Annotated in this window: 56 protein-coding genes (1 of these 56 running past the window's edge); 43 read left to right on the forward strand and 13 right to left on the reverse strand. The window is 72.2% G+C overall.

What is annotated here, in order from left to right; translation table 11 throughout:
* The 9 genes from ACH5AC_RS05955 to ACH5AC_RS05995 all read left to right on the forward strand — a co-directional run.
* A partial coding sequence (locus ACH5AC_RS05955; protein ID WP_398860418.1) for a daptide-type RiPP occupies window positions 1-186 on the forward strand: 186 nt, incomplete at its 5' end.
* A 74-nt stretch (window positions 187-260) separates the two neighbouring features.
* On the forward strand, window positions 261-437 hold the full coding sequence (locus ACH5AC_RS05960) for a daptide-type RiPP (RefSeq protein WP_398860419.1): 177 nt from the start codon (window positions 261-263) through the stop codon (window positions 435-437).
* A gap of 70 nt (window positions 438-507) precedes the next feature.
* A complete protein-coding gene (locus tag ACH5AC_RS05965) occupies window positions 508-663 on the forward strand; it encodes a daptide-type RiPP (protein ID WP_398860420.1) in 156 nt (51 codons plus the stop codon).
* Between the two features lie 156 nt (window positions 664-819).
* Entirely contained in the window at window positions 820-1014 is a 195-nt protein-coding gene (locus ACH5AC_RS05970; RefSeq protein ID WP_398860421.1) for a hypothetical protein, read from the forward strand.
* Window positions 1011-1763: an ABC transporter ATP-binding protein gene (locus tag ACH5AC_RS05975; protein ID WP_398860423.1), complete on the forward strand. Its 753-nt coding sequence runs from the start codon at window positions 1011-1013 to the stop codon at window positions 1761-1763. The genes ACH5AC_RS05970 and ACH5AC_RS05975 overlap by 4 nt, the downstream gene beginning before the upstream one ends.
* The gene (locus tag ACH5AC_RS05980; protein WP_398860424.1) at window positions 1756-2499 is read left to right on the forward strand and encodes an ABC transporter permease; all 744 of its coding nucleotides are present in this window, start codon (window positions 1756-1758) and stop codon (window positions 2497-2499) included. The genes ACH5AC_RS05975 and ACH5AC_RS05980 overlap by 8 nt, the downstream gene beginning before the upstream one ends.
* 14 nt (window positions 2500-2513) lie before the next feature.
* A complete protein-coding gene (gene mpaP, locus ACH5AC_RS05985) occupies window positions 2514-4253 on the forward strand; it encodes a daptide biosynthesis intramembrane metalloprotease (RefSeq protein ID WP_398860425.1) in 1740 nt (579 codons plus the stop codon).
* Window positions 4254-4298: 45 nt separating this feature from the next.
* Window positions 4299-6836, forward strand: coding sequence for a class III lanthionine synthetase LanKC (gene lanKC / locus ACH5AC_RS05990; RefSeq protein WP_398860426.1), 2538 nt, complete (start codon window positions 4299-4301; stop codon window positions 6834-6836).
* Between the two features lie 17 nt (window positions 6837-6853).
* Window positions 6854-7117 carry a hypothetical protein gene (locus tag ACH5AC_RS05995; protein WP_398860427.1) on the forward strand — a complete coding sequence of 88 codons (264 nt, stop codon included), beginning with the start codon at window positions 6854-6856 and terminating at the stop codon, window positions 7115-7117.
* Between the two features lie 246 nt (window positions 7118-7363).
* Here ACH5AC_RS05995 and ACH5AC_RS06000 read toward each other — a convergent pair whose 3' ends face one another.
* Both ACH5AC_RS06000 and ACH5AC_RS06005 read right to left on the reverse strand, forming a co-directional pair.
* Window positions 7364-8029 (reverse strand): maleylpyruvate isomerase family mycothiol-dependent enzyme, encoded by a 666-nt coding sequence (locus ACH5AC_RS06000; RefSeq protein WP_398860429.1) that lies wholly within the window; start codon window positions 8027-8029, stop codon window positions 7364-7366.
* Window positions 8022-8552 carry an AtaL-like protein gene (locus ACH5AC_RS06005; protein WP_398860431.1) on the reverse strand — a complete coding sequence of 177 codons (531 nt, stop codon included), beginning with the start codon at window positions 8550-8552 and terminating at the stop codon, window positions 8022-8024. The genes ACH5AC_RS06000 and ACH5AC_RS06005 overlap by 8 nt, the downstream gene beginning before the upstream one ends.
* Window positions 8553-8790: 238 nt before the next feature.
* Between ACH5AC_RS06005 and ACH5AC_RS06010 the strand changes: the two genes are divergently transcribed.
* From ACH5AC_RS06010 to ACH5AC_RS06125, 24 genes are all read left to right on the forward strand, one after another.
* On the forward strand, window positions 8791-9477 hold the full coding sequence (locus ACH5AC_RS06010) for an SDR family NAD(P)-dependent oxidoreductase (protein ID WP_398860432.1): 687 nt from the start codon (window positions 8791-8793) through the stop codon (window positions 9475-9477).
* A 33-nt stretch (window positions 9478-9510) separates the two neighbouring features.
* Window positions 9511-10740: a 3-hydroxybenzoate 6-monooxygenase gene (locus ACH5AC_RS06015; RefSeq protein ID WP_398860433.1), complete on the forward strand. Its 1230-nt coding sequence runs from the start codon at window positions 9511-9513 to the stop codon at window positions 10738-10740.
* Window positions 10741-10900: 160 nt separating this feature from the next.
* On the forward strand, window positions 10901-12079 hold the full coding sequence (locus ACH5AC_RS06020) for a GNAT family N-acetyltransferase (protein WP_398860434.1): 1179 nt from the start codon (window positions 10901-10903) through the stop codon (window positions 12077-12079).
* 71 nt (window positions 12080-12150) lie between these two features.
* Window positions 12151-13464, forward strand: a complete 1314-nt coding sequence (locus ACH5AC_RS06025) for an acetyl-CoA carboxylase biotin carboxylase subunit family protein (RefSeq protein WP_398860435.1) — start codon at window positions 12151-12153, stop codon at window positions 13462-13464.
* 48 nt (window positions 13465-13512) lie between these two features.
* Complete coding sequence (locus ACH5AC_RS06030) at window positions 13513-13701, forward strand: lysine biosynthesis protein LysW (RefSeq protein ID WP_398860436.1); 189 nt, start codon at window positions 13513-13515, stop codon at window positions 13699-13701.
* Entirely contained in the window at window positions 13698-14573 is an 876-nt protein-coding gene (locus ACH5AC_RS06035) for a RimK family alpha-L-glutamate ligase (protein ID WP_398860437.1), read from the forward strand. Before ACH5AC_RS06030 ends, ACH5AC_RS06035 begins: the two co-directional genes overlap by 4 nt.
* Window positions 14574-14603: 30 nt before the next feature.
* Window positions 14604-15245, forward strand: a complete 642-nt coding sequence (locus tag ACH5AC_RS06040) for a degT/DnrJ/EryC1/StrS aminotransferase (RefSeq protein ID WP_398860439.1) — start codon at window positions 14604-14606, stop codon at window positions 15243-15245.
* Entirely contained in the window at window positions 15242-16561 is a 1320-nt protein-coding gene (locus tag ACH5AC_RS06045; protein ID WP_398860440.1) for a DegT/DnrJ/EryC1/StrS family aminotransferase, read from the forward strand. Before ACH5AC_RS06040 ends, ACH5AC_RS06045 begins: the two co-directional genes overlap by 4 nt.
* Complete coding sequence (argC, locus tag ACH5AC_RS06050; protein ID WP_398860441.1) at window positions 16554-17618, forward strand: N-acetyl-gamma-glutamyl-phosphate reductase; 1065 nt, start codon at window positions 16554-16556, stop codon at window positions 17616-17618. The genes ACH5AC_RS06045 and argC overlap by 8 nt, the downstream gene beginning before the upstream one ends.
* Window positions 17615-19474, forward strand: coding sequence for a M20/M25/M40 family metallo-hydrolase (locus ACH5AC_RS06055; RefSeq protein WP_398860442.1), 1860 nt, complete (start codon window positions 17615-17617; stop codon window positions 19472-19474). The genes argC and ACH5AC_RS06055 overlap by 4 nt, the downstream gene beginning before the upstream one ends.
* Window positions 19471-20280, forward strand: a complete 810-nt coding sequence (locus ACH5AC_RS06060) for a 1-deoxy-D-xylulose-5-phosphate synthase N-terminal domain-containing protein (RefSeq protein WP_398860443.1) — start codon at window positions 19471-19473, stop codon at window positions 20278-20280. Before ACH5AC_RS06055 ends, ACH5AC_RS06060 begins: the two co-directional genes overlap by 4 nt.
* Window positions 20277-21248: a transketolase family protein gene (locus ACH5AC_RS06065; RefSeq protein WP_398860444.1), complete on the forward strand. Its 972-nt coding sequence runs from the start codon at window positions 20277-20279 to the stop codon at window positions 21246-21248. Before ACH5AC_RS06060 ends, ACH5AC_RS06065 begins: the two co-directional genes overlap by 4 nt.
* Before the next feature lie 48 nt (window positions 21249-21296).
* Window positions 21297-22922 (forward strand): ABC transporter substrate-binding protein, encoded by a 1626-nt coding sequence (locus ACH5AC_RS06070; RefSeq protein WP_398860445.1) that lies wholly within the window; start codon window positions 21297-21299, stop codon window positions 22920-22922.
* A 44-nt stretch (window positions 22923-22966) separates the two neighbouring features.
* Window positions 22967-24301 (forward strand): hypothetical protein, encoded by a 1335-nt coding sequence (locus ACH5AC_RS06075; RefSeq protein ID WP_398860446.1) that lies wholly within the window; start codon window positions 22967-22969, stop codon window positions 24299-24301.
* Window positions 24302-24315: 14 nt separating this feature from the next.
* The gene (locus ACH5AC_RS06080; protein WP_398860447.1) at window positions 24316-25620 is read left to right on the forward strand and encodes an MFS transporter; all 1305 of its coding nucleotides are present in this window, start codon (window positions 24316-24318) and stop codon (window positions 25618-25620) included.
* A gap of 1 nt (window position 25621) precedes the next feature.
* On the forward strand, window positions 25622-26854 hold the full coding sequence (locus ACH5AC_RS06085; protein WP_398860448.1) for an ATP-grasp domain-containing protein: 1233 nt from the start codon (window positions 25622-25624) through the stop codon (window positions 26852-26854).
* Window positions 26855-26880: 26 nt separating this feature from the next.
* Window positions 26881-27516, forward strand: coding sequence for a flavodoxin family protein (locus tag ACH5AC_RS06090; RefSeq protein ID WP_398860449.1), 636 nt, complete (start codon window positions 26881-26883; stop codon window positions 27514-27516).
* A 152-nt stretch (window positions 27517-27668) separates the two neighbouring features.
* Entirely contained in the window at window positions 27669-28691 is a 1023-nt protein-coding gene (locus tag ACH5AC_RS06095) for a 3-oxoacyl-ACP synthase III family protein (RefSeq protein WP_398860450.1), read from the forward strand.
* Between the two features lie 15 nt (window positions 28692-28706).
* On the forward strand, window positions 28707-29519 hold the full coding sequence (locus ACH5AC_RS06100) for an arylamine N-acetyltransferase (RefSeq protein ID WP_398860451.1): 813 nt from the start codon (window positions 28707-28709) through the stop codon (window positions 29517-29519).
* Window positions 29520-29526: 7 nt separating this feature from the next.
* Window positions 29527-29919 carry a YybH family protein gene (locus ACH5AC_RS06105; RefSeq protein ID WP_398860452.1) on the forward strand — a complete coding sequence of 131 codons (393 nt, stop codon included), beginning with the start codon at window positions 29527-29529 and terminating at the stop codon, window positions 29917-29919.
* Between the two features lie 91 nt (window positions 29920-30010).
* A complete protein-coding gene (locus ACH5AC_RS06110) occupies window positions 30011-31117 on the forward strand; it encodes a phenazine antibiotic biosynthesis protein (RefSeq protein WP_398860453.1) in 1107 nt (368 codons plus the stop codon).
* 2 nt (window positions 31118-31119) lie between these two features.
* The gene (locus ACH5AC_RS06115; protein ID WP_398860454.1) at window positions 31120-32493 is read left to right on the forward strand and encodes an aldehyde dehydrogenase family protein; all 1374 of its coding nucleotides are present in this window, start codon (window positions 31120-31122) and stop codon (window positions 32491-32493) included.
* Between the two features lie 88 nt (window positions 32494-32581).
* Window positions 32582-32962 (forward strand): VOC family protein, encoded by a 381-nt coding sequence (locus tag ACH5AC_RS06120; RefSeq protein WP_398860455.1) that lies wholly within the window; start codon window positions 32582-32584, stop codon window positions 32960-32962.
* A gap of 2 nt (window positions 32963-32964) precedes the next feature.
* On the forward strand, window positions 32965-34344 hold the full coding sequence (locus tag ACH5AC_RS06125; RefSeq protein ID WP_398860456.1) for an FAD-binding oxidoreductase: 1380 nt from the start codon (window positions 32965-32967) through the stop codon (window positions 34342-34344).
* Window positions 34345-34422: 78 nt separating this feature from the next.
* Here the strand turns inward: ACH5AC_RS06125 and ACH5AC_RS06130 are convergent, their stop codons facing one another.
* The gene (locus ACH5AC_RS06130) at window positions 34423-35277 is read right to left on the reverse strand and encodes an NAD(P)H-binding protein (RefSeq protein WP_398860458.1); all 855 of its coding nucleotides are present in this window, start codon (window positions 35275-35277) and stop codon (window positions 34423-34425) included.
* 3 nt (window positions 35278-35280) lie between these two features.
* On the reverse strand, window positions 35281-36483 hold the full coding sequence (locus ACH5AC_RS06135) for an acyltransferase family protein (protein ID WP_398860459.1): 1203 nt from the start codon (window positions 36481-36483) through the stop codon (window positions 35281-35283).
* Between the two features lie 298 nt (window positions 36484-36781).
* Here ACH5AC_RS06135 and ACH5AC_RS06140 point away from each other — a divergent pair, with 298 nt between their 5' ends.
* The 3 genes from ACH5AC_RS06140 (at window position 36782) to ACH5AC_RS06150 (ending at window position 39642) form a co-directional block, all read left to right on the forward strand.
* The gene (locus ACH5AC_RS06140; RefSeq protein WP_398860460.1) at window positions 36782-37561 is read left to right on the forward strand and encodes an alpha/beta fold hydrolase; all 780 of its coding nucleotides are present in this window, start codon (window positions 36782-36784) and stop codon (window positions 37559-37561) included.
* A gap of 112 nt (window positions 37562-37673) precedes the next feature.
* A complete protein-coding gene (locus ACH5AC_RS06145; RefSeq protein WP_398860461.1) occupies window positions 37674-39146 on the forward strand; it encodes an MFS transporter in 1473 nt (490 codons plus the stop codon).
* A 79-nt stretch (window positions 39147-39225) separates the two neighbouring features.
* Complete coding sequence (locus tag ACH5AC_RS06150; protein WP_398860462.1) at window positions 39226-39642, forward strand: SCO4225 family membrane protein; 417 nt, start codon at window positions 39226-39228, stop codon at window positions 39640-39642.
* Window positions 39643-39646: 4 nt separating this feature from the next.
* Here the strand turns inward: ACH5AC_RS06150 and ACH5AC_RS06155 are convergent, their stop codons facing one another.
* The 5 genes from ACH5AC_RS06155 to ACH5AC_RS06175 form a co-directional block, all read right to left on the reverse strand.
* Window positions 39647-41014 (reverse strand): adenylosuccinate lyase family protein, encoded by a 1368-nt coding sequence (locus tag ACH5AC_RS06155; protein WP_398860913.1) that lies wholly within the window; start codon window positions 41012-41014, stop codon window positions 39647-39649.
* 344 nt (window positions 41015-41358) lie between these two features.
* On the reverse strand, window positions 41359-43386 hold the full coding sequence (locus ACH5AC_RS06160; RefSeq protein WP_398860463.1) for an FAD/NAD(P)-binding protein: 2028 nt from the start codon (window positions 43384-43386) through the stop codon (window positions 41359-41361).
* Complete coding sequence (locus tag ACH5AC_RS06165) at window positions 43386-44579, reverse strand: FAD-dependent monooxygenase (RefSeq protein ID WP_398860464.1); 1194 nt, start codon at window positions 44577-44579, stop codon at window positions 43386-43388. Before ACH5AC_RS06165 ends, ACH5AC_RS06160 begins: the two co-directional genes overlap by 1 nt.
* The gene (locus tag ACH5AC_RS06170) at window positions 44579-46165 is read right to left on the reverse strand and encodes an AMP-binding protein (protein WP_398860465.1); all 1587 of its coding nucleotides are present in this window, start codon (window positions 46163-46165) and stop codon (window positions 44579-44581) included. Before ACH5AC_RS06170 ends, ACH5AC_RS06165 begins: the two co-directional genes overlap by 1 nt.
* Window positions 46166-46282: 117 nt before the next feature.
* Entirely contained in the window at window positions 46283-46849 is a 567-nt protein-coding gene (locus tag ACH5AC_RS06175; RefSeq protein WP_398860466.1) for an SRPBCC family protein, read from the reverse strand.
* A gap of 194 nt (window positions 46850-47043) precedes the next feature.
* Here ACH5AC_RS06175 and ACH5AC_RS06180 point away from each other — a divergent pair, with 194 nt between their 5' ends.
* Window positions 47044-47727, forward strand: a complete 684-nt coding sequence (locus ACH5AC_RS06180; protein WP_398860467.1) for a TetR/AcrR family transcriptional regulator — start codon at window positions 47044-47046, stop codon at window positions 47725-47727.
* A gap of 59 nt (window positions 47728-47786) precedes the next feature.
* Here the strand turns inward: ACH5AC_RS06180 and ACH5AC_RS06185 are convergent, their stop codons facing one another.
* On the reverse strand, window positions 47787-48230 hold the full coding sequence (locus ACH5AC_RS06185) for a pirin-like C-terminal cupin domain-containing protein (protein ID WP_398860468.1): 444 nt from the start codon (window positions 48228-48230) through the stop codon (window positions 47787-47789).
* A 295-nt stretch (window positions 48231-48525) separates the two neighbouring features.
* Between ACH5AC_RS06185 and ACH5AC_RS06190 the strand changes: the two genes are divergently transcribed.
* The 3 genes from ACH5AC_RS06190 (at window position 48526) to ACH5AC_RS06200 (ending at window position 51903) form a co-directional block, all read left to right on the forward strand.
* Entirely contained in the window at window positions 48526-49101 is a 576-nt protein-coding gene (locus ACH5AC_RS06190) for an NADPH-dependent FMN reductase (protein WP_398860469.1), read from the forward strand.
* A gap of 113 nt (window positions 49102-49214) precedes the next feature.
* The gene (locus ACH5AC_RS06195; RefSeq protein WP_398860470.1) at window positions 49215-50189 is read left to right on the forward strand and encodes an NADPH:quinone reductase; all 975 of its coding nucleotides are present in this window, start codon (window positions 49215-49217) and stop codon (window positions 50187-50189) included.
* A gap of 229 nt (window positions 50190-50418) precedes the next feature.
* Window positions 50419-51903, forward strand: a complete 1485-nt coding sequence (locus tag ACH5AC_RS06200; RefSeq protein WP_398860472.1) for an MFS transporter — start codon at window positions 50419-50421, stop codon at window positions 51901-51903.
* A gap of 140 nt (window positions 51904-52043) precedes the next feature.
* On the opposite strand, the gene ACH5AC_RS06205 is transcribed toward ACH5AC_RS06200, so the two are convergent.
* The 3 genes from ACH5AC_RS06205 to ACH5AC_RS06215 all read right to left on the reverse strand — a co-directional run bounded on the left by ACH5AC_RS06205 (window position 52044) and on the right by ACH5AC_RS06215 (window position 54371).
* Window positions 52044-52496 carry a hypothetical protein gene (locus ACH5AC_RS06205; protein ID WP_398860473.1) on the reverse strand — a complete coding sequence of 151 codons (453 nt, stop codon included), beginning with the start codon at window positions 52494-52496 and terminating at the stop codon, window positions 52044-52046.
* A 115-nt stretch (window positions 52497-52611) separates the two neighbouring features.
* The gene (locus ACH5AC_RS06210; protein ID WP_398860474.1) at window positions 52612-53121 is read right to left on the reverse strand and encodes an NUDIX domain-containing protein; all 510 of its coding nucleotides are present in this window, start codon (window positions 53119-53121) and stop codon (window positions 52612-52614) included.
* A complete protein-coding gene (locus tag ACH5AC_RS06215; RefSeq protein ID WP_398860475.1) occupies window positions 53118-54371 on the reverse strand; it encodes a helix-turn-helix domain-containing protein in 1254 nt (417 codons plus the stop codon). The genes ACH5AC_RS06210 and ACH5AC_RS06215 overlap by 4 nt, the downstream gene beginning before the upstream one ends.
* A gap of 224 nt (window positions 54372-54595) precedes the next feature.
* Between ACH5AC_RS06215 and ACH5AC_RS06220 the strand changes: the two genes are divergently transcribed.
* The 3 genes from ACH5AC_RS06220 to ACH5AC_RS06230 all read left to right on the forward strand — a co-directional run.
* Complete coding sequence (locus tag ACH5AC_RS06220) at window positions 54596-55030, forward strand: ATP-binding protein (RefSeq protein WP_398860476.1); 435 nt, start codon at window positions 54596-54598, stop codon at window positions 55028-55030.
* A 341-nt stretch (window positions 55031-55371) separates the two neighbouring features.
* Window positions 55372-55506 carry a hypothetical protein gene (locus ACH5AC_RS06225; protein ID WP_398860477.1) on the forward strand — a complete coding sequence of 45 codons (135 nt, stop codon included), beginning with the start codon at window positions 55372-55374 and terminating at the stop codon, window positions 55504-55506.
* 14 nt (window positions 55507-55520) lie between these two features.
* Window positions 55521-55646, forward strand: the start of a protein-coding gene (locus ACH5AC_RS06230) for a cupin domain-containing protein (protein WP_398860478.1). It continues 1044 nt past the right edge of the window; 126 of the gene's 1170 nt are visible here — the first part of the coding sequence; the start codon lies at window positions 55521-55523; the stop codon falls past the right edge of the window.

Raw genomic sequence — 55646 nt, forward strand, 5'->3', positions numbered from 1 at the left:
GTACGTCTCATGCAGGACAGCGTCGCGATGGACACCTTCCCGGCCCTGGAGCTGGGCATGCAGGAGCTGGAAGCCATGGAGGCCCCGGGCTGGTGGACCGCCGCCGGCGTCAGCGCCGGTGTCGTGGTCGCCTCGGCGGCCGCCTACGGCAGCTACGTCGCCTCCGCGGCCCTCATCGCCACCTGAGAAGGCCGTACCGCACCCGGCGGTGAAGCCCCGCACAACCCCTGATCGACCCACACGGAACAGGAGTACGTCTCATGCAGGACAGCGTCGCGATGGACACCTTCCCGGCCCTGGAGCTGGGCATGCAGGAGCTGGAAGCCATGGAGGCCCCGGGCTGGTGGACCGCCGTCGGCGTCAGCGCCGGTGTCGTGGTCGCCTCGGCGGTCGGCTACGGCAGCTACGTCGCCTCCGCGGCCGTCATCGCCACCTGAGAAGGCCGTACCGCACCCGGCGGTACACCCCGCGCCTTCTGATCGACTCACACGGAAACAGGAGAAAGCAATGCAGGACGTTCTGAAGCGGGACATCACCCCCGAGAACCTGGAGCTGGGCATGCAGGAGCTGGAAGCCATGGAGGCCCCGGGCTTCTGGTCCGGCTTCAAGCAGGGCCTCGTCATCAGTGGCATCGCCGTCGCGAGCGCCACGCTCGCCACCTGATCGCACCGGTAGCCTCGGGCTGCCCCGATCACAGTGGGCCGGACTCCCGGTCCAGCAGGGTGACTTGGTCCCGTGGCGGTAGCGCAGGCCACCGCCACGGGCCCCCGCACCCGATCACGCACCACACGCACAGAGCTGAAGGAAGAGGGAGCGAACATGCCGAAGGGGAACCCCCGCAAGGGCACGAACGGTCAGCTGGGGACGACGGCCGCGCTGCTCGCGCTGGCACTCGCCGTCGCCAACACGCTGCTCTCCGGGGTAGCGCTCATCGTCGTCATGACGGTCATCGGCCTCGGCCTGGTCGGCTGCGCCGCCAAGCTCGGCGCCAACATCGCCGCGAGCAAGCGATGAGCGCCGCCGGCGTCGTCCGCGCCTCGGGCCTCACCAAGGAGTTCGGCCCGCTCACCGCTGTGCAGGACGTGACCTTCGAGGTCCGCCCCGGCCGGGTGACCGGACTGCTCGGCCGCAACGGCGCCGGCAAGTCCACCACCCTGCGCATGATGCTCGGCCTGGTCCGTCCCACCTCCGGCACCGCCACGATCTTCGGCCACCCCTACACCGAACTCCCCGACGCGGCCCGCCGCGTCGGCGTCTGCATGGACGGCATCGGCCCCACCCCCGGCGCCTCCGGCCGCCGCGACCTGCGGATCTGGGCCCGCACCCTCGGCGTCTCCACCTCCCGCGTCGACGACGTACTGGAGCGCGTCGGCCTCACCGACAGCGCCGACCGCGCCGCCAAGGGCTACTCCACCGGCATGCGCCAGCGCCTGGCCCTCGCCACCGCCCTGCTCGCCGACCCCGAACTGCTCATCCTGGACGAGCCGGCCAACGGCCTCGACCCGGACGGCATCCGGTGGCTGCGCGACACCCTGCGCGCCCTGGCCGCCGAAGGCCGCACCGTCCTGGTCTCCAGCCACCTCCTCGCCGAGGTCGAGCAGACCGTGGACGACGTCGTCGTCATCCAGCGCACCCTGCGCTTCTCCGGCTCCCTCGCGGAACTCACCTCCGACGGCGCCGTACGCCTCGAAGACCGCTTCTTCTCGCTGGTGGACGGGGACACCGAGACCACCGCGCGCACCGAAAGGCCGTCCTATGCGTAACGTCCTCGCCGGCGAGTGGATGAAGGCGTGGACCGGCCGCACCTGGCTGATCCTCGCCGCCACCGGGATCTTCATGTCCCTGCTGACCAGCTTCGGCTACGCCTCGCAGGGCGACGAGGCCGTCACCCTCGGCAGGACCACCACCGCCGCCGTCACCGACGACATGGCCCAGGCGTGGATGATGACCTTCCTGATGTCCGCCGTGTTCGGTGGCATTCTCGTCACCCGCGAGTACCACTCCGGCGCCATCGCCCGCTCGGTCCTGCTCAGCGGCGGCCGGCTGCGGCTGCTGTCCGCCAAGGCCCTCGTCGCCGCCGCGGTCGGCCTCCTCAACGGCCTCCTCGCCGCCGGCCTCGCCGTGCTCTGTGCCTTCACGATCCCCGGCCACTTCGGCTACAGCACCGACTGGACCGGCCACACCACCCGGATCGTCCTCGGTGTGGTCACCGTCAACGTGCTCGCCGCGCCCTGGGGCGCGCTCCTGGGCTGGATCATCCGCAGCCAGCTCGCCACCGTCGTCACCGTCATCGCGCTCACCCTCCTCGTGGAGCCCGGCCTCCAGCAGATCGCCCCGAAGCCGGCCGCCTACCTGCCCACCATCGCGATGAGCTCCGTCTACCTCGACGGCAAGCCCGAGCTGCTCTCCGTACCGCTGGCGCTCCTGGTCCTCGCCGGCTGGCTCGCCGCCGCCGGGACCGCCGCCCGCAAGCTGCTGCTCTCCCGCGACGTCATCTAAGGCGTGATCGAGACATGTCCACCAAGACGCTCATCCGGAAGGCGGTCGCGAAGTCGGCCACCCGGCCGGCCACCGGACCGGTCGGCGAACGGCTCGCCAAGCCGGCCACGCAGCCGGCCACCACCGTCGCCGACTGGGACCCCGCGCTCCTGGAGCGCCCGCGCATCGCCGCGAACGTGGAGATCCACGAGCCCATCGAGGCCGGCGCCCCGTGGGTCCTCCAGCGCGGCAACCACCAGCACTTCCGCCTCCAGCCCGACATGGCGCGCCTGGTCCGGGCGATGGACGGCCGGCTCGACCACAGCGGCCTCGCCGAGGTCCTCGGCCCGCCGTGGACCGCGCAGCACGTCGCCACCGCCGTGCGCAAGCTCGCCGAGACCAGGGTCCTCGACGACGGCAAGCCCGCCGAACGCCGAAGCACCTGGTTCCGCTTCGTCCCCCCGATGACCCTCCAGTTCACGCTTCTGCGCCCCGAGCGGCTCCTGACCCGCCTCGCGCCCCTCATCCGGCTGCTCGCCGGACGCGCCTCGGCCGCCGTCGCCGCCCTGTTCGTCCTCGGCGGCGTCCTCGCCCTGGCCGCGATGGCCCCCGAGTTGGACGCGGCCCTCGGCCGACCGCTCCCCTTCCTCGCCTACTTCGGCGTCCTGTTCGGGGTGCTCGCCACCACCGCCGTCCACGAGGTCGGCCACGGCGCGGTTCTCACGTACTACGGCGGACGGCCCAGCCGCATGGGCTTCATGCTCTTCTACATGTCGCCCGCCTTCTTCTGCGACGTCTCCGACGGCTGGCGGCTCTCCCGCAAGGAACAGCGCGTCCGGGTCGCCCTCGCCGGCATCGCCACCCAGACCGTGATCGCCGGGGCGGCCGCCCTGACCGCCCTGTTCCTCGGTCCCTCGGACCTCCGTGACGCCGTCCTCGTCTTCGCCGTCGCCACCTACACCAGCGGCGTCGTCAACCTGCTGCCGTTCGTGAAGCTCGACGGCTACATCGCCCTCATGAGCCACCTCGACGTCCCGCACCTGCGCGACCGGGCCATGACCGACGCCCGCCGCTTCCTCGCCGGACTCCTCTTCGGCGGCCGCGACCGCACCCGCGAACTCGACGGCCACGCCTGGGCGGTGGCCTTCGGGCTGGCCTGCATGGCCTTCCCCCTCTACATCGTCGCCGGTGCCCTGACCCTGTGGTCCGACCTGTTCCAGCGGCTCGGCGCCGTCGGCACCGGCACCGTGCTGATGGCCGTCTGCTACCTGCTGTACCGCCTCGGCCTCGGCTACAGCCGCCTCGTCGCCCAGGGCCGCGCCGCCGGAGCGCCGCTGTGGCGTACGGTCACCGCGACCGCGCTGCTCACCGCGGCGGCCGCAGCCGCGCTGGTCTTCGTCAAGCTGCCGCACACCATCGCCGCCGGGTACGTCGCCCAGGACCGGGGCCGCGTGGAGCTCGTCCTGCCGAGCTCCGCCGACCTCTCCGACATCCGCCCGGACTCCGCGGTCCGCCTCTACCGGACCGGGCTGATGACCCGCGAGCAGACCGGCACCGCGAGCGTCGCCGCGCTGACCCGCACCGAGACGACCGCACCCCTGTCGGCCTTCCTGCCGGTGTCCTCCACCCCGCTGGAACTGCCCGTCGTCAGCCTGCCGCTGACGGTGGACCAGGCCCCGGCCGACCGCGTCGGAGCGGCGCAGGTGGACCTCGGCGAACTCCCGCTGGGCGAGTGGCTGTACACGAAGTACGTCGCCCCGCTCTGGCGCCGGTAGGCCGCCGCCTCCCGTCTTCCCGCCCCGTCACGAACGGAGAGCACCATGGATCTTCGCTACCTGAACTACTGCCAGCCGGGCAATCCGTTCTACGACGTACCGGCCACCGCTGCCGCCGCCGACGCCGGCGTCTTCCCGGCGGTGACCGGCCCCCTCCCCGAGGGCTGGACCCGCACCGACAACACGCACTGGCTGCTGATGACCCCGCCCGACACACGGCTGCCGGGGCAGGGCTGGAAGATCCACGTGTCGGCCACCCTCGACAACGCCGAACGCGTCCTCGGCCTGGTCTGGGACCACTGCGTCGCCGAGCGGGTCACCTTCAAGTTCATCCGCAGCGCCGGCATCCTCAAGATGCGCAACAGCAAGTACGGCGACCGCGGCAGCAGCGGCAAGTTCGTCACCGTCTACCCCACTGACGAGGCGCAGCTGGAGCGGATCCTGCGCGGCCTCGGCGACGTCCTCGACGGCGAGCGCGGGCCCACCATCCTCAGTGACCTGCGCTGGCGCTCCGGCCCGCTGTACGTCCGCTACGGCGGCTTCGTCTCCCGGCTGGGCCGCTCGGAGACCGGCGAGCTGGTGCACTGCATCGAGGATCCCGAAGGCCGACTGGTGCCCGACGTGCGCGGCCCGTCCTTCCGGCCGCCGTCCTGGGTGTCGCTGCCCGCCTTCCTCGGCGAGGCCCTCGCCGCCCGCAACGCCGGGACTCTTCAGGGTTTCCCGTTCCGCGCCACCAAAGCCCTGCACTTCTCCAACGGCGGCGGCGTCTACGAGGCCACCGACACCCGCACCGGCGGCCGGGTCCTGCTGAAGGAGGCCCGCCCGCTGGCCGGGCTCGACGAGGAGGGCGCCGACGCCGTGGCCCGGCTGGAGCGCGAGCACTGGGCGCTGGACAAGCTCGCCGGCCTGGACTGCATCCCGTCGGTCGTGGACTACCGCAAGGGCAACGAGCACTGGTTCCTGGCCCGCGAGTACGTGGACGGCAAGCCGCTCGCCCGGGTCCTCCTCAGCCGCAACCCGCTCGTCAACGACGACCGCACCGACGGCGCGTACGCCGCGTACACGGAGTGGGCCCTGAAGATCATCGACCAGGTCGAGCGGGGCGTCGAGGCCATGCACGCCAAGGGCGTCGTCTTCGGCGACCTGCACCCCAACAACATCCTGGTCCGCCCCGACGACACCATCTCCTTCATCGACCTGGAGACCGCGACCCCGGCCGACGCGCGGTCCGCGCAGGCCATCGGGGCCCCCGGCTTCCGCGCCCCCGCCGGCTACCAGGGGACCGCCGTCGACCGGTACGCCCTCGGCTGCGTCCGGCTCGGCGTGTTCCTGCCGCTGACGGTCATGGCCACCTGGTCCCGGGCCAAGCTGGACCAGCTCATCGGCCTGGTCACCGAGCACTTCCCGGTGCCCGCCGGCTTCGCCGAACGGATTCTCGACGACCTCGGCACCGACCCGCACCCCGGGCAGCTCCCCGACACCGACCCGAGGCCCCTGTGGACCGCGCCCACGGCCGGCACCTGGCCCGCGCTGCGGACCACCCTCGCCGAGGACCTGCTCGACAGCGCCACCCCGCACCGCGAGGACCGTCTCTTCCCCGGCGACATCGAGCAGTTCTCCGTGCCCGGCGGCGGCGCCACCTTCGCCTTCGGCGCGGCCGGCGTGCTGTGGACGCTCGCCGAGCTGGGCCTCGCCCCGGCCGACGAGCACCTGACCTGGCTGACGGACGCCACCGCCCGCGTCACCGACATGGGCCCCGGCTTCTACGACGGGCTGAGCGGCGTCGCCTACGCCCTGGACCGGCTGGGCCGGACCGGGGAAGCCGCCGCCGTACTGGAGCGGGTCCGCCGGGCCCCGCTGGAGGGCGTCGACCACAGCCTCTTCGGGGGGCTGGCCGGCATCGGCCTGACCCACCTCCACTTCGGCGACACCGACGAGGCCACCCGGATCGCCGCCCTCCTCGCCGACCAGGCACCGGGCGGGGTCGCGGGCCGCCCACGGCCCGGCCTGCTGCGCGGCCATTCGGGCGGGGCGCTGCTGATGCTCCGGCTGTACGAAGCCACCGACGACGCCAAGTACCTCCACCTGGCCGGTGAGTTGGTGCGGCACGACCTCGCGGAGGCGGGCTGGTCCGAGGGCCGTGAGACCGCCGGCTCCGAGGACGCCCCCTGGAAGGTGCCGTTCCTGGCCTTCGGCGGCGCCGGCCTGGGCATGGCACTCCACGAGGTGGCGCGCCGGCTGCCCGACCCGGAGTTCACCCGGGCCAGGGACGCGCTGCGCGAGCAGGCCGACCCGTCCTTCATGCTGAACGCCGGACTCTTCCACGGCCGGGCCGGAACCCTGCTGGCCCTGCGCCACCTGCACGACGGCTCCGCCGCCACCGACCGGGCCGTCCGGCGCCACCTGGACGCCCTCGGCTGGCACGCGGTGCGCTGCGACGGCCACCTGGCCTTCTTCGGCGACCACACCTTGCGCCTGTCCGCGGACCTGGCGACCGGTACGGCCGGCGTCCTCCTCGCGGTGGAGGCCGCGCTGGGCGACACCGGCCCCGGCCTGCCGTTCCTCGCGCCGAGCCCCCGATGACCTGCAAGGAGTCCCCGATGACCACCACCACGACGTACCACTTCGTCATCGCCCCCGACGGCCGTGGACCCGAGGGATCGGCTCCGGAGCTGGCGGCGGTGCGGCTGATCTCGTTACTGCCACCGGGGTGGACCTACGCGCCCGAGTTCCCCGACGGGACGGTGTCCCTGCGGCTGACCCCGCCGCCCGGGACCACCGACGAGGCCGCGCACGCCGTCTTCGCCCGGACCCTCACCGACCCGAGCCTGCGGGGCTGGACCTGGACGAACCCCCCGGCCTGAGGTGCACGGCACCACCACTGCGCGGCACCATGCGGCAAGATCAGGGCGGTTGTCGCTTCCCCGTCGGCCCCGGCCACGGACCTCATGCCGGTGCTCAGGCGCCGCCAGCGGGTGCCTGGTCGGCAGTCGGCCGCGATCAAGGCCGTCCTTCCCAAGGCCACCACCTGATCCGTGTGTTCGGCCCGGCGTCGGAGTGAGGGGCCGCCGGACAGTCTGCCCCTGCATTCCCTCGCCGACGGCTGTGTGTCACGCTGTCCCGCAGCGGCTGCGGAGGAGTTCCACACCGTCGCCTTCGAGGTCGTCGCAGTACGTCGCGCGTCCGGTCATGGCCATTACCAGGGCCATGGTGGGGCCGGACACCACAGGCCCGGAACCGGTCGTGAAAGGGCCGTCGTCCGCGGTGAGTCTCAGGCCGCCGATACGTCCCTTGGCGACGACCACGAGGTCTGAGCCCTGGTAGTACTCGGCCACCTGGGTGACGACGTCGATCGGGTGGTCGTGACGGATGCCCAGTGGGCGGCGGATGTCTTCTCCGTGCACGAGCGTCTCGCCCAGCATGGCGATGGCAGGCAAGGGAGGCTTGGTCGTGCTCGGGACGATGCGCCGGAATCGCTGAAGAGTCTCGGCCGGAGTCGCGCCCAGCTGCTCGGCCAGCCGCACGGCCACCTGCTTGTCGAAGTCGAACCGGCAGCGGATCACCCCCGCCAGCCAGCGCACGGCGTTGAGGCTCGCCGCCGCGGTGAGGTGTGCCAGCACCTCGCGCACCGTCAAACCGGTGCACAGCGACGGGGTTGTCCACTGCTCGTCGGTCAGGTCTTCGAGGTCGGCCGCCAGCGCCGCTCGCTCAGCGCGGATCAAGGGCCAGATGTCACTCCCGCGGCCGCGGTGTGCTGTCAGCTCCGGATCAGTCATTGGGGAAGGTCTCCTCGTCTCTCACCAGTCTTCGCGAAGGAGACTCCTGCTCCGGAGGAAAGTCATCGCTGGTGGCGGGTGGGCGTCCCGGGGTGCTCAGATCCGCTCGCAGGGTCGCCGCCACCGCGTCGAGGGTTTCGCTGAACTCCCGCTTCCAGTAGCTGACTTCGGTGGGGTGGGCGTCTGTGAGGGTCAGGGTGAGGGTCAGGGTGAAGTGGCCCGTCGGGGTCTCGCGGAGTTCGTTTCGGATCGCGGCGATGTCCGGGGTGTTGAGGTGGCGGAAGGTGATCGTCCCGGTGGGCTCGTCGGGGGTGACCCGCTGGAGGAACAGGCGGTCGCCGCGGTGGATCTCGCGTAGGAAGCCGTCCTCGTAACGCTCCATGACGCGGACCCGGGTGATCGCGGGGACGTAGTCCAGCGGCTGTTCCGCCTTGTGCAGGAGGGCCTGCCACAGGCGTGCGCGCACCCGGGCGGGGTCGGTGCCGGCCCGGGCGACGACACGGGTCCACGAGAGCGTGAGCATCACCGCAGTGTGGGACCGGCTTTCGAGGCCGGCGAGGGAATGCGTCGTCATTCGTCACGTGTGCGGGAAACCTGACGGAGATCGACGGACGCCGTGCGGGACCTGACGGAATTCCGCCCCCGCGCTGCCGCCGCCCGCTCGAATTCCCTCAAGGTGACCGCGGGCCTTTTTCATCCGCCCGAAAAGGAACAACCAGCCGAGACGGTCGAGAGTCACGAGTCGAGATTCAGGAGAGCCGATGTCTGTTCGGTTTGACGGCCAGGTCGTCCTCGTCACCGGGGGAGGTGAGGGCATCGGCCGCGCCGCGTCCGTCGCGTATGCGCGGGGCGGTGCCCGGGTCGTGGTCGTCGGGCGGGACGGTGGGCCGCTCGGCGAGACGGTGGAGCTGGTCCGTGCGGCGGGTGGAACGGCGGATGCCCTGGTGGCGGATCTGTCGGACGCCGATGGTGCCGGCCACGCGGTCGCCGAGACGGTGGGGCGGCACGGGGCTCTCGACGTCGCCTTCAACAACATCACCGAGCGCGGCGCACGGCAGCCGGTCGCCGACATCCGCGAGGACGTCTGGGGGCAGACCCTGGCGGCCAACCTGACCGGTGTCTGGCGGGCCATGAAGCACGAGATCGCGCACATGGAGAAGGCGGGCGGCGGCGTCATCGTCAACACCGCCAGCAACATCGGTGTCCAGGGCATGCTGCCCGGCCTCGGCGCCTACGCCGCGTCCACCGCCGCCGTCAGCGCGCTGACCCGCACCGCGGCCCGCGAGTACGCCGCGAAGGGCATCCGCATCAACGCGGTCAGTCCCTGCCCGCTGGGCCGGGGCGCCAGCGCGGAGGAGATCGCCGACACCGTCGTATGGCTCTCGTCCGCCGCGGCCGCCTACATCGTCGGCCACGACCTGGTGCTCGACCGCAAGACATCCGGGTGACCGACCACGAACACGAGAGGGACGTGAGACACGATGGCCGACATACTCATCGCCGGCGGCGGCATCGGCGGACTGGCCGCGGCGCTCGGTCTCGCCCGGCGCGGACACCGGATCACGGTGCTGGAACGCCGCGAGATCTTCACCGAGGTCGGCGCCGGCATCCAGCTCGGCCCGAACGCCTTCGCCGCACTCGACCGGCTCGGCGTCGGCCAGGAGGTCCGCGACCGCGCCGTGCTCGTCGACGAACTGCGCTTCATGGACGGCACCACCGGCGAACGCGTCGCCGCCCTGCCGCTCACCGGCGCCTACCGCGAGCGCTTCGGCAACCCGTACGCCGTCGTCCACCGCGTCGACCTGTACGTACCGCTGCTGGAGGCGTGCCGCCGCCACCCGGCGATCGAACTGCGCGGCCGGCAGCACGTCGTCGGCTACGAGCAGCGGGCGGGCCGGGTCTCGGCCGTGCTGGCGGACGGCGCGCGCGTCACCGGCGACGCCCTGATCGGTGCCGACGGGCTGCACTCCGCGATCCGCGCCCAGCTCGTCGGCGACGGCGCGCCCCGCGTGTCCGGGCACACCATCTACCGGGCCGTGATTCCCATGGAGGAGGTGCCCGAGGAACTGCGCTGGAACGCCGTCACCCTGTGGGCCGGCCCCAAGTGGCACTTCGTGCACTACCCGATCGCCGGGGGTGGTCACCTGAACCTCGCGGCCACCCGTGACGACGGCGCGACCCAGGCCGTCGCCGGGGTCCCGGCCGACCATGCCGACGTCCTCGCCTCCTTCCCGCACCTCTCCGGCGCCGCGCGCCGGCTGCTGGAGCTGGGCCGGGACTGGAAGGCATGGGTGCTGTGCGACCGCGACCCCGTGGACCGCTGGACCGACGGCCGCGTCACCCTCCTCGGCGACGCCGCACACCCCATGCTCCAGTACGCCGCCCAGGGCGCCTGCCAGGCCGTGGAGGACGCGGTGCTGCTCAGCGGGCTGCTCGACGGCTGCCCCGCCGACTACGAGCAGCGCCTGGAGAAGTACGGCGCCCTGCGCCGCGAACGCACCGCCCGCGTCCAGCTGGTGGCCCGCGAGATGGGCCGGCAGGTGTACCACGCGGCCGGTCACGCGCGCGTGGAGCGCAACGCCCTGCTGTCCTCGCTGACCGAGACGGACCTGCACGACAGGCTGGCCTGGCTGCACGGCGGTGGCCCTCTCACCGACTTGACACCTTGTGCGGCCGAACGTGGTGCGGGCGGCCCGAATTCGGCAGAGTGAGAGAGGCAGGAAGGAAACAGCCGTGAATCCTCTTGAATTCGCCGCACCTCACGCCGAATCGCACGACGACATGTGGAGGGGAAACACCCCTCTTCTGCCTTCCCTCCGACGTGAACCCCGACGCGAACCCCGACGTGAACTCCGACGAGAAGAAGCGAGAATGACCGGCTTTCCTGAATTCCGCGACCACCTCGGCGGAATCTCCCCGGACGCCTGGGAGTCCCTGGCCGCCGGCCGGCTCTACTCGTCCGCCGACTGGCTCCGCTTCTGCGCCACCGACATCGGCGGCCGGACGGCCACCGGCACGGTCCGCACCGAGGACGGAGCGGTGCCGGTCACCGCGGTGACCGAGGAGCCCAACTCCTTCTACCAGTGGCACACCCAGCTCACCGCCCGCGGCCTGCCCTCCCCCGACCCGTCGGGGCTGCTGGTCGGACAGCGGCGCGGCTACCGCACCAGCCTGCTCACCCGGGACGGCATCGACGCCGACAAGGCGGCGCCGGGCCTGCTGGACGCCGTACGGGCGCTGGCGGCGCGGCTGCCCGGCAGCGAGCTGCTGCCGGAGGCGGCGCCCGGGCGGCCGGCGCCGAGCGTCGCGGCCTTCCTGGCCACCGAGGACGCGCTCGCGTTGTGCGCGGCCGGGGCCGGTGCGGTGCCGGTGCTGCTCACCACGGACGCCTGGGTGAGCGTGCCGGAGGGCGGCTGGGAGGCGTGGCTGCGCACCCTGCCGTCGAAGGGCCGCCGGGACTCGGTGAAGCAGGAGGTCAAGGCGTTCGCCGCGGCCGGCTACGAGATCACCCGGGTGCCGCTCGCCGACAGCTACGAGGAGGCGGCCGGGCTGCTGGCCGCCACCCAGAAGCGCTACGGCCACCCGTACGACCTCGGTGTCCTCACCGAGTCGTTCCGCCGCCAGGCCGCCGCGATGGGGCCGAAGGCCGAGGTGCTGTTCTGCGCCCGCCCCGGCGAACCCCCGGTCGGCTTCAGCCTGTTCTACGTCCACGGCGACACCCTGTACGTGCGCGCGGTCGGCTTCGACTACGAGCGGCTGGTGCGCGGCGCCGCCGAGTACTTCAACCTCGTCTACTACGCCTCGGTGCGCCTCGCGGCCGACGCCGGGCTGCGCTGGATCCACCCCGGCATCGAGTCGCCCGACGCCAAGGCGCTGCGCGGGGCGCGGCTGCGGCCGCTGTGGCTGCTCGACCTGAGCGAGGACAGCGTCCTGGCCGGGCACGGGGAGCAGGTCCGCGCGTACAACGCGGCCCGTACCGAGGAGCTGGCCGCGATCTCGCCGGCTGTCTCGAAGGCGCTGGAGCGTGAACTCTTCGCGCCCTTCTGCTGAACCACCCGAACCATTCCGCGCCACCGCTGAGTCCCGTCATGCCCGAAATCATCCGGAAGGGGTCCCCACCCGTGTCCCGCGACAGCTCCCCCAGCGCCCCGGACCGGCCCCAGGCCGTCCTGTTCATGGGCGATCTGGTCGTCCTGGCCCGGCAGGGCCGACTCGTCCAGGAGACGCTCGCCCGCGATCTCGTCCCGCTCGCCGTGGTGTCGAAGGACACCGACCTGGCCCGGCTGGACGCCGTACGGTCCGACCCGGCGCACTCCCTGCACGGGCTCGGCGAGGTCGTACAGGTCGCCGACGCGAGGATCGCGTCCGTGCTGCCCGCCGTACAGCCGCTGCTGCGGCGCTACGACGTGCGCGGGGTCATCTCCGTCGGCGAGGTCTTCGTCGAACCGGTCGGTGTGCTCGCCGACTGCCTGGGGCTGCCCGGCTCCGGGTCGGCGGCCGCGGTGATCTGCCGCAACAAGCTGCTCCAGCGCACCGCCGTACCCGAGTTCTCGCCGCGCTGGCAGGTCGTGCCGGTCGCGGAGCGGGCCTCCTTCACGCTGCCCGACGGGGACTTCCCGGCGGTGGTCAAGCCGGCCGGGCGGTTCTACAGCTCCGGTGTCACCGAGGTCGCCGACCAGGACCAACTGACCGCCGCGCTCGCCGAGTTCGGTGACGACGAGATCTCGCTGGTGGAGAGCCGGGTGCGCGGCGCCGAGTTCTCCGTCGAGGCGCTCGTGCAGAACGGCGAGGTGCTGTGGTCGGGGGTCACCGGCAAGGAGACCAACGAGGACGAGGGCCCCTTCTTCACCGAGCTGTCCCACACCAGCCCGGCGCTCGTCAGCCCCGAGGACGAGGCGGCGCTGATCGAGGCCAACGCCGAGATCCTGCGCCGGGTCGGGGTGCGCGACGGCATCACCCACGGCGAGTACCGGCTCACGCCCGACGGAGTGGTCCTGATGGAGATCGCCGCCCGGCTGCCGGGCGACGCCATCACGTTCCTGTGGGAGCTGGCCACCGGCGAGCCGGTCGAGCCCGTGATGCTCGACCTCGCCCTCGGCGTCCCGGCCCGCTACCCGGCGCCCCGGCGCCGCGCCCGCCAGCAGTTCGTCGACCACCCCTACGGCGTGCTGCGGGGCGTCTCCGCGGACGGCGCGGAGGTGTCCTGGCCGTCGCGTGACGACCGCTGGCCGCTGATGACCCCGGTCGCCGCGGACGCCGAGCCCGGCACGCGCGGCGTCCTCGTGGGCCGGCTGCCCGGCGATGTGCTCGGGCCGCAGATGCACTCCGGCCACCGCTCGGTCTCGGTGGTCGTCGACGCGCCGCTGGACGCCGACCTGGACCTCGCGGCGAAGCACGCCGTGGAGCGGGTGTCGCTGCACGTCGACCCCGTCTGAGCCACCACCCAGAGAAACCGTCAGGGAAACGAACAAGAGAGGTACACCATGGCCACTGCCGTCGAGACCCCCCTCTGCCTGGTCTGCGACACCGAGTTCGAGATCGACGCGGACTGGGAGAAGGGCGAGATCACCGAGTGCGGTGCCTGCGGGCAGGAGCACGAGATCGTCGAGAAGGCCGGCGACGCCGTCCGCGTCGAGCTCGCGCCCGAGGTCGAGGAGGACTGGGGCGAGTGACGTCCGAGCCCGAGGTCCTGCTGTCGGTCACCATGCTGCGGCCGGACGAGAAGCTGCTGCTGAACGCGTTGCGCGCGCAGGACGTGCGGGTGCGGACCGTGCTGCCGAAGGACCTGTCGCAGGTGCTGGCGGGGCAGGGCGCCCCGCCGGCCCTCGGCCTGATCCGCAACCTGTCCCACCGGGAGGCGCACGGCACCGCCCAGCGTCTGACGGTCATGGGCGTCACCACCCTCAACCGGGCGTCCGCGATCGAGATCTGCAACGACAAGGGCCTGCAGGCCCTGCTCTTCGCCCGGTACGGCATCCCGCACCCGGTCACCGTGCACGCCCACGGCTACGACCAGGTCCGCGAGACGGTGGCCGGGCTCGGCCACCCGGTCGTGGTCAAGCCGGTCAGCGGCTCGTGGGGGCGCGGGGTGTCCCTGCTCACGGACCCGGCGGGCACCGAGGCGTGGATCGGCGGGCGTGAGTCCGCCGACGCGGCCGGGCGGCTGTTCCCGGTGCTGGTGCAGGAGTACGTCGACAAGCCCGGCCACGACCTGCGGGTCGTCGTCGTGGGACGCACCCCGGTGGTGGCGATCGAGCGGGTCTCGGCCGACTGGCGCACCAACACCCATCTGGGCGCCGAGGTACGGCGCGTGGAGATCACCGCCGAGATCGAGAAGCGGTGCGCGCAGGTCGTGGACGCCCTCGGTGAGGGCTTCTACGGAGTCGACCTGGTCGAGAACCGCGCCACCGGCGAGCTGCTGGTGCTGGAGGTCAACGCGAACCCGGAGTTCGCCAAGTCGTCCGCGCGGCACGGGGTCGACGTGGCCGGACTGCTCGCCCAGTACGCGGCACAGACGGCCGTCCGCACCGCGGCCGTCGGCTGAATCCCCACACAAGGAGAACCGGAAGACCCCATGGAACTCTTCGACACGGCGACCGTGCTCACCCGGGTCATGACCTCGGGTGTGGTCATGAGCATCGAGAAGAACGACCGCGAACTGCCGGGCCTGGAGCGGCTGCTGACCAAGCGGACCGGTCGTGCCGAGGCCGTGCTGGTCAACAGCCGCAGCGCGGCCGTGCACTCCGCGCTGGCCGGCCAGGGCATCGGGCACGGCGACACCGTGCACCGGCCGGGTCTGGACGCCAAGGACACCGCGTTCCTCGCCTGGCTCGGCGTCCGGGTGAGTGACGACGCGCCCGAGGGCACCGTGCCCGCGTTCGACGACATCGCCCTGGACGCCGAGAACGCGCACCGGCTGACGGAGCTGGCCGCCGCCTCGACCGCGCCCGCGCTGGTCGTCGACCTCACCCCGCTGGGCTTCGGCCCGGCCGCCGCGGTCCTCAGCGACGACCCGGCGATCCGCTCCCGCGCCGAGCGGCTGAAGATCTTCGGCGCGCACGACCTGCGGACCATGTGGACCCAGCAGGAGGACGCCGCCGACCTGGTGCCCGGCGTCCAGTTCAACTACCGGCTCAGCCCTCTCGTCGCGGCCTGTGTCCGTATGGCCCTCACCCAGGCGGTCCGTCCCCTGGCTTCCACCGGAGCTGCCCAGTGATCACCGACTTCCCCAAGAGCCCGCTGCCGCTGCCCGATCCGGCGGAGCTGACCGACGAGCTCGCCGCCCTCGGCGGTGGCCAGATCATCCCGAAGGAACTGCGCAGGACCGTCTTCCCGGTCATCACCAAGGAGGACGTGTTCACGCTGATGCTGGCGCAGCGGCAGACGCCCGAGAAGGTCGTCGCCGACTTCGCCGAGTCGTACCGCAAGTACGTGGGCGCGAACTTCGCGCTGCCCACCGCGAGCGGCACCTCCAGCCTGCATCTCGCTCTGGTCGGCGCGGGGGTGCGACCGGGCGACGAGGTGATCGTGCCCGCGTTCACCTTCATCGCCACCGCGCAGGCCGTCGTCGCCGCGCACGCGATCCCGGTGTTCGTCGACATCGACCCGCGCACCTACTGCATGGACCCGGCCGCCGCGGCCGCCGCGGTCACCGAACGCACCCGCGCGATCATGCCGGTGCACGTGCACGGCCTGCCCGCCGACGTGCCCGCGCTGCGCGCGCTCGCCGACCGGCACGGCATCGCCCTGGTCGAGGACGCCTCGCACGCGCACTCCGCGAGCATCGACGGCCAGGTGGCCGGCTCCTTCGGCGACGCGGCCGGGCAGAGCCTGATGGCCGACAAGAACTTCCCGCTGGGCGGCGAGGGCGGCATCGCCTTCTTCCGCGAGGAGGAGTCGTACCGCCGGGCCGCCGACTACGTCCGTGGCAACGGCATCGACTACGAGATGTCGTGGATCGCCGCCGCGTTCGGCGCCGGCCAGCTGGCGCGGCTGCCGTACTACGACAGGATCCGCGCCCGCAACGCCGAGCTGCTCGGCAGGGCACTGGACGAGAGCGGCCTGTTCGCGCCGCCGTACGTGCCCGAGAGCCACGTCCACGCCTACAACATGTACCGGATCACGCTGCGCCCCGAGCGGGTCGGCCTGGAGGACCTGCCGGTGTGGGCGGTCAAGGAGGCCGTGCACGAACTGCTGGTCGCCGAGGGTGTCCCGGCACGGGAGTGGCAGAACACGCCCATCCCCTGCCACCTGCCGTTCCAGCACCGCGGCGGCTTCGGCGGCGGCTACCCGTTCACGCTGAACCCGGCCGCCGTGCGCGACCACCGGCCGCAGGACTTCCCCGTCACCGTCGGCATGCTGGAGTCCACGCTGGTGCTCTGCCGCGAGCTGCGCGCCCCCGTCGAGTACGAGCGGGCGCTGCGCTACGCCGACGCCTTCCGCAAGGTGGCCGCCCGCCCCGACGCGATCCGCAAGCTGGTCACGGACGGCGACTACCGCCGCCCCTACGAGAAGGCGGCCCGCCTTGGCTGACACCATACGCCGGGCCGTCGAGCCCGTGGTCCGGGTCGCCGTCGTCGGCGCCAGCGGCTACACCGGCGGCGAGGTCATCCGGCTCCTCCAGGACCACCCCCACGTCGAGATCGTCTTCCTGTCCGCCGAGCGCAACGCCGGCCAGTCCATCGGCTCGGTCCACCCGTGGCTGCGCAACTGCCCGCGCATGCAGAAGCGGAAGTTCCAGCCGCTGGACGAGATGCCCGAGGTGGACGTCGCGTTCAGCTGCCTGCCCACCGGGGCGCTGCCCGAGCGGCTGCCGCTGCTCGCCGAGCGCGCCAAGCGGGTGCTGAACCTCGCCGGGGACTTCCGGCTGCGCGACCCGCAGGACATCGCCGCGCACTATCCGAAGACGGCCGCGCACCCCCCGCTGGAGGACTTCGCGTACTTCGTGCCGGAGCTGACGTCCGTCGTCCCGCAGGGCCGGTTCATCAGCCTGCCCGGCTGCATGGCCGTCGCCACGATCTACGCCCTCTACCCGCTGCTCGCCGGGAACCTGGTCGGCCCCCGCGTCATCGTCGACGCCAAGACCGGCTCCACCGGCGGCGGCCGCACCGGCGGCGAACCCCCGGCCGAACGCTCCGGCAACTTCCGCGTCCACAAGCTGCACGGCCACCGGCACGCACCCGAACTCAACCAGGCCCTCGCCGAGTTCACCGGCGCCACCCTGGACCTGCAGTTCTCCACGCACAGCCTGGACGTGCCGCGCGGCATCCTGGTCACCGCCTACACCCAGCTGCTGCCGGACGTGGACCCCCTCGACGTCAAGCGCGCCTACGCCAAGGCGTACGTCGGCAAGCCCTTCGTCCGGGTCCGCCCGGCGCCGCGCGCCCCGCACGACTTCCCGATGCTGAAGGCCGTCGTCGGCTCCAACATCGCCGAGGTCGCGGTGTCCGTGCGCGACGGCGAGTGCGTGTCCGTCGCCGCCATCGACAACCTGGTCAAGGGCGCCGCCGGGCAGGCCATCCAGGCGATGAACATGCTGGTCGGCCTTGACGAGGGCACCGGTCTGCCCAGGACGGCGGTGGCGCCATGAGGCCGCTGTACGTGGTCAAGGCGGGCAGCGCCACCCTCGACCGCGGCACCCTCTACGACGAGATCGCCGCCCTGGTCGCCCGCGGCGCCCGCGTCCTGCTGGTCGCGGGCGGCGCCACCGGCATCGCCCGCCACTACGAGGCGATCGGCCGGCCCATGCCCGAGCTGCGGCTGCCCAACGGGGACACGGTGCGCTACTGCCCCCCGCAGGAGATGGCCCACATCGTCGACGCCTACGAGCGGGTCACCCTGCGGGACGTCGAGGCGGGCCTGCGCCAGGCCGGCCTGAGCGCCTTCACCTCCGTCGCCGCGCGCGGCGGACTGGTCGACGGCCGCGCCAACCGCCCCCTGAAGACGGTCACCCCGGAAGGCCGGGCCAGGGTGGTCCGTGACCACCGCGCGGGCGTCGTCACCGATGTCGACACCGCCCGGCTGCACATCCTCCTCGACGCCTACGACGTCGTGGCGCTCTGCCCGCCGGTGCGCGACCCGGAGGGGACAAGCCCGCTCAACGTCGACGCCGACATGCTGGCCGCCGCCCTGGCCAACGCCCTGGACGCCGACCATCTGCGCCTGGTCACCGGCACTCCCGGCCTGCTCACCGACCCGTCCGACCCGACGTCCACGCTGCGCCACGCCCACCCGGGCGAGGCCGGCGGATACGCGGGCGGCCGGATGCGGCAGAAGGTGCGCGCCGCCGAACTCGCCCTGGACGGCTCCGCCGACGTGGCGATCACCGGGCCGCACACCCTGGCCGACCCGTCCGGCTGGACCCGCTTCTGGCGCACCCAGGCACCCGACACCGATCTCACCCTGCTCAGCCGGGCCGTCGGCGTGCCCTCCGTCTCCGGCGACGAGCACGAACTCGCCGCGCTGCTGCGGGACTGGTGCGCCGAGCACGGCATCGACGCGACCATCGACGAGGCCGGCAACCTGGTCGCGACCCGGGGCACCGGCACCCGGCGCCGACTGCTCCTCCTCGGCCACCTCGACACCGTGCCGCACCGCTGGCCCGTCGAGTGGCAGGGCGAGGAGCTGTGGGGCCGCGGCAGCGTCGACGCCAAGGGCTGCCTGGTCAACTTCCTCCAGGTGCTGGCCGACGCCGACATCCCCGAGGACGGGCAGCTGCGGGTCGTCGGCGCGGTCGAGGAGGAGATCTCCTCCTCCAAGGGCGCCTTCCACGCCCGCGACCACTACCCGGCCGACGCGGTCGTCATCGGCGAGCCCAGCGGCTCGGGCACCCTGACGCTCGGCTACTTCGGGCTGTTCAAGCTGCGCGTCACGGTCCACGTGGCCAGCGGCCACTCGGCCGGCATGGACGCGGTCAGCGCGCCGGACGCGCTGGTGCGGGCCCTGGAGGACATCCGGGACGTGGTCCGCCGGGAAGCCTCCGACGCGCTCAGCGCCGTCATCGACATCAGCTGCCGCACCGGCCGGGAGCACCACCAGGCCGTCGGCATCCTCAACTTCCGGGTGCCGCCGCACGCCGACCTCGACCTGCTGCGCAAGCTCGCCCTCGGCCAGGCCGGCGACGGGGTGCACATCGAGGTGCTGCGGGCCACGCCGGGCCACGCGGGCAGCCGTACCGGGCCGCTCGCCAAGGTGTTCGGCCGGGCCTTCGCTCAGGCCGGGATCCGGCCCCGGCACGTGGTGAAGAAGGGCACCTCCGACATGAACACCCTCGCCACCACCTGGCGGGACGTCCCGATGGTCGCGTACGGGCCGGGCGACTCGGCGCTCGACCACACCGACGCCGAACGGATCGACGCCACGGACGTGCGTACCGCGCGCGGGGTGCTGGCGGACGCGGTGGCGCGCTGGTTCGCGCTGCCGGTGACGGAAGGAGGCCGGACATGACGATCGCACCCGACGTCGTCCTCGACACGGACGCCCTGCTCGCCGAGCGGGCGGTCGCCGCGCGGCGGCTCGTCGTCGACATGGCGGCGAGCCCGCGCGGCTGCCACCTCGGCGGCTCGCTGTCCGTGCTGGACATCCTGATCGCCGCCCTGCACCGGGCGGGTCGCGGCGACGGCACCGAGGTCGTCCTCAGCAAGGGCCACGCGGCGGCCGGTCTGTACGCGGCGCTGCACGTCAGCGGAGTGCTCGCGGAGAACCCCGCCCCGCACTACGGCATGCCCGGCCACCCCTACACCGGCCACCCCAGCGCCAAGGTGCCCGGTGTGCTCTTCCCGACCGGCAGCCTCGGCCACGGCGTACCGTACGCGGCCGGCTGGGCGCTCGCCCGCAAGCTCGGCGGCCGGCCCGGCCTCGGCATCGCCGTCGCCGGTGACGGGGAGTTGCAGGAGGGCCTGGTCTGGGAGACCTGCCAGGTCGCCGCCGCGCAGAAGCTCGGCAACTTCGTCCTCGTCGTGGACCGCAACGGCGGCCAGAACGACGGCATGGTCGCCGACATCTCCCCGATGCCGCTGCTCGCCGAACGGTTCGTCGGCTTCGGCTTCAACATCGCCACCGTCGACGGCCACAACCTGTCCGCGCTGCGCGCCCTGTTCGACGAGGACCGCTCCGACGCGGACCGGCCGCTGGCCGTGATCGCCGACACCGTCAAGGGCAAGGGCCTGCCGCCCGTCGAGGGCAAGGCCGCCTCCCACTACGTGACCATCGACGCCCAGCGCGCCGCCAAGTGGAAGCGAATGATCACATGACCCTGTCGGGGCGCGACGCCTACCGCGCCGAACTCACCGCGCTCGCCGCCGAGGACGAGCGGATCGTGTGCCTGGAGGCCGACCTCGGCGGCAAGAACCATCCCTTCCAGCAGGCGTTCCCGGACCGCTTCTTCAACCTGGGCATCGCGGAGGGAGCCATGCTCGACATGGCGGCCGGGCTGGCCGCCGCCGGCTACAAGCCGTTCGTGTCGACCTTCGCGCCGTTCGCCGCGCTGCGGGCGGCGGAGAGTCTGAAGCTGACGCTGGGGTATCTGGCGGCCGGGGTGACTGTCGTCGCGCCGTACGCGGGAGTCTCCGGGGCGTGGTTCGGGACGACGCATCACTGCCTGGAGGACCTGGCTCTGCTGCGGGCGATCCCTGGGGTGACCGTTGCGGCGCCGTTCGGGGAGCGGGACATGCGGGACGTGGTGCGGGCGGCTGCGGTCTCCGGGCGGCCGCATTACGTACGTACCGGGCGGAACGCGGTGTACGAGAGTCTGCCGCGGGCCGGGGCCGAGTTGCCGTTGGTGAACTGGGCACGGCCCGGCGACTCCGACGGGGTCTGTCTGGTGTCGGTCGGTGAGGAGGGGGCTCGGCTGGCCCTGGAGGCGGTGGCCTCTCGGCCGGAGCTGGCCCATGCGCACGTCACGTATCTCGACCATCACCGGCTCCAGTTGGCGGCGATGGAGCTCGCGGATCGGCACGGCAGCTTCGTCGTGGTCGAGGAGCATCGGGCCGAGGGGGGTGTCGCGGAGGCGCTTGCGCTTCTGCTGCCGCATTGCGAGGTGCGGGGGGTCAACGCCGGGCATCGGTGGCCCACCGAGGGTGGGGATCACGCGGAAGTCATGGCCCAGTTGGGGCTGGACCTGTCCGCGGTGATTCATGAAGCGGATGTGGCGGCCACTCTTCGCCGTCGTGCGTCTGCTGCGCCGTCTGGGCTGGTCGCGCAGTTCCCCGCGCCCCTGTAGGCCGGACCAGTTGCCGTTTGTTTCATTCCGAACCGTTGGAGTCCCCCCATGTCCTTCGAGATCGATCAGCAGGGGCTTGTCCCTACCCCCGCACCCTCTGTTCCCGGCGCCCAGCCCGGCGGACGTGTCACCCTTCTCGCCGATGCCCCGCCCGAGCACGTCGATCCCACCCAGATGTACATCGGGACCACCCTCGGCGTTGCCACCGGGCTGTTCCACCGGACGCTCACCGGGTACATCGAGAGCTACGACGGCGGGCCCCGGCGGCTCGTCGGGGATCTCGCCACCGACACCGGGCGGTCCGTCGACGGTGGGCGTACCTGGGCCTACACCCTGCGGGAGGGGCTGAAGTTCGAGGACGGTACGCCGATCACGTCGTACGACATCGCGCATGCCATCGCCCGGTCCTTCGGGCCGAACGGGGTGTACGGGCCGCAGTTCATCCAGCAGGCCCTCGACCCGCAGCGGACGTACAAGGGGCCCGAGGCGGAGGGGCCGTACGCGCCGGGGGTCAGTACGCCCGACGCGCGGACCATCGTCTTCGAGCTGCCCGAGCCGACCCCGGGCTTCCCCTTCTTCGCCACCACCACGACCACCACGCCCGTGCCGCGCGACCGGGACACCGGCGCCGGGTACGAGACGTCGTGGCTGTCGACGGGGCCGTACCGGATGAAGGAGTTCGCGCCCGGCAGCCACTACCTGCTGGAGCGCAACCCGCACTGGGACCCGGCGAGCGACCCGATCCGGCACCAGTACCCGGACGAGGTGCTGTGGGAGTTCGGGGTGCCGCGCGACCGGCAGACCGAGCGGCTGCTGGCGCCGATCGGGGCGGACCGGTACGCCGTCGCCACCTTCGACGTCGCCGAGGAGCGGGTCGAGGAGGTGCAGGCCGACGAGGAGTTGATGGCGCGGGTCGTCGCCGGGCCGTCCGCCTATCTCCAGTACGTGTACGTCAACACCCGGCGGGTGACCGATGTCGATGTGCGGCGGGCGCTGAACTACGCCTTCGACAAGGGGACTTGTGTGCGGCTCGCGGGCGGGAGCGCCGGGGCCGAGCGGGCCGGGACGATCCTCGCTCCCATGGTGCCCGGGTACCGCGCCGAGGACGTGTATCCGTCGGGTGAGCACGGGGATCCGGCGAAGGCGAAGGAGCTGATCGCGGGGAAGGAGCTGCGGCCGCTGGTCTTCGCCTACCCGGACACCGTGCCCAACGCGCCCGTGGCGCCGGCGGTCAAGGCGGCGCTGGAGGCGGCCGGTTTCGAGATCGAGCTGCGGCCGGTCGACAAGGCCGCCTTCTACAGCCTGATGGGCGAGGCGGACAACGACTGCGATCTCATCTACGGCGTGTGGGGGCCCGACTTCCCGGACGCGTCGGGGGTCTTCGACGTGCTCTTCCGCGGGGACCGGCTCACCCGCAGCGGCAACATGAACCTGTCGTACTTCGACGACCCGGAGATCACCGCCGAGATCGCCCGGCTGGCGCAGGAACCCGACCGCGCGGCCGTCGCCGAGCGGTACGCCGAGCTGGACCGCCGGCTGATGGCCGAGCACGCGCCGGTCGTCCCCGTCTACTACAAGCGGCAGTTCACGCTGTACGGCCCCGGTGTCGGCGGCCTGTTCCTGAGCGCCCAGTACTTCGTGCCCAACCTCACCCGGATGCACGTCCTCGGCTGACGGTCCATCAACGAGAAGACTCCGAAGGGAAGGTGGTCCCTGTGGTGGACCGCAGCATCGACCGCATCACCGAGCTCTACAACAAGGAGAGCCTCACCGAGGGCAGCCCGCTGCCCTCGATCATGGCGGAGGTCGAGAAGGACCCCAAGCTGGCCAACTGGACCGGCTCCTATCTGCCCCGGCCGCTGTTCGTGGAGCGGCGGGAGATCGAGGCGTTCGCCGATGACGTCCTCGCCCTGTTCGACGTGATCACCTCACTGCCCGAGCGGCTCTTCGACGGAGACCTCGACGCGTACTGCGCCGCCCTCTCCATCGACGAGGGCCGCAAGAAGCTGATCACCCGCCTCGGCGGCACGACCCCGCCCCGCTACGGCCGCGCCGACATGTACCACGACGGCACGTCCTTCAAGCTGCTGGAGATCGGCATCGCCAGCGAGGTCGGCGGCGCCGACCGGGCCGGGGAGATCCCGCGCGCGCTGCTGGAGGCGGAGCCGTTCGCCCGGTTCGCCGAGCAGCACGGGCTGGGCTTCACCCACACCGGGCAGGTCGTGGCCCGTGCGCTCGCCGAGGCCGGCACGGCTGTCGCGGACGGGCGTGAGCCCGTGGTCGCGCTGCTGGAGGGACCGGGCGGGCTCGCCAACTACGCCAGTCACTGGAACACCTTCCGCGATGTGATGCGCGGCTGCGGCCTCGACTTCCAGGTCGCCGAGATCGGTGACCTGACCTTCCCCGGGGGCAAGCCGCACCTGGGCGAGCGGCCCGTCGACGTGATCCTGCGCTGCTTCACCGTCGAGGAGATCATGGGCGACCCGCAGGGCGCCGAGCTCGTCGAGCCGGTGTTCCGCGCCCACGAGGAGGGCAGCGTCGTGCTGTTCACCCCGATGGAGAGCAACCTCTTCGCCAACAAGGCGTGCCTCGCCCTGCTGTCCGACCCGCGCCACCGGGACGCCTTCACCCCGGCGGAGCGTGAGCTGATCGACCGGGTGCTGCCGTGGACGCGGTCCCTGAAGGACGCCGACGCCGACCTCATGGCGTACTGCCGTGAGCACCGCGAGGAGCTGATCCTCAAGCCGAACGCCTTCTACGGCGGCGTCGGTGTCATCGCCGGCTGGACCACGCCCGAGGACGAGTGGGCGAAGGCGGTCACCGCGGGCGCCGCCGACGGGGCGATCGTGCAGCGCCGCGTCATCCCCCGTACCGAGCCGCTGGTGAACCCGGAGACGGGCCGCACCGAGGACTGGCAGGCCGCCTGGGGCCTGTTCTACACGCCCGGCGGCTACGCCGGCGCCTACGCCCGAGCCGTGCCGGCCTTCGAGAGCCCGGTCATCGGCGTCACCGCCTACAAGAACACCCGCACCGCGGGCGTTCTGCACTACTGAGACGGAGCGGCAGCATGTCTTCCTCGGGAGGCGCCCTGTCCCGGCTGCTGGACAGCACCCTCGTGCCGCGCAGCGCGATCGGCCGCAAACTGGCCCTGATCGCCCTCGTCAACGCGCTCGGCACCGGCATGTTCTACGCCGGTTCCGCCCTGTACTTCACCAAGGTCGTCGGCCTGAGCAACGGGCAGGTCGGTCTCGGACTGTCGCTGGCCGGGCTGGTCGGGTTCCTCGGCACCGTCCCGGTCGGCATGCTCGCCGACCGGGTCCGCGCGGGCCGCGTCTATGTCGCCATCCAGGTGTGGCGCGGCCTCGGCAACGTCGCGTACTGCTTCGTCGGTGACTTCGCCACCTTCGCCGTGGTCGCCTGCTGCATCGGTCTCGCGGACGCGGCGGTGCCGCCGGTCAGCCAGGCCGTGGTGGGCAGCGCGGTCGGCGACGAGGAGCGCGGCGACACGCTCGCCAAGGTGCGGGCGGTGCGCAACGTCGGCTTCGGCCTGGGCGCGCTGGTCGCCACCGCCGCCATCCAGCAGGGCAGCGACTACGGCTTCCAGGTGCTGATCGCGGGCAACGCGGTGTTCTTCTTCGTCTCCGCGGTGATGCTGAAGCGGGCCGGGGTGACCCGGCTCGCCACCGTCGCCGCGCCCGCCAAGGACCGCCGGCCCACCCTCGTCGCCGACCTGCGCTACCTGGCCACGGCCGGTCTCAACGGCCTGCTGGCCATGCACCTGACCCTGCTGCCGCTGGCGCTGCCGCTGTGGATCTCCCAGCACACCGAGGTGCCGCTGTCGCTGTACGGGCCGCTGTACGTGCTCAACACGGTGATGGCGGTGCTGTTCCAGGCCCGCTTCGCCAGACCGTCCGACACCCTGCGCGGGGCGGTCGCCTCGATGGCGTGGGCCGGGTTCTCACTCGGCGGGTTCGCGCTGGCCTGCTGGGCGATGGGCGCCACCGACGCGGTCTGGCTGGGCATCGGGTGCGCGGTGCTCGCCGTGGTGCTGCTGACCGCCGCCGAGCTGTGGCAGTCGGGCGGCGCCTGGGCCATCTCGTACGAACTGGCCCGCCCCGACCGGCTCACCCAGTACCTGTCCACCTTCCAGCTGGGCACCGCCCTGCAGGGCATCGTCGGCCCCTGGCTGATCACCGCGCTGATCCTGCCGAACAGCTGGGGCTGGCCGCTGTTCGCGGTCGCCTCGGCGGTGGCGGGTGTCGGGGTGGCGGCGACGGTGGGGCGTACGGAGATCAAGGCGCGGGAGGCGGCTGCGGCGGCCGACGTCACCGAGCCCGAGACCGAGCCGGAAACTGCCGGAAGGACGGCCTGACATGCCCAACATCCTCATCGTCAGCGGTGGTTCGAATCTGCACGTCATGCTGCGCGACCTCGATCCGGACATCCGCACCTCGGTGATCTGCCGGGCCTCCGCGCTGCCCCTGGTCGGCGGGCTGCCCGACAACCGGGCGGTGATCGTGCTGGGCGACGACACCCCCACCGAGGGCTGGCTGGCCGCCGCGCGCCGGCTGCACCAGGAGTGGCCGGTGGACCGGGTCGCCGCGTTCTCCGAGATCGACCAGGACCGGGCCGCCGCGATCGCGGAACGCCTGCGCGTGCCCTGCCACCGGCTGCGCACGGTCCGGCTCACCCAGGACAAGCTGCGCATGCGGCGCCGGCTGCGCGCGGCCGGCGTGGAGGACGTACCGCATCTGCAGAGCGCCGACCTCGCCGAGCTGACCGCGTTCCAGGAGGGGGTGGGCGGGCCGGTGGTGCTGAAGCCGACGTCCGGGCGGGCCAGTGTCGGGGTCGCGGTGGCCGCGACGCCCGCCGACCTGCCCGCCGCGCTGGCCGCCACCGGGGCGCGGGTGCCCCGGCTCGACCCGTCGCCGCCGCTCGCGGAGGCGTTCGTGGCGGGCCCGGAGTACAGCGTCGAGGCGGTCACCGCGGACGGCGTCCACCATGTCCTCGCGGTGACGGAGAAGTTCAAGGACGAGGCGACCAAGGTCGAGACCGGGCATGTGATGCCGGCCCGGCTCGACGCGGACACCGAGCGCCGGATCGTCGCGCATGTGCGCACCGTCCTCGATGTGCTGGGCGTCGAGTCCGGCCCCACCCACACCGAGGTCATCGTCGGCCCCGAGGGGCCCGTCACCGTGGAGACGCATCTGCGCATCGGCGGCGACGAGATCCTGCACCTGGTGCGGGACATCTCCGGCGTCGACATCTACGAGCTGTGGGCCCGGCAGGCCGCCGGGCTGTCCGTGGCCGCCGACCCGGGTCTCGCCGTACGCCGTACCGAGCCGGTCTACGACGGCGCCGCCGCCATCGCCTACCTCGCCCCCGACCTGCGCGGACGGCTCGTGCGCATCGACGGCCTGGAGGAGGCCGCGGCCCTCGAAGGGGTGCGCGACGTCCGCCAGTTGCAGCCCGACGGCACCGAACTGACCGGCCTGCACAGCTCCTACGCCCGCCTCGCCCACGTCCGCGTCACGGCCCCGGACGCGGACGCCGCCGTAGCGCTGGCGGAGAAGGCGGTCGGCCTGCTGCGGCCGGTCACCGAGTGAACCCCTGTTCTGAGGAGCCCTTCCCCATGACCACCCCCAAGATCACCGTCGTCTACTACTCGTCCACCGGCAATGTGCACCGGCTCGCCGAGGCCGCCGCCGAAGCCGCCGAGAAGGCGGGCGCCGAGGTGCGGTTGCGGCCGATCGCCGAGCTGCCCACCGACACCGTGGTGCCCGGCACCGAGGACGCCGTCGCCGCCCAGCGTGACGCCGTGCGGGACGTGCCCGTCGCGACCAACGACGACCTGGTGTGGGCCGACGGCATCCTGATCGGCACCCCGGTCCGCTTCGGCCTGCCGGCCGCGCCCGTCTCCGTCTTCCTGGACGCCACCGCGCCCGTGTCCATCCCCGGTCTGCTCGCCGACAAGGTGGTCTCCGCCTTCACCTCCGGCTCGGCCCCGCACGGGGGCCAGGAGACCGCCCTGCTGTCGCTGTACAACGCCGTCTGCCACTGGGGTTCGTTCGTCGTCGCCAACGGCTCCACCGACCCGGTGCTCTTCCGCGAGGAGAACGGCAACCCGTACGGCACCTCCAGCGTCACCCGCAACCGCCCCGGCAACGTCCACGAGGACAACATCGCCGCCGTCGAGTTCCAGGCGCGGCGGATCGTACGGGCGGCCGGGATCGTCGGACGTGGCCTGGCGGCCGCGACCGATGCGTGACCTGACCCGTTCTCAGCCGTCGTGACCTGACACATTGCCCGCCATCTGACAGGGCCAGGGGCCCGAAATGGCCCCGCCCGCACCCCGCGCTCCACGATGGGCAGCGCGGCCCGTTCCGCCCCTTTTCCAGGGTGCTGCCGAAAGGGATTTCAGTGATCACCACCGGAACTCACCCCACTCAGCACGACGCCCGCACCGCCCTCCCCGTCGGCATCCTGGGCACCGGCTCCTGTCTGCCCTCCCAGATCGTCACCAACGACGAGGTCGGCGGCCCGGCGGGCGTCGACGACGCCTGGATCCGCGGCCGCACCGGCATCCGCGCCCGCCGCTGGGCCAAGCCCGACGAGGCCACCTCCGACCTGGCGGCCGCGGCGGGCCGGGCCGCGCTGGAGGACGCCGGGGTCCGCGGCGCCGAGCTGTCCCTGGTCGTCGTGGCCACCTCCAGCCCGGACTCCCCGCAGCCGCCCACGGCCGCCGCGGTCGCCGACGGTGTCGGCGCCGGCTCGGGCACCGCCGCCTTCGACGTGAACGCGGTGTGCAGCGGGTTCGTCTTCGCCCTGACCACCGCGGAGCGCATGCTCCGCGACACCGGCGGCTACGCCCTGGTCGTCGGCGCCGACATCTACTCCCGCATCCTCGACCCGAGCGACCGGCGCACCACGATCCTGTTCGGCGACGGGGCCGGCGCGGTCGTCCTCGGCCCGTCCGCCGGGGTCCGCCCGCTCAGCGCGCGCCTCGCCGGGTTCAGCGCCGACCGGGATCTGATCCAGGTGCCCGCCGGGGGCAGCCGACTGCCCGCCTCCGCCGAGACCCTGCGCGACGGGCTGCACTACTTCACCATGAACGGCCGCGCCGTCCGCGAGTTCGTCGCGGAGAAGGTGGCGCCGGCCATCCGGGAGTTCCTCGACGACCACGGGGTCGCCCCGGGCGACCTCGACCACTTCATCCCGCACCAGGCCAACGGCCGCATGCTCGACGACCTCGCCGAGCGCGTCGGCATCCCCGCCGATCGCATGCGCACCACCGTCGAGCACTACGGCAACACCGGCTCGGCCTCCATCCCGGTCACCCTCGACGACGCCGCCCGCCGGGGCGAGGTCCGGCCCGGTGACCGGGTGCTGCTGGCCGGCTTCGGCGGCGGCATGGCGATGGGGCTGGCACTCCTCACCCTCTGACACAGGAGAACTGACGTGACCGACGTGCTCACCGACGCCCAGGTGGCCGCCTACCTCGACCGCATCGGCGCCGACCGCCCCGAGAAGCCCGACCTCGAGGCGCTGCGGCGGATCCAGGAACGGCACTGTCTGACCGTGCCGTTCGAGAACCTCGACTACCACCTCGACACCGACATCCACATGGACGAGCGGGCCGTCGACAAGATCGTCTACCGGCGGCGCGGCGGCGGCTGCTACGAGGTCAACCCGGCGCTCGGGCTGCTGCTGCGCAGCCTCGGCTACGAGGTGGAGATCCTGCCGGGCCAGGTCTACCGGCCCGAGGGGCCCGGCCCGTTCCTCGGCCATCTGGCGCTGCGGGTGCGGCTGGAGGGCTTCGACTGGCTGGTCGACGCGGGCTTCGGCCGCAACAGCCGCCACCCCCTGCGCTTCGACGTCACCGAGCCGCAGAGCGACCCGCACGGCACCTACGAGGTGCGTCCCGACGATGAGTTCGGCGGCCATGAGGTGCTGCTGAACGGGCGGCCGCTGTACCGGCTCGGCGACCGCACGGTGCGCATCGCCGACTTCGCGCCGACCCTGTGGTGGTGGCGTACGGCGCCCGAATCACCCTTCTTGCAGGACCTGTTCTGCTCCCTGCCGACCGAGGACGGCGGCCGGATCACGCTCAAGGGCAACCAGCTGACCGTGGCCGGCGCGGACGGTCGTACGACCGTGGAACTGGCCGACGACGAGGCCGTGCTGGCCGCCTACCGCGAGCACTTCGGCATCACCCTGGACCGGCTGCCCCGGCAGCCCGAGTCGGGCCACGCCAAGATCCAGACGGGTTGAGCGTGCCATGACGGATGTGCTGTACGAGCCGCCCACCGAGCCCGCGGATCTGCCCGGGGTGTTCGAGAAGGCGTTCAACTCCGGGGAACTCGACGCGGTGGACGCGCTGTTCGCGCCCGGGGCGGTGTTCGTCGCCGCGCCGGGGCGGGTTGTCGTCGACGACCAGCGGCGGGCCGCGAACGCGGAGTTTCTGGCGCTCGGGGTGCCTATCGCTCTCACCCTGCGGCACACGTACGTCCACGACGACGTCGCTCTGCTCATCGGCGACTACGTGATCTCGGGCACCGGGCCCGACGGGGCGCCGGTGCATATGGAGGGGTCCGCGACCGATGTGGCCCGGCGTGGGCCGGACGGGCGGTGGCGGTACGTGATTGACAACCCGTCCGGCGTTGATCCCTGAGCGCTCTGTCGTTGTTCGTCTGCCGCGCCGTCGTGGCTGATCGCGCAGTTCCCCGCGCCCCTAAACCCGCTGACCCTGAGGAAGGAATCCCGTGCCGACCGCCGCCGACCGCGTCCTTGATCTCCCCTTCGATGCCCAGCCAGACCCCGAGGAGTTTCTGCGTGCCGCCATGCGGTGGCACTTCTCGCCCGAGACCGGCTCGCCGTTCTGGCTGGAGCGGGCCGAGTCGCTGGACTTCGATCCGTTGACCGACATCCGCACGTTCGCGGACCTGACCCGCTTTCCGAACTTCGCCTCGCAGTTGCGGGACGTGCGTGCCGAGGACCTCATACCGCGCGGGTACGGCGACCGCCCCGATGTCGTCGGTGTCTATGAGAGCGGCGGGACCACCGGTGCGCCCAAGCGGATCGTCCTGCTGCGTGACTGGCTGGACAGGCTGCTCGCCTGGAGCAGTGCGCAGCTGGACGCGCACGATGTGCCGCAGGGCGTGAACTGGCTGGTCGTGGCGCCGACCGGGCCGCACATGGTGGGTGACGTCATCAAGCAGCAGACGGCGTTCCGCGGCGGCCTCGCGTTCACGGTCGACCTGGACCCGCGCTGGGTGAAGAAGCTCATCGCCGACGGCAAGGGCGCCGAGGCGGGCGCGTACGCCGAGCACATCGTCGACCAGGTGGCGTATCTGCTGCGCACCCAGGACATCGGCGTGCTGATGTGCACTCCGCCGGTCCTGGAGCGGCTCGCCCAGCGCGACGACCTCGCCAAGCTGATCGAGGAGAAGGTCCGCGCGATCAACTGGGTGGGCACCCAGATGGACGCCGACACCCGCCACCTGTACCGCACCGAGGTCTTCCCCGAGGCGAAGCTGTACAGCGGCTACGGCTCCACGATGATCCTCGGCAACGCCAGCGAGCGCCCCGGCCTGACCGACGACGAGCCCTGTGTCTACGACCCGTACTCCCCGTACATGACGTTCTCCGTCATCGACCCGGAGACGGGCGGCGTCGTGGAGTACGGCGAGCGCGGCCAGGTCGTCATGCACCACGTCAGCAAGAGCCTGCTCATGCCGAACAACCTGGAGCGCGACTACGCCACCCGCTGCCGCCCGGCCCCCGGGTCCGCGCAGACCGGAGACTCGGTCGCGGACATCGCGCCGGTGCAGGAGTTCGACAACGAGACCGTGATCGAGGGGGTGTACTAGCGATGACCGCCGGCCTCATCGAGCTGGACGCGCTCGGCCCGCAGGGGACCTTCCGCGCCCGCAAGCGCACCACCGTCACCGATGTCCGCGGCACCCCGGTCGCCGAACTCGGCCTGGTGCCCAAGCTGTTCGTGTCCCGCACCATGACCGCCCTGCACCGGGCCGAGTCGCTGCCCGCCGCCGAGCGGCTCGCCGCCCTCGCCCGGGCCGCCCGGATCTTCACCGAGGAGGTCATCGGCGGGCTGTCCTTCGCCGAGTACGAGCGGACCGTGGCCCGCGTCTCCGGCGTACCCCTGTCCGTGGTGCGGGCCGCCACCGCGGCGATCGCGGAGGCCGCCGAGCAGGCCGAGTACATCGTGCGCCAGCCGCGCCCGGCCGGGGCCGTCGGCGACTGGCGCGACCCGCTCACCCGGCAGGGCAGCGCGGTGTGGACGCGGCGCGGCAACGTCTTCGCCGTGCACGCGGCCGGCAACCACCCCGGCCCGCACTCGCTGTGGCTGGAGGCCCTGGCCCTCGGCTACCGGGTCGCCGTACGGCCCTCGCGGCGGGAGCCGTTCACCCCGCACCGCCTGATCAGCGCGCTGCGCCTGGCGGGCTTCGGCGACGACCAGGTCGTCCTGCTGCCCACCGACCACGACGCCGCGGACGAGATCCTGCGCGGTGCCGACCTGGGGCTGGTGTACGGCGGTGACGACGTGGTCCGCAAGTACGCGGGCAGCGATGTCCTGCCGCAGGGGCCCGGCCGCTCGAAGATCCTGGTCACCGCGGACACCGACTGGCGCGACCATCTCGACACCATCGTCGGCTCCATCAGCCACCAGGGCGGTGTCGCCTGCATCAACGCCACGGCGGTCCTGGTCGAGGGCGACCCGGCGCCGCTCGCGGCCGCCATCGCCGAGCGGCTCGCCGGCATTCCCAGCCTGCCGCCCGAGGACGAGAAGGCGGTCCTGGCGGTGCAGCCGGTGCAGAGCGCCCGCGCCGTCGAGCAGTATCTGCTCGCCCAGGCGAAGGGCACCGTCGCCCACCTCGGCGGTGACGGCATCGTCGAGGAACTGCCCGGGGGCGGTGCCGTGCTGCGCCCCGCCGTGCACGAGCTGGACCGGCCGGACGCCCGCCAGGCGGGCGTCGAACTGCCCTTCCCGTGCGTGTGGGTGGCCCCGTGGTCGCCCGCGGACGGCACCGGCCCGCTGCGCAACAGCCTGGTGCTCACCGCATTCACCGGCGACGACAGGCTCGTCGACGCCCTGCTCGAAGAGCCGACGATCAGCAACGTCTACCTCGGTGACCACCCCACCTACTGGATCAGGCCCGGCGTCCCGCACGACGGGTACCTCGCCGAGTTCCTGATGCGCACCAAGACCGTCATCCGTGACTGACCGGACAGCTTCCCCTGTCCGCCCTGACCCCGTGCCGACGGCGCGGGGTCAGGGGTGTTTCCACCGCCGAACCGAAGGCAGCCACACCATGGCCATCCGTCTCAACCACACGATCCTGTCCGCCCGCGACCGCGACGCCACCGCCGCCTTCCTGGTGGAGATCCTCGGTCTGAAGCCACCCCGCCACTACGGGCCGTTCCTGGTCGTCGAGCTCTCCAACGAGGTGTCCCTCGACGTGCACGCCGTGCCCGGGGAGATCACCTCGCAGCACTACGCCTTCCTCGTCGACGACGCCGAGTTCGACGAGATCTTCGCCCGCGTCCAGGCCCGTGGCCTGCCGTACTGGGCGGATCCCTTCCACCGGCACCCCGGCCGGATCAACGACTGGTACGGGGGCCGCGGGGTCTACTTCGACGACCCCAACGGCCACAGCCTCGAAGTCATGACCCGCCCCTACGAATTGGACTGACCGTGCCTCTTCACAGCGAAACAGCGCTCCCGGCGCTCCAGGTGTCCGGACCGGTGCTGCGGCCCGGCGAGCAGGGCTACGACGAGGAGCGGCTCGGGTACAACCTGGCCCTGGATCACCGGCCCGCCGTCGTCGTCGGCGCGACCGGCCCGGAGGATGTGCGCGCGGCCGTCCGGTACGCGGGCCAGGCCGGTCTGGGAGTCGCCGTCCAGGCCACCGGCCACGGCATCTCCCGGTCCGCCGACGGCGCGTTGATGATCAGCACCCGCCGGATGAGGGAGGTACGCGTCGACCCGGACCGCAGGACCGCGACCGTCGCCGCGGGCACCCCCTGGCAGGACGTCGTGGCGGCGGCGGCCCCGCACGGTCTGGCGCCCCTCAACGGCTCCAACCCCGGTGTCGGCGCGGTCGGTTACACCGTCGGCGGCGGGATCGGCCTGCTCGGCCGCCGCCACGGCTACGCCGCCGACCATGTGCGCCGCCTGGACGTCGTCACCGCCGACGGGCGGCTGCGCACCGCCACCGCCGAGCAGGAGCCCGACCTGTTCTGGGCGGTGCGCGGCGGCAAGGGGAACTTCGGCGTCGTCGTGTCGATGGAGATCGACCTGTTCCCGGTGGCCGAACTGTACGGCGGCGGCCTGTACTTCGGGGCCGGGGAGTCGGCCGCCGCGCTGCACGCCTACGCCGAGTGGACCGCGTCCGTGCCCGAGGAGATGTCCTCCTCCGTCCAGCTGATCCGCTACCCGGATCTGCCGGTGCTGCCCGAGGCGCTGCGCGGCCGGCACGTCACCCACATCCGCATCGCCTGGTGCGGCGACCCCGCCGAGGGTGAGCGGTGGGTCCGTCCGCTGCGCGCGGTCGGCCCGGTCCTCCAGGACACCGTGCGCCGGATGCCGTACCCGGAGGTGGGTTCCATCCACCACGAGCCGCCGGACCCGGTGGCGGCGTACGACAGGAACGCGGCGCTGCGCGACCTGGACCCCGCCGCCGTCGACACCCTGCTGGGCCTTGCCGGACCGGACGCGGACGCCCCCTACTTCCTGGAGCTGCGGCACCACGGCGGGGCCTACGCGCGGCCGCCCCGGGTGGCCAACGCGGTGGCGGGCCGGGACGCGGGCTTCCTGCTGTTCTCCACCTCGATCCTGGAACCCGGGCGGCTGCCGGAGGTGCGTGCCGCGCACGACCGGCTGTACGGCGCGATGCGCCCGTGGAGCACCGGCGGGGCGTTCGTGAACTTCTTCGGCATGGACGACACCGGCGCCGAGCGGGTGCGTACGGCGTACACGGCCGGGGACCACGCGCGGCTTGCGCGGGTGAAGGCGGTCCACGACCCGGAGAACCTGTTCCGGGTGACGTACAACGTCGAACCGGCCGTGCGCTGAGCCGCACGGCGGGCGGCACGCAACGGGTGAGGGGGACGGACCTGGCCAGGTCCGTCCCCCTCACCCGTGAGTGCTGTGTCAGGCGGTGAAGTCCGCCGCGTGATCGGCCGCCCACTCGGCGAAGGTCCGCGCGGGCCGCCCGGTGATCTTCTCCACCGTGTCCGACAGATGGGTCGGGACGCCGTCGGAGTGGGCCCAGTAGCTGAACACCGCGTCGGCCACCCACGGCGGCACGATCTCGCCCAGGTCCGCACGGGCCTGCTCCGGCGTGCGCTCCTCGAACTCCAGCGGCCGGCCGGTGACCTCGGCGATGATCTCCAGCTGGCGGCGCTGCGTCACCGACTCGGGCCCGCTGATGAAGTAGCCGCTCCCCTCGTGCCCGGGCTCGGTGAGCGCCTTCACGGCGACCGCCGCGATGTCCTTCTCGTGGATGACGTCGCTGTGCGACTCGGGGTAGGGGAAGCGCACCTTGCCCTCGGCCCTGATGCTCTCCGGCCAGCCCCACATCAGGATGTTGGTGGCGAAGTTGTGCGGGCGCAGGAACGTGTACGCGATGCCGGAGTCGACGACCGCCGCCTCCGCCGCGCGGTGCATCTCGACGATCGGCTCCTGCCCGGGGAAGGCGTCGGACACCGTCTGCGACGACAGCAGGACGATGTGCTTCACGCCGGCCTCGCGTGCGGCGTCGAGGAAGCCGGTGATGCCCTGCGGGAAGGCGTACAGGAAGACCTTCTCCACGCCGGCGAGGGCCGCGCTCAGCGTTTCGGGGCGGGTGACGTCGACCGTCACCGCCTCGACGGTCTCGCCGCCCCGGATCCGCTCGGGGCTGCGGGCACCGGCGCGGACCGCGATGCCCTGCTCGGTCAGCTGGGCCATGACCTCATGGCCCACCTGGCCGGTGGCGCCGGTGACCAGAATCTGTGCGGGGGACATCAGTCACTCCTTGACGTCGGCGGGACGGGTGCGGCGCCGCGGCTTCGAGAAGCGGCGGGTGATCGGCCGCTCCACCAGGGCGTACAGCGCCCAGGACAGGACGACGGTGACGGCGGTGGAGGCGACCAGCAGCAGGGTCGTGGCGACCGGCGAGAACATCCGGTCCCCGAGCAGTTCGCGTCCGTAGGCGAGGACGATGAAGTGCAGCAGGTAGAAGGCGAACGAGATCTCGCCGAGCCAGACCATCGCCCGGTTGCGGAACGGCGTGAAGCGGTTCTCCACGTCCGCGGTGGCGGCGGCCGCGATCAGCAGCACGACGGGGATGATGCAGGTGGCGCGCTGCCCGTACAGGTACGGCACGTACGCGGTCAGCACATAGCCGCCCACGAGCAGCAGCGACGACCAGATCATGCCGATGTTCCGCCAGCGGCCGGCCCGGACGGCGTGCGCCACCAGCATGCCGAGCGCGAAGTCCATCATGCGGACCGGCGGCAGCACATAGGTGACCCAGTACTGCACCACCGAGCTCTCCTCGCCGCCCGGGATGCCGGGGGTGTCCGACAGCAGGGCGTAGGCGAGCGTCGGCGTGGCGATGACGGCGGCCATGGCGCCGGCGATCCAGTACTTGAGGTGGGCGGGGTCGATGCGCCGGAAGCCGGCGTGCAGCAGCGGGAACGCGGCGTAGAAGAACGCCTCCGCGCCCAGCGACCAACTCGGCGGGTTCACGCTGAAGTACGTGTTGAACTCCGGCGACCACACCTGCACCATCAGCAGGTTGGCGACCGAGGTCCCGACCGGGGTGTAGGCGGAGGCGAAGAGCACCAGCGCCAGCGCCCAGGCGATCACGTAGTTGGGGTAGATCTTCACGAACCGGCGGCGCCAGAAGGCCCGCGCCGTGTCCTTCTCGCGGGCGGACCAGGTCAGGACGAAGCCGCTGAGGACGAAGAAGAAGGTGACGCCGAGACCGCCCGCCTGCCCGGCGAACTTGTAGAAGTCCCCGACCGCCGCGTCGTCCTCCAGCAGCCGCAGCGCCGGGATCGGCAGCGCCGCGTGGTACAGGAAGACGAACAGCGCGGCCGGAAAGCGCAGTCCGGTCAGGGAGGGGAGCCGGGAGAGGCCGGAGGGCGACCGGTCGGGCGGTGGCGAACGGAAGTCCTCGACGGCAGCGGCCGGCGGGTCCCCCGCAATCATCTGGCCGTGAGCCATGAAATACCATCCTTGGATATGCAGTTGTCGCAAAGAGGGAATTCGCGGCGGATTGCCGCCGGTCCCGATTAGACTGCACCCGTCGGTTTTCGGTCAGGGTCCGCCGGATAGTCTGTCAGCTGTTTCCGCCCGTGAATTTCCGGGCAAGGGAAGCGACCTGACAGACTGTCCGGTCGGCGTTCTCGTCCGCGCGATGCTCCCCCTACCGTTTTCGAAGGCGCGCACATCGGCCCGTTCCCGGTAGTGCCGCGCAATGAGTGACCGTCATTGGCGCACAGGCGCAAGTAAGGGGAGACACATGCCCATCGTGTCCGCGGGCGAGGCCCGCGTGGACTACCAGGTACGCGGATCCGGCACCGGTGTCCTCTTCGTCCACGGCACCGGCTTCGGCGCCGAGGGGACGTGGGGACACCTGGCCGACGCCTTCGCCGACCGCAGGACCGTGCTGCTGCCGGACCTGGCCGGCTGCGGAGCCACCGAGGACGACGGCGGCGAGCTCACCGTGGAGCGGCTCGCGGCGCAGGTGATCGGGGTCATCGAGGACGCCGGCAACGGCCCGGTCGACCTCGTCGGCTTCTCCCTCGGCGCCGTCATCTCCGCCACCGTCGCGGCCACCCGCCCCGACCTCGTGCGCCGCCTCGTCCTCACGGCCGGCTGGGCCGGGCCCGACGACGAGTACCTGCGCAACCACATGACCGTGTGGCGCTCGCTCGCCGACAACGCCGACGCGTTCGGCCGCTTCGGCACGATGACCGCGTTCAGCCCGGGCTTCCTCAACGGGGTCGGCCGCGAGCAGCTCGAGGGCATCATCTCGGGCAACCAGCCGAGCGAGGGCGCCCTGCGCCACATCGACCTCAACCTGCGCGTCGACATCCGCGACCTGCTGCCGAAGATCGAGGCCGAGACCCTGGTCATCGGCTGCTCCCTGGACAACACGGTCCCCGTGGGGAACGCCCGCGAGCTGCACTCCGCCATCGACAACAGCCAGTACGCCGAGCTGGAGAGCGGTCACGTGGTGGTGTACGAGAAGCCCGCCGAATTCACCAAGCTGGTCCAGGAGTTCATTTACCAGTCCTGAAACCGACCGACCCACATATCCCACCGAATGGGCGGGGCCGTGCATGTCCGGCCCCGCCCATTTTGTGTACGGATTTCATGTACGGATTTCGCGTACGGAAAGGAAGACCCTCATGACGTCCGAGAATCCGGGTGCGTCCCGGCGTCGCCCGGCTCTCACGCTGGCGCTGCTCGCGCTGGCCCAGCTCATCACATCCCTCGACTACAACATCGTCTATGTGGCCCTGCCGGAGATCGGCGACAGCCTTGAATTCTCGGCCCAGACGCTCCAGTGGGTGGTCAGCGCCTACGCGGTGATCTTCGGCGGCTTCCTGCTGCTCGGCGGCCGCGCCTCCGACCTGCTCGGACGCCGCCGCATCTTCGTCTTCGGACTCGCCCTCTACGGCGCGGGTTCGCTGCTCGGCGGCCTGGCCACCGCCCCCGAACTCCTGGTCGCGGCGCGCGGCGTGCAGGGTCTCGGCGGCGCGTTCCTCTTCCCCGCCACCCTGTCCCTGGTCATCACCTCGTTCACGGAGGGCCGCGAACGCAACCGCGCCCTCGCGGTGTGGGCCGGCGCCGGGGCCAGCGGCATGGTCGTCGGCTCGCTGCTCGGCGGCGTCCTGACCCAGGCGCTCGGCTGGGAGTCGGTGTTCTACGTCAATGTGCCGCTGGCGGTGGTCGCGATCGCGCTGGCCTTCGTACTGATCCCGGCGGACGGCGCGCGCCCCGCGGGCCGCTCCTTCGACCTGCCGGGCGCGCTGACCGGCACCGCGGGCGCCACCCTGGTCGTCTTCTCCCTCGTCCAGGGCCCGGAGTCCGGATGGCTGTCCACCACGGTGCTGGGCGCGGCGGCGGCCGGGCTGCTGCTGCTCGCCGCGTTCCTGGTGATCGAGTCCCGCAGCGCCGAACCGCTCATGCCGCTGCGGCTGTTCCGCAACCGGAACCTGTCCACCGGTGTGGCCACCACGTTCATGTTCATGGCGACCTTCGGCTCGCTGCTGTACTTCCTGACCGTCTACTTCCAGAGCGTGCACGACTACAGCGCCCTGAGGACCGGCGTGGCCTTCCTGGTGCCCATGGTCGCCGGTCTGGTCGGCTCCACGCTCGGCGGCCGCCTCGCCACCCGGTTCGGCACCCGCAACACCATCCTCGGCAGCCTGGTCGTGGGCGCGGGCGGCACCCTGATGCTGGCCCTGCCGATGGACCCGAACGGCTCGTACGTCGCCCTGGTGCCGGGCCTGATCGTGCTCAGCCTCGGCCAAGGGGCCCTCTACACCAGCATGTTCGCCGCGTCGTCGTCCGGCGTAGACCCGATGGAGCAGGGCATCGCGTCCGGCCTCGTCTCCACCGGCCAGCAGGTCGGCGGTGCCGTCGGCCTGGCGCTCCTCGTCGCCGTGGCCAACGCCGTCACCGGTGACGGAGCCACCGGCGAGGCGGCGCGCACGGCCACCACGGACGGCCTGCGCACCGCCGTCCTGGTCGCGGCGGGCGCCATGGCCGCCTCCCTCCTCATCGCCCTGAACTTCCGCCGCGCCGACGCGCAGACGCCGGCCGAGGACCCGTCCCCGGCCGAGCCGTCCCCGGCCAAGGAGCCCGTGTCGTCCTGAAGCGCACAGCTCGGATCATGCCGGTGGCCCCTGGGTAGGGGCCACCGGCGTTTCTGCGCGTTTCTGAGTACCGCGACTCATGCCGCGCTCCCCCCGGCCCGGGATCGTGGTGATCGGCTCCTCCACCGACGACCACCGCCGACCATCGGAGAACACCATGGGCTTCCCTCACCGCATCCGTACCGTGCTCGGTCTCGGCGTCAACAACTGGGTGTCCCGGGGGTACCTGGCCGTCGTGGCGCTCACGGTCCTGCTCGCCGTCTACGACGAGCACTTCGTGACCCACCCCGACGCCTCCATGGCGTACGTCGTGCCGCTCATGCTGACCGCCCCGTTCAGCCTGCCGCTCCTGATGGCGCTCGACGGGATCCCCACCGACATCCCCTTCTACGTGGCGCTCGCGGGCGGCGCGTACGTCAACGCCCTCGCCCTGGGTGCCCTGGTCCGCCTGGCCGGCGGGCGGCGGCCGGGGTCCCGTCCCGCTCCGACCGCCTGACCCCTCACGGCCCTGTCGGCGCCGTCAGGACCCGGTCCACCAGGGGGCCCGCCGCGCCCGTGTACGCCTCCGGGTCGCACAGCGCCGCCAGTTCCGCCGGGTTCAGGTGGGTGGCGGCCGTCGGGTTCTCCGCCAGGACTTCGTGCAGGGGGCGGACCTCGTGTTCCGCCTGTGCCGTCGCCTTCGTCAGGAGGTCCTTCGCGGGGAGCCTGCCCAGGGCGGGGGCCAGGACCGCCGCCACGCGTTCCGAGGCCATGTGGCCGCCGGTCAGGGAGAGGTTGGCGCGCATCCGGTCCGGGCGGACCTGGAGTCCCTCGGCGAGTTCGACCGCCGTGTGGGTCGCGCCGCCCACCAGGCGCAGGCACTCCCGCAGCAGCAGCCATTCCGCGTGCCAGGCGCCGGCCGAGCGTTCGTCCTCGGAGAGCATGCAGCCCTGCAACGCCCCCGACAGCGCGGGCACCTGGAGGGCCGCGCTGCGGATCAGCGTGCTGAGGACCGGGTTGCGCTTGTGGGGCATGGCCGAGGAACTGCCCCGGCCCGGTGCCTGGGGTTCCACCAGCTCCGCCACCTCCGTGCGGGCCAGGGACTGCACATCCACCGCGAGCTTGCCCAGGGCGCCCGCCGTGAAGGCCAGGACCGAGGCCAGGTCGGCGATCGGGGTGCGCAGGGTGTGCCAGGGGAGGGCGGGGCGGGCGAGGCCCGTCTGGGCCGCGTAGGCGTCGAGCAGGCGGTCCAGGTAGGCGCCGGGGTCCGGTTGGCGGCCCGCGCCGTCGACGCGGGCGTACTCCAGGTATCCGGCGAGGGTGCCGGCCGCCCCGCCCAGGGACACCGGCAGGCCGCCGTCGAGGACGCGGGCGATCCTGCGGTCGGCGTCCAGGACCAGCTCACGCCAGCCGGCCGCCTTCAGACCGAACGTGGTGGGTACCGCCTGGAGGGCCAGGGTGCGGCCCGCCATCACCGTGTCCCGGTGGCGCGCGGCCAGCCCCTCCAGCGCGCGGGCCGTCCGGGCCAGATCGGCCCGGATCAGCAGCAGGGCCCGGCGCGCCACCAGCATCGCGCCCGTGTCCAGGACGTCCTGGCTCGTCGAGCCCCGGTGCACGTACTCCGCCGCCGCCGGGTCCTCCGCCGCGACCACCCGGGTCAGCGCCCGCACCAGACCCACGACCGGGTTCGCGGTCTCCCGTGACTCCAGGGCCAGTTGACGCGGATCGAGCAGCTCGGCACGGGCGAGCCGCGTGACGGTCCGCGCCGCCGACTCCGGCAGCGTCCCCAGCTCCGCCTGCGCCCGGGCCAGCGCCGCCTCCGCGTCCAGCATCGCCTGCAGCCAGGCCAGATCGGACGTGGCCGCCTCCACGGGGGTGCCGGCGCGCACCGGGGAGAGGAGCCCGCTGTCGGCGAGGGGGGTGCCGTCCGGGAGGGTGGCCTGGGGGCGGGCGCCCGCCTCTACCTCGTGCGCCCCCAGGGCCTCGTACGCCCTCTTGATCTCGTGCACCCCTTCGGTCTCCTGCAGCCCTCGGACCTGGTCAGCCCCTGGGACCTGGCCGGCGCCCCGGAGCCGGTCGGTCCCTTGGACTTGGTCGGCCCCCCGGACCTGATCGGCCCCCCGGACCTGGGCGGCCCCATGGATCTGGTCGGCCCGCCTGATCTCGTCTGCCCCCTGAGCTTCGTAAGTCCTTCCGGCCTCGTACGGCGGCCTCTTGTCCGGTGGTGGCGCCGTCACACCAGCACCCCCGTCAGGTCGGTCTCGGCCGGGGTCGGGCGGACGCCGGTGGGGACCAGGGCGGTGGGCGGCTGGGCGAGGATCGCGCGGGCGATCGCGTCGGAGTCGCCGAGGGTCACCGAGTCGACGCCGGGGCGGATGCCGGCCGCGGTCACCCAGTGCACGGACTCGGTGGGGACGCCGTAGGCGTACCGGCGGGGGTGGGCGCGGCCGCGGGCGTCCAGGAGGCGGTAGGGGCGCTCGGTGACGGCGAGGCCGCCGGACTCGTACGCCGTGCCGCCGGTGCCGCGGATGCGGTACGTGGTGCACTGCTCGGTGTCGAGGAGGTGGCGCAGCAGCGGGTCGTCGGTGCGGCGCAGGTCGGGCTCGGGCAGCCGGGCCTCGATGAGGACGTAGGAGCGGACGGGGGAGCCGGGCACGTCCTTGGACTGGGCGACGAAGGTGGCGTGGTCGCCGGAGACGGTGTCGATGCGTATCTCGGTGCCGGGGCCGGTGAGTTCGAGCACCCCGGCCTCGATGAGGGCGATCATCTCCTCGATGCGGGAGGCGGGCGGTCCGATGGAGAGGAAGGCGTTGAGCGGGGTGTACCAGCCTTCGAGGTCGTCGCGGTGGGAGTCGCCGTCGAGGCCGCCGTGGTCGACGACGAGCCGGATCTCGTTGCGCAGGTCGCGCAGGACGTCCAGGGCGGCCTTCAGGGGGCCGTTGACGTTGCCGGCGTGGGCCTGGGCGACGTCCTTCTCCAGGTAGGCGAGCAGCCAGGCGCGGAAGTCCGCCCGGTCGGTGAACTCCCGGTCGCCGTACGGCCGGGACAGCCGGTCCCAGTCCCAGCGGTCCTCGGCGGCGAGGCCGTACGCGTCGAGCAGGGCGTCGCGGTCGGCCGCCTCGGTGAGGGAGAGGAACCGGTCGGTGAAGTCGTCCCGTTCGGCGCCCCGGCCCTGGGAGGCGAGCAGGGTGCCGTAGTAGACGCTCTCCACCTCGCGGGAGATCAGCGGCCACAGGTCGGCCGAGAAGCTGATGCCCTCGCCGTTCGCCGAGCGGGTGCGCAGGCCCTCGATGACCTCCGGGGTGAGCAGGCGCGGCAGATGGCGGCCGTAGGCGCCCTTCTCGTTCTCGCCACGGGCGTGGTACGGGATGCCGCGCCGCGAGCTGGCGTACATGCGCGGCTCCTGCCCGGAGCGGATGTACAGCAGCTTGCCGGTGTCGTCGCGGACGAAGGCGCCGCCGCGGCCCACGGTGAACAGGGCCATGTGGTCGAAGAAGTTCAGTCCGAGCCCGCGCAGCAGCACCGTCTGGCCCGGCTGGACCGAGGTGAGGTCCAGGTCGGCCGGGTTGGCGGGGGTGACGTAGGTGAGGTGGTGGATACGGGCGAGGCTCGCGGTCTTCGCCTCACGCGGGGTGAGGCGGGCCGGGACGTGGCCCTGCGCCATCACGATCGCGTCCAGGTCGTTCAGCCGGGTGCCGTTCTCCAGCCGGACGCCCTGCGGACCGCCGGGCACCCCGTGCGTGTCGGCCATCGCGACGGCGCGGGAGCGGTGCACCCGGACCGTGACGTGCCCGGGGGCGCCGGCCACGACCCGCATGAACTGCGCGTGCAGGTAGCGGCCGTAGAAGGCGCGCGTGGGATAGGTGTTGGGGCCGAGTCTGCGGGCCTCCTCCAGGGTGGTGGCGTCGCACTCGTCGTCCTCGTCGAAGTCGCCGTCGGCGGCCGTGTCGGTGAGGGCGCGGGCCCAGTCGTAGAGGCTGGGGCCGGGCTCCACCGGGCCCTCGGTGGTGACGCTGTCGTCGGTGTAGACGGTGATCTGGGACGCCACCGTGTTCATCAGAAGGTGCCGGGACTGGTCCGGCCGCCACACCCGGCCCGCGCCGGGCGCCGAGGGGTCCACGACGTGCACGGTGACCGCGGTGTGCGTGGGCTGCGCCCGCTCGTTGGCGCACAGCCGCTCCAGCACGGACAGGCCGCGCGGGCCGGCGCCGATGATGCAGATCTCCAGCGTGCCGGGGTCCTTCTGGTCCATCGTGCTCATCACTTCTCTCCGTTCCGGTCGCCGACGCGCGCGCCGTGCATCCAGGCCACGTGGTCGTGGAGTTCGTCGGGGGTGAGGGCGGACAGGGCCGCGTTGCGGGCGGCGGCGCCGCTGCCGGCGGCGTGCCACAGGCGGATGGACTCGCGGGCCAGCAGCTGGACGCGCCCGGTGCGTTCGCGGCGCTCGGCGGTGTACTTCTCGAAGCGCTGGGGGAGTTCGTCGGCGCCGCAGTCCAGCAGGTCGCCGAGGACGACCGCGTCCTCCAGGCCCTGGCAGGCGCCCTGGGCGACGTAGTGGAGCATCGGGTGGGCGGCGTCGCCGAGGAGCACCACCCGGCCGTCGGACCAGGTGTCGACCGGGTCGCGGTCGACCAGCACCCAGGACTTCCAGCCGTCGCCGAGGGCGAGCAGCCGCTGCGCGTCGGCGCCCAGCGCGGCCATCTCGTCGTGCACGGTCTCACCGGACACCGGCACCGAGGCCAGGGCGCGGGTCTCGCCGTTGTCGCTGCTGGCGGCCAGGTTGAGATAGCGGCCGCCGGCGATCGGGTAGTGCACGAAGTGGCAGCCGGGGCCGGTCCACCAGGTCACCGCGGTCTCGTGGCGCATCCGGGCCGGGACCCGCTCCATGGGGATGACCGCGCGGTAGACGGTGATCCCGGAGATCCGGGGCGCCCCGTCGCCGACGAGCTGCCGGCGGATCGACGAGTGGATGCCGTCGGCGCCGATCACCGCGTCGCCGGTGACGCGCTCACCGCCCGCCAGGATCACGGAGGCACCGGAGGCGTCCTGCTCGTAGCCCTCCGCGGCGCAGCCGCTGCGCAGTTCGACGAGGTCGGGCCGGGCGCGGCAGGCGTCAAGGAGCGCGGTGTGCAGCTCGGCGCGGTGGACGACGACGTACGGGTTGCCGAAGCGCTCCTGGTACGTCTCGGTGAGCGGCATGCTGGTGACGTGCTCGCCGGTCACCCCGTCCATGAACCGCAGCTCGGCCATCCGTACGGCCGTGTCGCGGACGGTGTCCCCGAGGCCGAGGCGGTCCAGCGCGTGCAGTCCGTTGGGGGCGAGCTGGATGCCCGCGCCGATCTCGGCGAACCGGTCGGCGCGCTCCAGGACGACGGCCCGGTGGCCGCGCCGGGTGACGGCGAGCGCGGTGGCGAGTCCGCCGATACCGCCGCCGACGATGACGATGCGGGCCATTACGCGCCGACCTCCTCGGAGACCGGGCCCGCGGCGAGGATGCGGGCCAGTTCGAGACGCTTGATCTTCGTGGTCGCCGTCTGCGGCAGCTCCTCCTTGCGCCACTGCACCGGCTCCGCCATCGGCGGCAGGTCCGCGACCGCGCGCCGCCACGCCGCCGGGTCGAGCGGTACGTCGTCCTTGGTGCACACCACCGGTACGGCGCGCCCGTCCTCGCCGGGGATGATGATCACCTCGGCCAGCTCGGGCAGCCGGGAGAACAGCGCGTCCTCGGTGGCGAGGGTGGAGCCGAAGCCCTCGATCAGGTCGACCTCGCGGTCCAGCAGGTGCACACAGCCCCACCTGGTGCGGAAACCGACGTCGCCCATGCGCCACCAGCCGTCGTTGACCTGGGCGTCGTAGCGCTGCTGCTCCCCCAGATAGGTGACGATGCGGCCGTCGCTGCGGACCTCGATGTAACCGGGGTTGTCCGCGGTCGGCGGCCGCCCGTCGCGGCTGACCACGCGGACGTCGGTCATACCGGGGAAGGGCCGGCCCACACAGCGCCCGTCGGTGCACACCCCGCGTCCGCTGCGGGACCACCAGCGCACGACCGCCGGGCCGATCTCGCTCTGCCCGTACAGCTGGCCGAACACGGCGCCCTTGCGGCGGGTGGCGCCCAGCAGCCGGTGCACGGTGCGCGGGTGGATCGCGTCGAAGGTGCTGCTGAACAGCTTGACGTGGGCGAGCGGCCCGCGCGGGTCCTCGGCCAGCTCCTCCCACTCCATGAAGGTGTTGGGGTGCGCTTCCAGGATGCCCGGCCGCATCCGCGCGAACAGGTCGGCGGTCTGCTTCGGGTCGGAGTCGACGAGGACGAGGATCGGATAGCCGCGGAAGAGGGATATCGCCAGCGCGGTGATCAGCCGGGAGTGCACGAAGGACACATGCATCGCGATGGTCTCGCGACCGCGCAGCAGGGGGGCGGTGATGGCCGCCTGCGGCCGGTAGCGGGCCTGGAGCGTGTGCCCGGTGTGCACGGCCAGCTTGGGGATGCCGGTGGTGCCCGAGGTGTGGGTGACCAGGGTCGGATGATCCGGCGGCATGGTCACCGCCGGGACGCGTGGACTGCCGGCCAGTGAGGCGAGCGTGAGCGCGTCCGGGTGTTCACCGGAGGCCAGCAGCACCCGCTCCGCCGATTCGAAGACCTCGGCGGGCAGTTCGGTGTCCAGCTTGGTCTGGTCGGTGAGCAGGAACGGCCGGTCCGTGCGCCGGACGAGCTCGGCGACCGTCGCGCCGTCCAGCTTCGGCGACAGCATCACCGGTACGGCGCCGACGCGGACGATCGCGCAGGCCAGCAGAGTGATGTCGAAGCCGTCCGACTTGTGCACGACGACCCGGCGGCCGGGCCGGACGTCCGCGGCCCACAGCCGGCCCGCGATGTCGTCGATCAGGTCGGCGACCTCCGCCACCGTCGTACGGCGTCCGAGGTCCGGGGCGATGTCGAGGTCGTGGTCGAGGACGATGACGTTGGCCGGGTGCTTGGCCGCGGCCCGCTCGAAGAGGGTGCCGAGGCGGATTCCCTGGTTGCCGATGCGCTGGAGGAGCATGGGTGGCCTGCCTTTTGGGTGGTGGTGGGGGAGGGGTGGTGGGTCTGAGGGGTCTCTGAGTGCGCCTGAGTGCTTTGAGTGCTCTGGCCTTGAGCGCTTTGAGTGCTTTGGGGGCGCTCAGTTGCTCTTCTCGATGACCGGCCGCATGCGGCGCAGCGTCTCGGCGAGGTCGCCGGCGACCTTCTCGCCCCACTCGGCGAAGAACCGCCGCTTCTCGTCCTCGTCCATCTCCGCGGTGATGCCGCGGATCCCTTCGGTGGGGCCGTCCATACGGAAGTGGTGCACGAGCAGGGAGCCGTCGCCGTCGGGCTCGATGTCGAAGCCCCAGACGCTCTCCTGCTTCTGGCCGGCGCTGTTGTGCATCGCCCAGCGGAAGGTGCGGCCCGGCTCGGCCGCGACCACCTCTGCGTGGGTGGTCCAGCGGCCGCGCACCACGGGCGCCCAGGCGACGACGTCCTCGGCGCGCTCGTTCTCGCCCCGGAAGACGGAGCCGACGGCGCCCGGCGCGCCGGTCACCCAGCTGCCGCCGAGGCACTCGGGGCTCCATTCGCCGCTGCGCGGCAGGTCGCTGACGACCGCGTAGACCTGATCGGGGCTCGCCTGGACGGTGATCTCGGCGCGAGAGGAGAAGAGGGGAGCGGTGGTGCCGATGGTGTCCGGGGTGCTCTGGGTGTGCGTGGTCACGGTGACCTCCGTGGGGAAGCGATGACGGTGACGTGCGAAGTGGTGACATGCGGCGCGGTGACGTGCGACGCGGCGATGTGTGATGCGGTGTGCGGGGCCGCTGAACTGAACTATACAGTTCGGTTCAGTTGCAGTGCAACGGTCGGTCGTCAGGTCCCTACACTGAGCGCGGAGACGAGTACGGAGGAGTGGCGATGCCCGCAGGCAAGAGCGCGTCCGGCCGGGTGGCGGACGGGGCGAGGGCGGACGGCGTGAAAGGCGTGTCGGCCCCGTCCGGGGCGCGGGCCGCGCGTAAGCGGCAGGCCATTCTGGAGGCCGCGCACCGGGTCTTCCTGCGGGAGGGCTTCGGCGCCGGCGTGGACCTGCTGGCCGCCGAGGCGGGCGTGTCGAAGGTGACCATCTACAACCACTTCGGCAGCAAGGAGAACCTCTTCACGGCCGTGATCGGCCAGACCCTCGACGAGGCGCTGGGCGCCTCCGAGTCGCTGATCCTGGCCCGGCTCGCCGAGTCCGACGACGTACGCACCGACCTGCTGGCGGCCTGCCACGCCTGGGTGGCCGGCCTGGCCGCGCCCGATGTGCTCGCCCTGCGGGACGTCATCGCCGGCGAGCACCGCCGCTTCCCCGCACTCGGCGAGGTCTGGCAGCAGCGCGGCCCGGCCCGCCAGCACGCGGCCCTGGCCCGCGCCCTGGGCCGCCTCGACGAACGCGGCCTGCTCCGCATCCCCGACATGGAACTGGCCGTCCTCCAGCTGTCCGGCCTGGTCCTCTCCCCGCACCTGGTCTACGGCTCGTACGGCACGGACATGAGCGAGGAGCTGGCGGGGCGGTTGGTGGAGGGGGGAGTGGACATGTTCCTGGGGTATTACGGGGTCTGAGGGACAGCGGCGCGGGGCACTGCGCAACCAGCCACGACGGACCTCAGCCGCCCGACGGCCTACCGCGGCACCTCGATCGCCTCCCCCGCCAGGAAGACCAGGTCCGCGCCAATGGGCCCACCAGTGACCCGTACCGCCGTACCGTCGTCGCCGAGCACCGCCACCTCCCCGTCGGCGAGGCCCTGACCGTCGACCGAGGCGCTGCCGGTCAGCGCATACACGGTGGCGCCGTACCCGGCGGGCGCGGGCAGATCGGCGGAGTCCCCCGGAGCCAGGGAAGCGTGTACGACGATCACCGCCACCTCCGGGTCGAAGGGCCCGCGCACCCCGAACGCGGACCCGGCGAGGACCTTGAACGTCGACCCCTCCAGCGTGCGTACCACGGGAACGGGGGAGTCGAGCGCTACCGGCGGCAACCCCTCGCACTCGTAGGTGCGGGCATGCGGGAGGACGGCGGTGACGGAGCGGGGGCTGGCGGTGGTGGTGCGCGTGGTGACCCGCATGGCGGCCTCTCTTCCTTCTCTGGACCGAATCATCTGGACGGGATCCCTGGACCGGATCTCTGGACCGGATCTCTGGACCGGATCTCTGGGGGGATCCTCTGAACTGAACGGTTCAGTTCATTATTTCGGTTCATTAATACGCCAAGCCCTGCTCCAGGGCAAGTGCCCCGCGCACGGCGGCGCTTGAGTCCAAGCTGACACAGTCGTCCGCCCCGGATGGCCGCCCCTGGCATCCGACCAGCAGACTCCTGGCCGTACCTCAGAGCCAACGACCCCACCGCGGAAGGACCGCTCCATGTCCGAGCTCAAGATCCTGGCCATCTCCGGGAGCCTGCGCTCCGCTTCGTACAACAGCGCCCTGGCGCGCGCGGCGCAGAAGTTCGCCCCAGGGGACATGACGGTCGAGATCTACGACGGGCTGCGCGACATCCCGCTCTACGACCAGGACCTCGAGACCGACACGCCCCCGGCCCCCGTGGCCGACCTGCGCCGCCGGATCACCGAGGCCGACGGCCTGTTCATCGCCACCCCCGAGTACAACTACGGCATCCCCGGGCCCCTCAAGAACGCCCTCGACTGGGCCAGCCGGCCCGGCCTCAACTCCTCGCTGACCCGCAAGCCGATCGCCATCGCCGGTGCCGCTCCGACCAACTTCGGCACGGTGCGCGCCCAGCTGTCGCTGCGCCAGATGTTCCTGTGGACGGAGTCCGACGTCGTCGGCAAGCCGGAGCTGCAGATCTTCCGCGCCCACGAGCGCTTCGACGAGACCGGCAACCTGACCGACGAGTCCACCATCGAACTGCTGCGCGGCCTGTTGGAGGCCCTCGGCAAGCGGATCCGCGACCGCAGGGTGCTCGACGCGGCGACCTGAACGGCGGCTGATGCCCGCCGCCCCCACAGACTCCGAAGGGCCGCTCCGTCCCCCGTGCGGCCCTTCGGCACGTTCTCCCGATCCTTCGGCAACTTCAAGGGAGCTGGCCACGCATGCGTGCAGCCTTCATCGAGGAACTCGGCCCACCGGAGAACATCCGCTACGGCGAACTGCCCGCGCCGGTCGCGGGGCCGACGGACGTCCTGGTCGCGGTCGAGGCGGTGTCGGTGAACCCGGTGGACACCTTCGTACGGTCCGGAGTGTTCCGCACCCCCGTCGACTTCCCCTTCGTCATCGGCCGGGACCTCGTCGGCACCGTCGTCACGGCCGGTCCGGGCGCGCCCGGCTTCGTGCCCGGGGACCGGGTGTGGTGCAACAGCCTCGGCCACGGCGGACGCCAGGGCTCCGCCGCCGAGCTGGCCGTCGTCCCCGCCGACCGCCTCTACCACCTCCCCGACGGCGTGGACCCCGTCGAGGCCGTCGCCGTCCTCCACCCCGGAGCCACCGCCCACCTCGGCCTGTTCACCCACGGCCGGGTCCGCCCCGGCGAGACCGTCCTGATCGGCGGCGCCGCCGGGAACGTGGGCAGCGCCATGGTCGTAATGGCCGTGGAGGCCGGCGCCCGGGTCGTGGCCACGGCCGCGGCACGCGACGCCGAGTACTGCACCTCCCTGGGCGCGGACACCGTCCTCGACTACCGCGACCCCGACCTGCCGCGCCGGATCGCCGAGGCATGCCCGTCCGGCGTCGACGTCAACCTGGACACCTCCGGCACCAACGACCTGACCACCGCCGTGTCCACCCTGGCCCCACGCGGCCGCATCATCCTCCTGGCCGGCACCCGGACCCGCCCCGTGCTCCCCGCCGGCCCCCTCTACATGAAGGACGGCTCCCTCACCGGCTTCGTCATCTCCCACGCCACAACCACCGACCTGGCAGAAGCCGCCCGCACCCTCAACCGCCTCCTCCCCACAGCCCACCTCCACCCCCGCCACCTCGAACCCGCCCCCCTCTCAGCCGCGGCCACCACCCACCACCGCCTGGAGCAGGGCGAACTACACGGCCGAAGGGTGGTGCTGGTGCCGTAGGAACATCGCTGGCGTAGCTGCGGGTGCCCTTCCGCCCGTCGTAGCTGCGGTCGGTGCTGCCCGTCTGCCGCCGTAGCTGCGGGCAGTCGTGCCTCCCCCAGTGCCTTAAAGCGCACCCACCCCACGGCCACCGCAGCGCCGCTCGACCTGGCACACCCATATCCCCCGACCTGACGGACTGTCCCCTCATCCCCCCGGCCCAAGCACCCCCACTGCGAGACTCCCCGCCATGGACGACGACACCCCACCCGTGCCGACCCAGCCGCGCGCACGGCCCGGTCGCCGACCATTCGCCGTACTCACCACCGTCCACCTCACCCTCAACGCCTCCGTCTCCGTCACCTTCGCCGCCGGCCCCGCCATGCAACGCGAGCTGCACCTGACCCGCACGGACCTCGTCCTGGACAGCGCCGCGTACGGCCTGGCCTTCAGCGGCCTGCTCCTCCTCGGCGGCCGCCTCACCGACCGCCACGGCCGCCGCCCCGTCTTCACCCTCGGCACCACCCTCTTCGCGACCGCCTCCCTCGCCGCCGCCCTGGCTCCGGCCTCCGCCCCCTGGACCCTGGTCGCCGCCCGCTTCCTCCAGGGCTGCGGCGCCGCCCTGGCCGCCCCCGCCGCGATGGCCCTGCTGCGCACGGTCTTCCCGGACGGCAGGTCCCGCGCCTCCGCCACCGCGCTGTGGGGACTCCTCGCCAGCCTCGGCGCCTCACTCGGCATCCTGCTCAGCGGAGCCCTGGTGACCTGGGCGTCATGGCGCTGGAGCTTCGCGCTCCTGGCCGCGGCGGCCGCCCTTGCCCTCACCGTCACCAACCGACTCCTCCCCCACGGCCCGCCCCCGCGGCCCGTACCGGTGGACATGCTCGGCGCCCTGCTGGGCACCACCGCCCTGACCCTGCTCGGCTGCGGCTGCGCCCTGGCGAGCCCGTACGGCTGGTCGTCGGCCCCCGTCCTGGCCCTACTGACCGGCGGCGCCCTCCTCCTCACCGCCTTCGCAGCCGCCGAACGCCGAGCACAAGCCCCCCTTCTCCCCCTCGGCTTCCTCGCCTCCCGCACCCGCGCCACGGCCCTGCTGTGCGCACTGTTCGCCCCGGGCGCGGGCGCGGCCACCGCGTTCCTGCTCGCCCTGTACCTCCAGCAGACCCGCGCCTACTCGGCCCTGCGCAACGCCGAGGCGTTCCTGCCGTACACCGCCGTACTGCTGGCCGTCGGCAGCGTCGCCGGCGCCCTCGTCGCCCGCCGGGGCCCACGTACGGTCGCCGTCGGCGGTACGGCGACGATCGCAGCCGGCCTGTACCTGATCGGCGGCCTCGGCATCCGCACCGCCTCGACCCCGGCCGTCCTGCTGGGTCTGGTCGTCGTCGCCGCGGGCATCGGACTGCTGATGTCGGCGGCAGTGGTGGCGGCGGTGGCCGGCGCGGCGGACAGCGAGACGGCCCTGGCCGGAGCGCTCGTGAACGCCGCGATCCTGGCCGGCCCCACCCTCAGCGTCGCCCTCGTCACCTCGGCGGCCCACTCCCGCACGACCACCGCCACCGCCTCCCCCACACCCGACGGCTACGCCTTCGCCTTCGAGACCCTGGCCGCGGCAGCGACCCTGGTCTGCGCAGCAGCCGCGCACGGGCTCCGCCCCACCCCCACCCCCGAGCCCAAGCCCGACACGAACCCGGCACAAGCGACGAAGTTGTCCACAAGCCCAGGGCCATCCACGCGCTGATCCAGCTCTTCCGCTGACCCCACACTCGAAAGCCCTCGCCCCGGAGTCGATTCGGCCGACGGGGGCTTTCGTGTCTCCTGGGCGTCGCCAAAGACCAGTTCGGGAGCCCACGTGTTCCCCGTCATGGCGAAGGCTGACGGTCACTCTGCCGTTCCGTCTCCGTCTCCGCCGCTAATCCGCTGCCACTCCTGCGCGTCTGACTCGAACATCTCGCGGGCCTGGGTGAGGAGGAGCTCCATGTCCGCCGTGCTCTTGCCCTCAATTTCTACGGCCCGGTCGCCGAGCTCGATGCGGATGCGCGTGCCCTGATGTCGACCAGCGATGGCGTCGATCGCAGTCCGTAGGGTTATCCAGGCACCGCTGTCAGGGATCATCAGGGCGACGATCAGCAGTTGCCCCGGGTCCATGCCGAACTCGGCGCCATAACTGGCGTCGGCCCCAAGCTCCTGGAGAACGGCGAGCATTTCGGGGGCGAGGTTTGGGGTGGTCCGTAGTTTGACTTCACCGAAAGAGCCCCCGGGGTCCACACGTATCCGTAGGACGCCCTCGTCTGCGGGCGGTGGCTGAGGCATGAAGTCGTGGGCGCTTGTCATGGACGGAGGGTAGTGCCGAAAGGGACGTCCGCAGGCTGCCCAGCTACCACATCGGAGACTCGCGAGTATCCGCTGAGCAACTAGTGCAGCCCCACCGACCATTTGCTGGACAGCCTTAGACCTCATGCCCGTCGCGCAGGTACAGCGGCCGCCCCTCCCGCAGGGCGCGGACCGCCTGTGTCAGCCGCCGCCACATCCGACCCCGCAGCAGCCCGCGGGCCTCGGCGAGATCGAAAAACCTTGCCTCCGACAGCTCCTCGTCGTGGGGTTTCAGCTCCCCTTCCACGTCGACCACACCACCGTCAAAGATGAACGAGATCTGGTCGTCCCACGGCCCATGAGGAGCCACCCAATCGACCACCAGGAGCGCGCCCACGACGACGTCCAGGCCCAGTTCCTCGTGCAGCTCCCTCACGACCGTCTGTTCCGGCGGTTCGTTCGCCTCGGCCATGCCACCGGGAAGGTCCCAACCAGGCTTGTAGGTCGGGTTTACGAGCAATACCCGCCCCGCCGCATCCCGGAGCAGCACATCTGCCGCTACACGCTTGCGCGGCTGCTTGGCGTTGCCCTCGGCGAGGTAGGCGTTCCAGGCGTCGGGGTCGGCGGGTGTGGGCTTCGGCGTCATTGGCGCGTGCCTCCCGGTGACGGGATCAGATCTGCGAGCAGGAGCATTCTGGTCCTCCGCGCGTCGCCGAATCTCACCAGGTACTCCCGCACCGGCCCATAGCTCTTGTGCGGCTCCAGAAGGGCCCGGAGGTCGTCAAGCTGCTGGACGACGCGGACGGAGCCGAGGGTGGGGCTGGTGGCGAGCAGGTCATGGCCGACGTCCAAGGCGGCGTCGAGATCACCTCGGCGGACATGGATGTCGGCGAGCGTGATCCGCGCCAGGGCGAGGGACCGAGCCCGCCCAGCGTCCCGTAGTGCCACGGCCTCCTCGGCGGCGGCAAGGGCCTCGTCGTACTCGCCGAGGTCGACCAGAACCAACGCGGCCTCGCTCGCCAGGCGCCCGCGATCGAAGGGGCTCAGCCACGGGTGTGTGGTGTCGGCGGAGGCGTCGAGGTCGCGGCGAGCCCGGTCGAGGGCCCGGTGGGCGGCAGTGTTCTGATTCCCTGCCGCCATGGCCCGCGCCTGCATCGTGTGCAGGCGAGACGCCAAAGCAGGAATCCGCGTGCCTCGGCCGGCGAGGTCGAGACCGGTCTGAGCCCAGCGCGCGGCGCCCGGTGCGTCGTCGCCCTGGAGGACGATGTGGCTGAGAGACGCGGCGACGTGTGCGGCCAGCGGTAGATCCCCGCCGGTCTGCGCGAGTGCGAGAGCGCGGCCGAAGTGCCCCACCGCATCACTGTCCCGCCCACCGTCGTGCGCCATCCACCCCGCCATCTCGGTCAGAGCCGCAGCAGCGGCGAACACGCCAGAGCCGCTGGAGAGGTCGACCAGACGCGGGGCGACACGGTCCTGTAGGTGCCTGACCACAGCCCCGTAGAGCCGACCTCCGCCGGTCTGCCGGTCGGCTGCCCGAAAGGAGTTCATGGCCGTCAGGTCGTCCCCGTTCGGCGGCGGTTGAGGCTGTTGTGGCTGCGCCTCGATAGCGGGCTCCCACGACCGGCGGGCGAGGCCGAGCAGATGACCCGGGATGTGGAAGGCGTCCGCGACCTGCTCGAACAGCGTCAGCTTCTCCACCCGGCTCTTGCCGTTCATGTAGTCGTAGAGCCGCCCCTGGGTAATGTCGACGGCCGCCGCGATGCGACGGGTGCTGATGCCACGGTGGTTGAGCATCCGGAACACCGCGCCCATGTCCCGCTCCGCACACGAGCCGAGGAACCGGGCGTCATCGAGGAGCCCCGCGACTACTGCTCTCGGGTCCTGTGTCTGTCCCATGCGTCCCCCCAAAAACGCGTGAGCCCTGAAGCTACCGTGCGTGCCTAACTGGTGACTCCAACTTGGGGTCACCTCTCGGAGTCTCCTCCGACTCCCCACGGCGCGTTGACTGATCACCAGCCGCCGGGCGCTATCTGCAGGCTCCCCGCCCTCGGCGGCATTGAGGAGAGGCCCCGTATGCGCCCCGTCGTGGGCGGGGCCGTGCCAGTCGGAGGGATGACCTTGTGAGCGTCACGACCAGACCCAACATGAGCGGTGTCCCCGGCTATGCCGAGACGATGCCGCGTGAGCCGGAATCGGCCCGCAGAGCGCGGCTGCTGGTTTCCGCCTCGGTAAACACCTGGAATCTCGGGGATCTGGCGGACGCGGGCACGCTGATCGTTTCCGAACTCGTCGGCAACGCGGTCCGGCACACGAGCTGCCGTCTGATCCGGGTCACCACTCGGCGTATCGCCGCCCGCCGCGTCCGGATGGAGGTCACCGACGCATCCCGGGCCCTGCCGGAAATGGGCTGCGGCGACAGTAACCGGGAGGGCGGCCGGGGGCTGCTGCTGGTCGAGGCGTTGTCGGACCGCTGGGGCTACGACCTGCACGGCACGGGGCGGCGACGGTGGAAGACGACCTGGGCCGAACTCGTCGCCAAGGAGGGCGAGCAGTGAGCGCGGTGCAGTGGGTCACGGGTGACTGCCGGCTCGGCTGCGAACGTACGGCCCTGTCTGTGATCTGGCTCGGCCCGGTGCTGTGGGACGGCCGGCACGCCCCGTTCATGGCATGTGCTGACCGCCTCGCCCGCCTCAAACGACAGGGCCCTCGCCTATTTCATGCAACGCCAGCCGGTCACCGCCTGACCCCTGTGACGGGAGTACACCGCCCGGTTGTAACCCGCAGGAGCGTGTGAGGGAAATCCCCGGCGCACCGCCCCGCCTCTGACCGCCTCAACCCACAGACTTCCCGCCGGAACCCCGGCGGGAGAACTCGAGAAGAGAAGAAGGAGCACGGCATGAACGAGAACGTTCCCGCGGCAACGTCCGGTGACGGTCTGCTGGTCGCCCGCACGTCCATCGCTGCTGCACGGTCGCGCGCCGAGCAGCCGTCCGATGGCGGCAGCACGGGCGTCTCCGACACCAACGACTGATCGGAGTCGCATCCGTGACCACCTTCTCCAAGGTGGTCGATTGCCTCGGCGAGGACTTCCTCGCCGGGGCGTTCGGCCGCTGGCATCGCGTATGGACCAACGTCGGAGACTTCTCCGGACTCCTGACCTGGGACGACCTC

The organism is Streptomyces sp. NPDC018693 (assembly GCF_044391385.1).
GTDB lineage: Bacteria > Actinomycetota > Actinomycetes > Streptomycetales > Streptomycetaceae > Streptomyces.

Bases quoted from the DNA above. Each gene is read 5' to 3' on its own strand.
- ACH5AC_RS06165 (WP_398860464.1), bottom strand. From the start codon at position 44,579: ATGGCCCGCATCGTCATCGTCGGCGGCGGTATCGGCGGACTCGCCACC.
- ACH5AC_RS06070 (WP_398860445.1), top strand. From the start codon at position 21,297: ATGTCCTTCGAGATCGATCAGCAGGGGCTTGTCCCTACCCCCGCACCC.
- ACH5AC_RS06060 (WP_398860443.1), top strand. From the start codon at position 19,471: ATGACGATCGCACCCGACGTCGTCCTCGACACGGACGCCCTGCTCGCC.
- ACH5AC_RS06030 (WP_398860436.1), top strand. From the start codon at position 13,513: ATGGCCACTGCCGTCGAGACCCCCCTCTGCCTGGTCTGCGACACCGAG.
- ACH5AC_RS06225 (WP_398860477.1), top strand. From the start codon at position 55,372: ATGAACGAGAACGTTCCCGCGGCAACGTCCGGTGACGGTCTGCTGGTC.
- ACH5AC_RS06105 (WP_398860452.1), top strand. From the start codon at position 29,527: ATGACGGATGTGCTGTACGAGCCGCCCACCGAGCCCGCGGATCTGCCC.
- ACH5AC_RS06150 (WP_398860462.1), top strand. From the start codon at position 39,226: ATGCCGCGCTCCCCCCGGCCCGGGATCGTGGTGATCGGCTCCTCCACC.
- ACH5AC_RS06135 (WP_398860459.1), bottom strand. From the start codon at position 36,483: ATGGCTCACGGCCAGATGATTGCGGGGGACCCGCCGGCCGCTGCCGTC.
- mpaP (WP_398860425.1), top strand. From the start codon at position 2,514: ATGTCCACCAAGACGCTCATCCGGAAGGCGGTCGCGAAGTCGGCCACC.
- ACH5AC_RS05975 (WP_398860423.1), top strand. From the start codon at position 1,011: ATGAGCGCCGCCGGCGTCGTCCGCGCCTCGGGCCTCACCAAGGAGTTC.
- ACH5AC_RS06085 (WP_398860448.1), top strand. From the start codon at position 25,622: ATGCCCAACATCCTCATCGTCAGCGGTGGTTCGAATCTGCACGTCATG.
- ACH5AC_RS06200 (WP_398860472.1), top strand. From the start codon at position 50,419: ATGGACGACGACACCCCACCCGTGCCGACCCAGCCGCGCGCACGGCCC.
- ACH5AC_RS06090 (WP_398860449.1), top strand. From the start codon at position 26,881: ATGACCACCCCCAAGATCACCGTCGTCTACTACTCGTCCACCGGCAAT.
- ACH5AC_RS06215 (WP_398860475.1), bottom strand. From the start codon at position 54,371: ATGGGACAGACACAGGACCCGAGAGCAGTAGTCGCGGGGCTCCTCGAT.
- lanKC (WP_398860426.1), top strand. From the start codon at position 4,299: ATGGATCTTCGCTACCTGAACTACTGCCAGCCGGGCAATCCGTTCTAC.
- ACH5AC_RS06145 (WP_398860461.1), top strand. From the start codon at position 37,674: ATGACGTCCGAGAATCCGGGTGCGTCCCGGCGTCGCCCGGCTCTCACG.
- ACH5AC_RS06010 (WP_398860432.1), top strand. From the start codon at position 8,791: ATGTCTGTTCGGTTTGACGGCCAGGTCGTCCTCGTCACCGGGGGAGGT.
- ACH5AC_RS06020 (WP_398860434.1), top strand. From the start codon at position 10,901: ATGACCGGCTTTCCTGAATTCCGCGACCACCTCGGCGGAATCTCCCCG.
- ACH5AC_RS06040 (WP_398860439.1), top strand. From the start codon at position 14,604: ATGGAACTCTTCGACACGGCGACCGTGCTCACCCGGGTCATGACCTCG.
- ACH5AC_RS06080 (WP_398860447.1), top strand. From the start codon at position 24,316: ATGTCTTCCTCGGGAGGCGCCCTGTCCCGGCTGCTGGACAGCACCCTC.
- ACH5AC_RS06000 (WP_398860429.1), bottom strand. From the start codon at position 8,029: ATGACTGATCCGGAGCTGACAGCACACCGCGGCCGCGGGAGTGACATC.
- ACH5AC_RS06160 (WP_398860463.1), bottom strand. From the start codon at position 43,386: ATGAGCACGATGGACCAGAAGGACCCCGGCACGCTGGAGATCTGCATC.
- ACH5AC_RS06015 (WP_398860433.1), top strand. From the start codon at position 9,511: ATGGCCGACATACTCATCGCCGGCGGCGGCATCGGCGGACTGGCCGCG.
- ACH5AC_RS06185 (WP_398860468.1), bottom strand. From the start codon at position 48,230: ATGCGGGTCACCACGCGCACCACCACCGCCAGCCCCCGCTCCGTCACC.
- ACH5AC_RS05970 (WP_398860421.1), top strand. From the start codon at position 820: ATGCCGAAGGGGAACCCCCGCAAGGGCACGAACGGTCAGCTGGGGACG.
- ACH5AC_RS06005 (WP_398860431.1), bottom strand. From the start codon at position 8,552: ATGCTCACGCTCTCGTGGACCCGTGTCGTCGCCCGGGCCGGCACCGAC.
- ACH5AC_RS05995 (WP_398860427.1), top strand. From the start codon at position 6,854: ATGACCACCACCACGACGTACCACTTCGTCATCGCCCCCGACGGCCGT.
- ACH5AC_RS06170 (WP_398860465.1), bottom strand. From the start codon at position 46,165: ATGCTCCTCCAGCGCATCGGCAACCAGGGAATCCGCCTCGGCACCCTC.
- ACH5AC_RS06180 (WP_398860467.1), top strand. From the start codon at position 47,044: ATGCCCGCAGGCAAGAGCGCGTCCGGCCGGGTGGCGGACGGGGCGAGG.
- ACH5AC_RS05960 (WP_398860419.1), top strand. From the start codon at position 261: ATGCAGGACAGCGTCGCGATGGACACCTTCCCGGCCCTGGAGCTGGGC.
- ACH5AC_RS06195 (WP_398860470.1), top strand. From the start codon at position 49,215: ATGCGTGCAGCCTTCATCGAGGAACTCGGCCCACCGGAGAACATCCGC.
- ACH5AC_RS06055 (WP_398860442.1), top strand. From the start codon at position 17,615: ATGAGGCCGCTGTACGTGGTCAAGGCGGGCAGCGCCACCCTCGACCGC.
- ACH5AC_RS05980 (WP_398860424.1), top strand. From the start codon at position 1,756: ATGCGTAACGTCCTCGCCGGCGAGTGGATGAAGGCGTGGACCGGCCGC.
- ACH5AC_RS06120 (WP_398860455.1), top strand. From the start codon at position 32,582: ATGGCCATCCGTCTCAACCACACGATCCTGTCCGCCCGCGACCGCGAC.
- ACH5AC_RS06130 (WP_398860458.1), bottom strand. From the start codon at position 35,277: ATGTCCCCCGCACAGATTCTGGTCACCGGCGCCACCGGCCAGGTGGGC.
- ACH5AC_RS06205 (WP_398860473.1), bottom strand. From the start codon at position 52,496: ATGACAAGCGCCCACGACTTCATGCCTCAGCCACCGCCCGCAGACGAG.
- ACH5AC_RS06115 (WP_398860454.1), top strand. From the start codon at position 31,120: ATGACCGCCGGCCTCATCGAGCTGGACGCGCTCGGCCCGCAGGGGACC.
- ACH5AC_RS05965 (WP_398860420.1), top strand. From the start codon at position 508: ATGCAGGACGTTCTGAAGCGGGACATCACCCCCGAGAACCTGGAGCTG.
- ACH5AC_RS06065 (WP_398860444.1), top strand. From the start codon at position 20,277: ATGACCCTGTCGGGGCGCGACGCCTACCGCGCCGAACTCACCGCGCTC.
- ACH5AC_RS06190 (WP_398860469.1), top strand. From the start codon at position 48,526: ATGTCCGAGCTCAAGATCCTGGCCATCTCCGGGAGCCTGCGCTCCGCT.
- ACH5AC_RS06210 (WP_398860474.1), bottom strand. From the start codon at position 53,121: ATGACGCCGAAGCCCACACCCGCCGACCCCGACGCCTGGAACGCCTAC.
- ACH5AC_RS06140 (WP_398860460.1), top strand. From the start codon at position 36,782: ATGCCCATCGTGTCCGCGGGCGAGGCCCGCGTGGACTACCAGGTACGC.